The organism is Propionispira arboris, from assembly GCF_900109225.1.
GTDB classification, from domain to species: domain Bacteria; phylum Bacillota; class Negativicutes; order Selenomonadales; family Selenomonadaceae; genus Propionispira; species Propionispira arboris.
The window spans coordinates 57,672-115,342 of record NZ_FNZK01000014.1 but is presented as its reverse complement, the minus strand read 5'-3'; the positions used below and the strand labels follow the sequence as shown (position 1 = coordinate 115,342).

At 38.5% G+C, this 57,671-nt stretch carries 60 protein-coding genes, 1 pseudogene and 1 riboswitch (2 of these 62 cut by a window edge); of the genes and pseudogenes, 15 read left to right on the top strand and 46 right to left on the bottom strand.

Annotated features, from left to right (window positions below; all coding sequences use genetic code 11):
* Nucleotides 1-2,517 carry the 5' portion of a DEAD/DEAH box helicase family protein gene (locus BMY14_RS13795; RefSeq protein ID WP_091832935.1) on the bottom strand. Its footprint begins 165 nt before the window's first position, so 2,517 of the gene's 2,682 nt are visible here — the first part of the coding sequence; it begins with the start codon at nt 2,515-2,517; its stop codon lies beyond the left edge, outside the window.
* A 220-nt stretch (nt 2,518-2,737) separates the two neighbouring features.
* A complete protein-coding gene (locus BMY14_RS13790) occupies nt 2,738-3,289 on the bottom strand; it encodes a recombinase family protein (protein ID WP_091832932.1) in 552 nt (183 codons plus the stop codon).
* Between the two features lie 269 nt (nt 3,290-3,558).
* On the opposite strand from BMY14_RS13790, the gene BMY14_RS20625 reads away from it, so the two are divergent.
* On the top strand, nt 3,559-3,699 hold the full coding sequence (locus BMY14_RS20625) for a hypothetical protein (RefSeq protein WP_177177602.1): 141 nt from the start codon (nt 3,559-3,561) through the stop codon (nt 3,697-3,699).
* A 49-nt stretch (nt 3,700-3,748) separates the two neighbouring features.
* On the opposite strand, the gene radC is transcribed toward BMY14_RS20625, so the two are convergent.
* The 9 genes from radC to BMY14_RS13750 all read right to left on the bottom strand — a co-directional run bounded on the left by radC (nt 3,749) and on the right by BMY14_RS13750 (nt 10,212).
* Nucleotides 3,749-4,357, bottom strand: a complete 609-nt coding sequence (radC, locus tag BMY14_RS13785; RefSeq protein ID WP_091832927.1) for a RadC family protein — start codon at nt 4,355-4,357, stop codon at nt 3,749-3,751.
* A gap of 54 nt (nt 4,358-4,411) precedes the next feature.
* Entirely contained in the window at nt 4,412-4,831 is a 420-nt protein-coding gene (locus BMY14_RS13780) for a DUF960 domain-containing protein (RefSeq protein WP_091832924.1), read from the bottom strand.
* A gap of 4 nt (nt 4,832-4,835) precedes the next feature.
* On the bottom strand, nt 4,836-5,564 hold the full coding sequence (locus tag BMY14_RS13775; protein ID WP_177177601.1) for a hypothetical protein: 729 nt from the start codon (nt 5,562-5,564) through the stop codon (nt 4,836-4,838).
* A gap of 61 nt (nt 5,565-5,625) precedes the next feature.
* Nucleotides 5,626-6,567 carry a YqaJ viral recombinase family nuclease gene (locus tag BMY14_RS13770; protein ID WP_091832919.1) on the bottom strand — a complete coding sequence of 314 codons (942 nt, stop codon included), beginning with the start codon at nt 6,565-6,567 and terminating at the stop codon, nt 5,626-5,628.
* Between the two features lie 90 nt (nt 6,568-6,657).
* Nucleotides 6,658-7,596 carry a DUF932 domain-containing protein gene (locus BMY14_RS13765; protein ID WP_091832916.1) on the bottom strand — a complete coding sequence of 313 codons (939 nt, stop codon included), beginning with the start codon at nt 7,594-7,596 and terminating at the stop codon, nt 6,658-6,660.
* Nucleotides 7,597-8,213: 617 nt separating this feature from the next.
* Nucleotides 8,214-8,684, bottom strand: a complete 471-nt coding sequence (locus BMY14_RS13760; RefSeq protein ID WP_091832913.1) for a hypothetical protein — start codon at nt 8,682-8,684, stop codon at nt 8,214-8,216.
* A 50-nt stretch (nt 8,685-8,734) separates the two neighbouring features.
* Nucleotides 8,735-8,902, bottom strand: coding sequence for a hypothetical protein (locus tag BMY14_RS20620; protein WP_177177600.1), 168 nt, complete (start codon nt 8,900-8,902; stop codon nt 8,735-8,737).
* Between the two features lie 174 nt (nt 8,903-9,076).
* Nucleotides 9,077-9,751 carry a hypothetical protein gene (locus tag BMY14_RS13755; RefSeq protein ID WP_091832910.1) on the bottom strand — a complete coding sequence of 225 codons (675 nt, stop codon included), beginning with the start codon at nt 9,749-9,751 and terminating at the stop codon, nt 9,077-9,079.
* A 131-nt stretch (nt 9,752-9,882) separates the two neighbouring features.
* The gene (locus tag BMY14_RS13750) at nt 9,883-10,212 is read right to left on the bottom strand and encodes a hypothetical protein (protein WP_091832907.1); all 330 of its coding nucleotides are present in this window, start codon (nt 10,210-10,212) and stop codon (nt 9,883-9,885) included.
* Between the two features lie 735 nt (nt 10,213-10,947).
* Here BMY14_RS13750 and BMY14_RS13745 point away from each other — a divergent pair.
* The 5 genes and pseudogenes from BMY14_RS13745 (at nt 10,948) to rarD (ending at nt 14,341) form a co-directional block, all read left to right on the top strand.
* Nucleotides 10,948-11,784: a DJ-1/PfpI family protein gene (locus BMY14_RS13745; RefSeq protein WP_091832904.1), complete on the top strand. Its 837-nt coding sequence runs from the start codon at nt 10,948-10,950 to the stop codon at nt 11,782-11,784.
* A 263-nt stretch (nt 11,785-12,047) separates the two neighbouring features.
* A complete protein-coding gene (locus tag BMY14_RS13740; RefSeq protein WP_143063179.1) occupies nt 12,048-12,254 on the top strand; it encodes a hypothetical protein in 207 nt (68 codons plus the stop codon).
* Between the two features lie 14 nt (nt 12,255-12,268).
* Nucleotides 12,269-12,805, top strand: coding sequence for a flavin reductase family protein (locus BMY14_RS13735; protein ID WP_091832900.1), 537 nt, complete (start codon nt 12,269-12,271; stop codon nt 12,803-12,805).
* 174 nt (nt 12,806-12,979) lie between these two features.
* A pseudogene (locus tag BMY14_RS21200) lies at nt 12,980-13,159 on the top strand (integrase core domain-containing protein); the annotation flags it as partial.
* A gap of 258 nt (nt 13,160-13,417) precedes the next feature.
* Nucleotides 13,418-14,341, top strand: coding sequence for an EamA family transporter RarD (rarD, locus tag BMY14_RS13725; RefSeq protein ID WP_091832894.1), 924 nt, complete (start codon nt 13,418-13,420; stop codon nt 14,339-14,341).
* 87 nt (nt 14,342-14,428) lie between these two features.
* On the opposite strand, the gene pdxR is transcribed toward rarD, so the two are convergent.
* The 5 genes from pdxR to BMY14_RS13700 form a co-directional block, all read right to left on the bottom strand.
* Nucleotides 14,429-15,814, bottom strand: a complete 1,386-nt coding sequence (pdxR, locus tag BMY14_RS13720) for a MocR-like pyridoxine biosynthesis transcription factor PdxR (RefSeq protein ID WP_091832891.1) — start codon at nt 15,812-15,814, stop codon at nt 14,429-14,431.
* A gap of 366 nt (nt 15,815-16,180) precedes the next feature.
* Nucleotides 16,181-17,644 (bottom strand): TniQ family protein, encoded by a 1,464-nt coding sequence (locus BMY14_RS13715; RefSeq protein ID WP_091832888.1) that lies wholly within the window; start codon nt 17,642-17,644, stop codon nt 16,181-16,183.
* A complete protein-coding gene (locus tag BMY14_RS13710; protein ID WP_091832885.1) occupies nt 17,641-18,891 on the bottom strand; it encodes an AAA family ATPase in 1,251 nt (416 codons plus the stop codon). Before BMY14_RS13710 ends, BMY14_RS13715 begins: the two co-directional genes overlap by 4 nt.
* Nucleotides 18,888-20,711, bottom strand: coding sequence for a Mu transposase C-terminal domain-containing protein (locus BMY14_RS13705; protein WP_091832882.1), 1,824 nt, complete (start codon nt 20,709-20,711; stop codon nt 18,888-18,890). Before BMY14_RS13705 ends, BMY14_RS13710 begins: the two co-directional genes overlap by 4 nt.
* Nucleotides 20,712-20,724: 13 nt before the next feature.
* A complete protein-coding gene (locus BMY14_RS13700; protein ID WP_245741420.1) occupies nt 20,725-21,099 on the bottom strand; it encodes a hypothetical protein in 375 nt (124 codons plus the stop codon).
* 15 nt (nt 21,100-21,114) lie between these two features.
* On the opposite strand from BMY14_RS13700, the gene BMY14_RS20615 reads away from it, so the two are divergent.
* Nucleotides 21,115-21,363, top strand: a complete 249-nt coding sequence (locus BMY14_RS20615) for a hypothetical protein (protein WP_177177599.1) — start codon at nt 21,115-21,117, stop codon at nt 21,361-21,363.
* Nucleotides 21,364-21,635: 272 nt separating this feature from the next.
* Here BMY14_RS20615 and guaA read toward each other — a convergent pair whose 3' ends face one another.
* Nucleotides 21,636-23,156, bottom strand: a complete 1,521-nt coding sequence (gene guaA / locus BMY14_RS13695) for a glutamine-hydrolyzing GMP synthase (RefSeq protein ID WP_033368267.1) — start codon at nt 23,154-23,156, stop codon at nt 21,636-21,638.
* A 310-nt stretch (nt 23,157-23,466) separates the two neighbouring features.
* On the opposite strand from guaA, the gene BMY14_RS13690 reads away from it, so the two are divergent.
* Nucleotides 23,467-24,318, top strand: coding sequence for a methyl-accepting chemotaxis protein (locus BMY14_RS13690; protein ID WP_322786211.1), 852 nt, complete (start codon nt 23,467-23,469; stop codon nt 24,316-24,318).
* 77 nt (nt 24,319-24,395) lie between these two features.
* Here the strand turns inward: BMY14_RS13690 and BMY14_RS13685 are convergent, their stop codons facing one another.
* The 5 genes from BMY14_RS13685 to BMY14_RS13665 form a co-directional block, all read right to left on the bottom strand.
* Entirely contained in the window at nt 24,396-25,226 is an 831-nt protein-coding gene (locus BMY14_RS13685; RefSeq protein WP_019553434.1) for a phosphorylase family protein, read from the bottom strand.
* Nucleotides 25,227-25,228: 2 nt separating this feature from the next.
* The gene (mqnC, locus tag BMY14_RS13680; RefSeq protein WP_091832876.1) at nt 25,229-26,254 is read right to left on the bottom strand and encodes a cyclic dehypoxanthinyl futalosine synthase; all 1,026 of its coding nucleotides are present in this window, start codon (nt 26,252-26,254) and stop codon (nt 25,229-25,231) included.
* Nucleotides 26,251-27,090: a menaquinone biosynthetic enzyme MqnA/MqnD family protein gene (locus BMY14_RS13675; protein ID WP_019553436.1), complete on the bottom strand. Its 840-nt coding sequence runs from the start codon at nt 27,088-27,090 to the stop codon at nt 26,251-26,253. The genes mqnC and BMY14_RS13675 overlap by 4 nt, the downstream gene beginning before the upstream one ends.
* Before the next feature lie 18 nt (nt 27,091-27,108).
* On the bottom strand, nt 27,109-28,191 hold the full coding sequence (gene mqnE, locus BMY14_RS13670) for an aminofutalosine synthase MqnE (protein WP_091832873.1): 1,083 nt from the start codon (nt 28,189-28,191) through the stop codon (nt 27,109-27,111).
* Between the two features lie 86 nt (nt 28,192-28,277).
* Complete coding sequence (locus BMY14_RS13665; RefSeq protein WP_091832869.1) at nt 28,278-29,162, bottom strand: LysR family transcriptional regulator; 885 nt, start codon at nt 29,160-29,162, stop codon at nt 28,278-28,280.
* Nucleotides 29,163-29,273: 111 nt separating this feature from the next.
* Here BMY14_RS13665 and BMY14_RS13660 point away from each other — a divergent pair, with 111 nt between their 5' ends.
* The 3 genes from BMY14_RS13660 to BMY14_RS13650 all read left to right on the top strand — a co-directional run bounded on the left by BMY14_RS13660 (nt 29,274) and on the right by BMY14_RS13650 (nt 31,062).
* Nucleotides 29,274-30,254 (top strand): YeiH family protein, encoded by a 981-nt coding sequence (locus BMY14_RS13660; RefSeq protein WP_091832866.1) that lies wholly within the window; start codon nt 29,274-29,276, stop codon nt 30,252-30,254.
* A 115-nt stretch (nt 30,255-30,369) separates the two neighbouring features.
* A complete protein-coding gene (locus BMY14_RS13655; protein WP_091832863.1) occupies nt 30,370-30,711 on the top strand; it encodes a DUF4870 domain-containing protein in 342 nt (113 codons plus the stop codon).
* 60 nt (nt 30,712-30,771) lie between these two features.
* Nucleotides 30,772-31,062, top strand: coding sequence for a hypothetical protein (locus tag BMY14_RS13650; protein ID WP_091832861.1), 291 nt, complete (start codon nt 30,772-30,774; stop codon nt 31,060-31,062).
* Between the two features lie 68 nt (nt 31,063-31,130).
* Here BMY14_RS13650 and BMY14_RS13645 read toward each other — a convergent pair whose 3' ends face one another.
* The 10 genes from BMY14_RS13645 to tsaE all read right to left on the bottom strand — a co-directional run bounded on the left by BMY14_RS13645 (nt 31,131) and on the right by tsaE (nt 41,275).
* Nucleotides 31,131-32,852 carry a methyl-accepting chemotaxis protein gene (locus tag BMY14_RS13645; protein ID WP_091832858.1) on the bottom strand — a complete coding sequence of 574 codons (1,722 nt, stop codon included), beginning with the start codon at nt 32,850-32,852 and terminating at the stop codon, nt 31,131-31,133.
* Between the two features lie 1,382 nt (nt 32,853-34,234).
* On the bottom strand, nt 34,235-35,881 hold the full coding sequence (gene groL / locus BMY14_RS13635) for a chaperonin GroEL (protein WP_091832854.1): 1,647 nt from the start codon (nt 35,879-35,881) through the stop codon (nt 34,235-34,237).
* A gap of 52 nt (nt 35,882-35,933) precedes the next feature.
* Nucleotides 35,934-36,218 (bottom strand): co-chaperone GroES, encoded by a 285-nt coding sequence (groES, locus tag BMY14_RS13630; RefSeq protein WP_019553445.1) that lies wholly within the window; start codon nt 36,216-36,218, stop codon nt 35,934-35,936.
* A gap of 193 nt (nt 36,219-36,411) precedes the next feature.
* Nucleotides 36,412-36,996 (bottom strand): ANTAR domain-containing response regulator, encoded by a 585-nt coding sequence (locus BMY14_RS13625; protein WP_019553446.1) that lies wholly within the window; start codon nt 36,994-36,996, stop codon nt 36,412-36,414.
* Nucleotides 36,997-36,999: 3 nt separating this feature from the next.
* Nucleotides 37,000-37,197 carry a hypothetical protein gene (locus BMY14_RS21115; RefSeq protein WP_342741769.1) on the bottom strand — a complete coding sequence of 66 codons (198 nt, stop codon included), beginning with the start codon at nt 37,195-37,197 and terminating at the stop codon, nt 37,000-37,002.
* Nucleotides 37,198-37,236: 39 nt separating this feature from the next.
* Complete coding sequence (locus BMY14_RS13620) at nt 37,237-38,418, bottom strand: sensor histidine kinase (RefSeq protein WP_342741768.1); 1,182 nt, start codon at nt 38,416-38,418, stop codon at nt 37,237-37,239.
* A gap of 156 nt (nt 38,419-38,574) precedes the next feature.
* Nucleotides 38,575-39,603, bottom strand: coding sequence for a tRNA (adenosine(37)-N6)-threonylcarbamoyltransferase complex transferase subunit TsaD (tsaD, locus tag BMY14_RS13615; RefSeq protein ID WP_091832851.1), 1,029 nt, complete (start codon nt 39,601-39,603; stop codon nt 38,575-38,577).
* A 45-nt stretch (nt 39,604-39,648) separates the two neighbouring features.
* Nucleotides 39,649-40,104 carry a ribosomal protein S18-alanine N-acetyltransferase gene (gene rimI / locus BMY14_RS13610; protein ID WP_019553449.1) on the bottom strand — a complete coding sequence of 152 codons (456 nt, stop codon included), beginning with the start codon at nt 40,102-40,104 and terminating at the stop codon, nt 39,649-39,651.
* Nucleotides 40,104-40,814 (bottom strand): tRNA (adenosine(37)-N6)-threonylcarbamoyltransferase complex dimerization subunit type 1 TsaB, encoded by a 711-nt coding sequence (gene tsaB / locus BMY14_RS13605; RefSeq protein ID WP_091832848.1) that lies wholly within the window; start codon nt 40,812-40,814, stop codon nt 40,104-40,106. The genes rimI and tsaB overlap by 1 nt, the downstream gene beginning before the upstream one ends.
* Nucleotides 40,802-41,275: a tRNA (adenosine(37)-N6)-threonylcarbamoyltransferase complex ATPase subunit type 1 TsaE gene (tsaE, locus tag BMY14_RS13600; protein ID WP_091832845.1), complete on the bottom strand. Its 474-nt coding sequence runs from the start codon at nt 41,273-41,275 to the stop codon at nt 40,802-40,804. Before tsaE ends, tsaB begins: the two co-directional genes overlap by 13 nt.
* 361 nt (nt 41,276-41,636) lie before the next feature.
* On the opposite strand from tsaE, the gene BMY14_RS13595 reads away from it, so the two are divergent.
* Complete coding sequence (locus BMY14_RS13595) at nt 41,637-42,182, top strand: NADH peroxidase (protein WP_091832842.1); 546 nt, start codon at nt 41,637-41,639, stop codon at nt 42,180-42,182.
* Between the two features lie 106 nt (nt 42,183-42,288).
* Here BMY14_RS13595 and BMY14_RS13590 read toward each other — a convergent pair whose 3' ends face one another.
* From BMY14_RS13590 to motA, 12 genes are all read right to left on the bottom strand, one after another.
* Nucleotides 42,289-42,669 (bottom strand): universal stress protein, encoded by a 381-nt coding sequence (locus BMY14_RS13590; protein ID WP_019553453.1) that lies wholly within the window; start codon nt 42,667-42,669, stop codon nt 42,289-42,291.
* A 115-nt stretch (nt 42,670-42,784) separates the two neighbouring features.
* A complete protein-coding gene (thiC, locus tag BMY14_RS13585) occupies nt 42,785-44,092 on the bottom strand; it encodes a phosphomethylpyrimidine synthase ThiC (RefSeq protein ID WP_091832839.1) in 1,308 nt (435 codons plus the stop codon).
* A gap of 68 nt (nt 44,093-44,160) precedes the next feature.
* A riboswitch (TPP riboswitch) is annotated at nt 44,161-44,256 on the bottom strand.
* Nucleotides 44,257-44,328: 72 nt separating this feature from the next.
* Complete coding sequence (locus tag BMY14_RS13580) at nt 44,329-44,913, bottom strand: GerMN domain-containing protein (protein ID WP_091832837.1); 585 nt, start codon at nt 44,911-44,913, stop codon at nt 44,329-44,331.
* A 15-nt stretch (nt 44,914-44,928) separates the two neighbouring features.
* The gene (locus BMY14_RS13575; RefSeq protein WP_091832834.1) at nt 44,929-45,975 is read right to left on the bottom strand and encodes an N-acetylmuramoyl-L-alanine amidase family protein; all 1,047 of its coding nucleotides are present in this window, start codon (nt 45,973-45,975) and stop codon (nt 44,929-44,931) included.
* Nucleotides 45,976-46,043: 68 nt separating this feature from the next.
* Complete coding sequence (locus tag BMY14_RS13570) at nt 46,044-46,262, bottom strand: DUF3006 domain-containing protein (protein ID WP_091832831.1); 219 nt, start codon at nt 46,260-46,262, stop codon at nt 46,044-46,046.
* Between the two features lie 5 nt (nt 46,263-46,267).
* Nucleotides 46,268-47,158, bottom strand: a complete 891-nt coding sequence (locus BMY14_RS13565) for a ComEC/Rec2 family competence protein (RefSeq protein WP_091832829.1) — start codon at nt 47,156-47,158, stop codon at nt 46,268-46,270.
* 86 nt (nt 47,159-47,244) lie between these two features.
* Nucleotides 47,245-47,595, bottom strand: a complete 351-nt coding sequence (locus BMY14_RS13560) for a type II toxin-antitoxin system PemK/MazF family toxin (RefSeq protein WP_091832826.1) — start codon at nt 47,593-47,595, stop codon at nt 47,245-47,247.
* Nucleotides 47,596-47,597: 2 nt separating this feature from the next.
* A complete protein-coding gene (locus BMY14_RS13555) occupies nt 47,598-47,843 on the bottom strand; it encodes a CopG family ribbon-helix-helix protein (RefSeq protein ID WP_019553460.1) in 246 nt (81 codons plus the stop codon).
* Nucleotides 47,844-47,926: 83 nt separating this feature from the next.
* Entirely contained in the window at nt 47,927-49,477 is a 1,551-nt protein-coding gene (locus tag BMY14_RS13550) for an NAD(P)H-hydrate dehydratase (RefSeq protein WP_091832823.1), read from the bottom strand.
* Nucleotides 49,474-49,854, bottom strand: coding sequence for a holo-ACP synthase (acpS, locus tag BMY14_RS13545; protein WP_091832820.1), 381 nt, complete (start codon nt 49,852-49,854; stop codon nt 49,474-49,476). The genes BMY14_RS13550 and acpS overlap by 4 nt, the downstream gene beginning before the upstream one ends.
* Nucleotides 49,855-49,937: 83 nt before the next feature.
* Nucleotides 49,938-50,699: a flagellar motor protein MotB gene (locus BMY14_RS13540; protein WP_091832817.1), complete on the bottom strand. Its 762-nt coding sequence runs from the start codon at nt 50,697-50,699 to the stop codon at nt 49,938-49,940.
* A 3-nt stretch (nt 50,700-50,702) separates the two neighbouring features.
* On the bottom strand, nt 50,703-51,488 hold the full coding sequence (gene motA / locus BMY14_RS13535; protein ID WP_019553464.1) for a flagellar motor stator protein MotA: 786 nt from the start codon (nt 51,486-51,488) through the stop codon (nt 50,703-50,705).
* Nucleotides 51,489-51,987: 499 nt separating this feature from the next.
* On the opposite strand from motA, the gene BMY14_RS13530 reads away from it, so the two are divergent.
* The gene (locus BMY14_RS13530; RefSeq protein WP_019553465.1) at nt 51,988-52,884 is read left to right on the top strand and encodes a LysR family transcriptional regulator; all 897 of its coding nucleotides are present in this window, start codon (nt 51,988-51,990) and stop codon (nt 52,882-52,884) included.
* A gap of 53 nt (nt 52,885-52,937) precedes the next feature.
* Here BMY14_RS13530 and BMY14_RS13525 read toward each other — a convergent pair whose 3' ends face one another.
* Entirely contained in the window at nt 52,938-54,185 is a 1,248-nt protein-coding gene (locus BMY14_RS13525) for a glycosyl hydrolase family 18 protein (protein ID WP_091832814.1), read from the bottom strand.
* A gap of 175 nt (nt 54,186-54,360) precedes the next feature.
* On the bottom strand, nt 54,361-55,704 hold the full coding sequence (locus BMY14_RS13520) for an anaerobic C4-dicarboxylate transporter (protein ID WP_091832811.1): 1,344 nt from the start codon (nt 55,702-55,704) through the stop codon (nt 54,361-54,363).
* Between the two features lie 513 nt (nt 55,705-56,217).
* Here BMY14_RS13520 and BMY14_RS13515 point away from each other — a divergent pair.
* A complete protein-coding gene (locus BMY14_RS13515; protein WP_091832808.1) occupies nt 56,218-57,453 on the top strand; it encodes an LL-diaminopimelate aminotransferase in 1,236 nt (411 codons plus the stop codon).
* A 168-nt stretch (nt 57,454-57,621) separates the two neighbouring features.
* Nucleotides 57,622-57,671, top strand: partial view of an ATP-binding protein gene (locus BMY14_RS13510; protein ID WP_091832806.1) — the start only. The gene runs 1,183 nt beyond the window's last position; the window shows 50 of its 1,233 coding nt (coding positions 1-50); the start codon lies at nt 57,622-57,624; its stop codon lies beyond the right edge, outside the window.

The window sequence follows — 57,671 nt, the reverse complement described above, 5'->3', positions numbered from 1 at the left end:
TTTAAAAGTCGTAAACCAAAATCGATAGCCGTTATGCGTTACAAATTGTGCTGTCATTTCCTCCTTTTCATCAAAATCAATTCCCATTGTGAAAGCTACTAGTTTGTACAAAAATTCTGCATGATATGGTGTTCCTACAACAAGAATATCTTCCCCTTCCAAGGCATTACTGCCTTCGGTGTTTCCAAAATGTAAATACCCTATATTTTGTTTCATGAAAGTTATAACTTTATCTTCGTCAATAGCAAAGCGTTTCATTAATCGCTGCATAATACCGACATTATTTGCTACACAAGTTCGACTCATAGATTTACGGGGATATTGATACAACTCACCTTTATATTCAGCTCTCTTACAGTCGTAAAAGCTTACATTATCCTTGCCAAAAAAGTTACGACATATATCTTCATTGACAGTAGCTGAAACCATAATATATTTTACATTTTTAAACGTTACAGGCTTTAGGAATGCGACAGTATCTTCTTTTAGTTTTTCTTCCTTTGATGCCTTGCGTAAATAAAATCGCTCTGCTAAACAAAATGATGGTATATCAAAAAGTATTGACTTATCATTGTCCCCATCATCAACGTCATCTAATTCAAAGCTGTCAACTTCAATACATGATTGTATTTTAGCGTGCTTCAATAGCTCAGTTATCTTATTGAATAGCCGATTATCCGTGGTCTTCTCTAACAGCTCTTTTAAGTTTGAAACTGTTATCTCACCCTGATTGGATATGACACTTTTAAAAATAATATCCTCATCAATAATGATGGCATCGTATTCTCTAAGTCGTTTTTCATCCATATTTAGCAAGTAACGATGAGTGGTGATAATACTTCCGTCAAACGTCTTTAATTCTTCACGCGCTTTCAGATATTCCCTCAAACAGGGAATGTCTTTCTTTTTTAATATTTCATTGATATAAGGGTGTACCGAACAATGCAGTCCACTACTATACATCCGTTGGATGCGATTCCATATTTTACTGGGTATTTCATTTTTTATCTGTTCCAGAGACGGAGTTTTACTGACTGCTATATTCATCCTGACCGCTTTATTGTAGATTTCATCTTTTAGGAGATTCGTTGGTGCAGCAATTAAAAATCTATCCGTTGGATTTTCTGACATCAACTTCAGATAGCTAGTTGTTTTCCCCACTGCGGTCATTGCCTTTACAATTTGAAATTGTTTATTATTAGCACAATAAGCTTTGCTGATAGCATTATAAGTATCTTTTTGGACTTCTTCTAAAGGGTGAAATATCTCGCTATAGCCGGGTGTTTTCTCTATCATTCCTCGTTTAGGACAAACTGTAGACAGAATGCTGGTGCCATGATTACATTTGCTCTGATAAGGACAAAAATCATTGCAATTTTGAGAACGATAATCATGTTGCTTCATATATGGAATATGGCGTCCTTCCCAAATTTCCTTATTATCAGAATAAAAAGCGGGGTTTTTCGATAGAATAGAAACAAACCGTTGGGAACCTGTTTCTACCTGAAGGAGATTTGTTAAAATTCCATATAATTCTTTATGATGCAATCTTCTTTTACCAGATTCAAACTCTTTAAACAACTCACACTTCTGATTTATATCCTTTATATCAGCTGATCTATATGATTTATGATTTATTGAAGATCTGCTGTTATTATTTTTACCGACAGAAGAGTCATTGGTGCTAAAATTTATACGATAATATTTTTCTGGGAAATTCTCGCCAACAGCTTTTATACTTGATAAGTTTTTACTATATATAATAGAACTTGGCGAGTTTTTCCCTTTTTCATCTAATATAGTTGCACAAGGATATTCTGTCGGATTACCCATTACCATAACATCCAACAAACCATTCTTGTTTAATGCAATACCTGTAGTCTTGGAGAAGTTAGTTATTTTCCCCTTGTAGTGGTTTGCTTTATATTTATCTTTCAAATAATAGCATAAATTTCTAAAAACTGATTCTACGTTGATCTCAGGTGTTTTTTTATCATAGTAAAGTATTTGCTTACCACCATAATACATTTTTGATACATCCTTGTAACAACTTGTATCAGCTTCAGGAAACATAGTACCGATAGCCAGTTGTGTAGCTTCTGCAACTTTTCTGTCAGTAATAGAAACATCGTTCAAGAACACTACTCGGAACTTGTTGTGATTTTTACTAGATAATGTATCATAGGCAAATAGAATTGGTAGTTCGTAATCCTCGGCACGAGATTTGATTTCCTTGAATGAAATACAATTATTCGAGTCTTTATTATCAAAATCCAAAGCAATTAGTTGTTGCTGTTCAAAATTCTCCTTACTACGTTTACCATCTTTAAAAGTAGCAGGACAGAAAGTATGCCCTAAAGAACCAACACGATAGACGAAGTTCTCAATATTTGACAGCGTTAATTTCATCGTAGAATAGCCAATTCTTTTGCTTATAATTGCGGCTACCTCTCCTGTAGGTTTTGCCTCCTGATATTTTCTGTCCCAGCAGACTCTTGCGCTATTAAATTTATACATAATTTCAACTCCTCAGGAAATTTTTTTATTTCCTTGTAAGAGTTAATTACAAAAAATATTGTAAAAAAATAGAGGACGGTTTTGAGCCGCCCTCCATTTTACACGTTTGTTTTCTGAGGGATTTTATGCTTATTTTAGGAATGTAGACTCCCACTATGTTAACACTGGGATTACTGTAGATTTCACTTGTAAAATATAAATTTTTTTACAGATAATTTATCTATTTGATTTTCCTTACCTTCCGATAGAACGTAGAAGGTTTCATGTTTAATCTTCGCATAGCTTCAACCGCCGTCATGTTGCCGGATTTCCATATAGCCACAACCTTATCAAATTCCGGGTGACAAATAGGCTTACGCCCCTTATATTTTCCTAGATCTTTGGCAATAGCGATTCCTTCCTGCTGTCGTTGTAAAATATATTCACGTTCCAGTTCTGCTACGGCTCCGAATATCGTCAGCATAAATCTCCCAGTCGGTGTTGTTGTATCTATGGCTTCTTTCTTAGAAATAAATTCAACCTGTTTGGTAGTCAACTGGGCAATGAGGTCAAGCAGATCTCGTGTATTACGGGCAAAGCGGCTGATGGATTCGACAATAACAGTATCACCCTGACGGACATAGGTAAGCATACGTTTCAACTCTGGTCTATCGGTATTTTTACCGCTGGCCTTATCAATAAAGATTTCATCAACGCCAAGCTCTTTTAATAGAATTTCTTGGCGAATCGTATTTTGTTCTGCTGTGCTTACACGAATATATCCTATCTTCATACAAATTCCTCCATTAAAAATAAGCCATTAGACTACAGTCTAATGGCACATTGAAAAAGTGTCCCAATAGAGCTGTTTTGGGATTTTTGGCATGTGCCATTACTAAAGACAGCCCTATTGGTAAAACGATTAAAAATCACTGCTAATTCCACCCCTTTATAATCCGCAAAATAAATATTGCTCCTAATTTAATCTTCTCGTATCTTTTACTTCTACGATAATATATTATGAGGTATAAATGGAAATACTTGTTAGTGGGGGATGTTATTTTGAAATTCATCATATTTCGTGGAAAAAAGCTTCCTATGGGGTTAGCCAGAAAACTTTTAACAATTTCCAATTATGTTGTACCACTGAATAAATTTTACAGAGACCTTTATTTGGCACTGGCAACCCAGGATAAAAAATAGAAGGGACTAACCCATCTATTTTTTTGATAGTAGTATCTCGATCTGCCAATTACATCTTGCCCTCCTCCTTGAGGCTAATATAGCCACCACCAATAGCACCTACAATCACATGGTCAAGAACTTCAATGTCAATAAGTTTGCCGCACTCAACTAATTTCTTCGTAAGCAAAATATCTTCATCACTTGGCAACGGATCTGAACTTGGATGGTTGTGAACGAAAATGCAAGCAGCACATGATCTTCGAATCAACCCCTTAAACACTTCACGTGGATGAACGATGGTGGCATTTAATGAACCAATCGAAATATTTTCTTTGAAAATGAGGTGATTCTTGGTTGATAGGCCAATCACATCAAAATGCTCAACTTGCAAAAACTCCATATCAGCTCGTACTAAATTAAATACGTCTTGAGGACTTTTAATAAAAATGCGCTTATTTTTATCCGGCGTATATACCTTACGAACAAATTCCAGTATCGCGCTAAGCTGCTTCGCTTTTACTACGCCAATCCCTTTAATGCTGCTGATTTCTTTTTCATTAGCGTTCATTAATTCGCTAACATTTGGATAATTCTCAAGCAGAGCATCTACAACATAGCCATTAGAACTTTCACGCAAACACCCCGCTAATAATGATCTCATTTCTTCCGTGTTCATGCACTCCTCCCAAAATAAATTACCATCCCTGAATTACAACAAGGCTGGCTTCTTCTAATACTCTTCGGCTAACATCATGGTCGAATGTTCGCCATCATCAACAACAAAAATTTTTGCATTTTCTACAGGATTCCATATGAACGCAACTACTATTTCGTTATAATACACAGGCTCTTCTTGCCTGTGTATTATTTTTTGCTTCCCCTTCTGATTGGATAGACTAAAAATTTGCAAATAGTCTACTTCGATATCTGTGCTAGCTCTAAAGTTATCAATCATACTCCATAGCGCAAGTTGGAGTTCCTCTGGAATTGCACTTGAAATTCCGCACGTAATATATCTTTTGTTGGTAAACATGATGTTTTCTCCTGTCTTAAGAAGTATGCAACCGGAAGTAGTATCTCCCTGCTGCAATATTTTACTTTTCAAGTTAAAACGGACACATATTTTTTGATATAAATAGGCTAGGCTCATTCAATTACCCAGCTTCCTGATTTAATTCATTGGTATTAACTACCTCCATAAATTGCTGACCAAAAGTTCTAGCTTTCACAGTTTCTTCTGGACTGAGGATGTTGATCGCCTCAAAGTTATACAGCGAATAAGGCTGCCCTGTTTTATTGGTTGTTTTCTCTAACGTTATCTTCGTAACCACCCCACAGAGCGGCATCATTTTTCCGATTAACCTTGTCATGTAACGCTGGAATATCACCTTACTTGATACCGGAACCCGAATAATGATCGGCATAATGTTATCTGGTCGGAGAAGAAAAATCGTCACGGATTCCTTACAAGCCTTTGCATTGGACTCACCATCTTTTGAGCCAAAATCATTGAACGGGCAACGGTTGCAAGGTTTCCCCTCATGCGATATCAAACTATCCGGGCTGTAGCATACCGGAGGCGTCCCCTCAACCGGGTCAGGTGTATCCCAATAAGCACGAGGGGTCGCATAATCAAGCACAATTCCTGTCAATTCTTTATATATTTCGTCTCCAGCTAGCCCCGGCACCGTAAATGACGTTGCCCCTCCAGACGGGGATTTAATAATATCAAAGAGTTGGTATGACAATGGTTGATTCTTCAGATTTTCCCTGATAATATCCAGTGCATTATTTGTCAACGCAATATAGTCAGAATTGACCGGAACTACTGCTGTTTTATTAGGCATAGTTAAAATCTTCCTTTCTTCCTTAGGTTCTTGCATGGCCTGTAATTTCCCACCTAATCGATCTTTTAGTTTTGTTGTATTCATATAATTCGTCCTTTCACATAGCTGCTTTTACCGAGAATCGACGATACGATGTTTTATTTGCATATTTTTTATAAAGAGTTGGATGTTCAACTTTCAATGTCTTTCCATCCAAGCGTTCCTGAGATACGCTTTTCCAAGTGACAACCCAATCATCAGCCATACCAATTTCATTATCGCCTAACATTTGCTTTAAGATATTCTCCGCTTCTTGCTTCTGTTCAGCATATTGATTGACATTGTCGCAGGCGACTTCATATTGCCGGATGAGTTCAATCGCGGTATTTGGTAATTCAATCTTTAACTTAGATACGCTATTAGGGAAACGTTCACTAAGAAATTTAGCCGCTGCTTCTGAACCATCCATCGGCGGAGGAACAACCTCTTGAACCTGTTTCCAAAAAGCGGATTCTAGTTGAATCAACATCGAAATCAATGCCTCATCACGCTCAATGAATTTCCATCGAAAGGTATTTCCGCCAATTAAAACAGCAATATAAGTTCCCATGTATCCAGTAACAGCCATATAGTGTTGAACTTGCAACATGTATTCATCCGGTATAGCATCGTCCCATTCTCCGGCTTTGTAAGCGGAAGCTGTTTTTGCCTCAAATACACATTTCCCATGCGTCGGATGGGTACATTCGCCATCCAAATTTGCCAACATGAACGGATGTTCTTCACTTTGCAGAAGCTGATTTGCTGGGTTAACTTCAATCCCTGTCCTCTTGCTAAATTCAGCCCTAACTAAGGCTTCAAGCTGCGTTCCCCAATAAGCGGCTTCTCCAGCTTCCTGATAAGGGATCTGATTGGTTTTGTCCATCCAGAGTTCTATCGGTGATCTATAACGATTGATTCCGCAAACCACAGAAGCATCGGAACCGCCAATCCCTTTTTTGCGCCAGTCAAGCCACTCGTCATAGGGCATATTCTCCGTTGACGCTAAAATAACTGCCATTTAGTACACCTCTCTTTACATAATAAAATAAGGATATGCAGTAAATTATTCACCACATACCCTGTACTTAATCTGAGTCTATCGATGGGATTATGCAACTGCTTGGATAAGTTCATAGGCTTTATCAATCAACGGATTGCCTTCTACCGTTTTAGCAAATACATTTTCCCTGTAACTGGCAGTTTCCCGAAGCGGCTGGCTATGCGTAGCAAAATCTGATACTGCACAGATAAACCGATAAGCGTTCTTGCCAACACAGCCCTTGAGATCCGGTGCATCGAAATAGCGTAACTTCATATCCTCCCGAATCCTACTGATATTTTTCTTATGGATGTCAGTAGGATTATCATTCATTGGCAGTAGCATGTCAATGTACTCCATCACCTTAGCATCTGTCAGTTTAATTTTAGATAGTCGTGAGAATTCTGCCCCGAGTTTTCCCATATACTTTTCTGCTAATAAAAGCGTATTATGCGCATCATCCATCTTGTGAGCTAAATCACCTACATGAACCGTTGACCAAATACGTTTAGCCGAGGACAGGGCTATGTTGAGTGTATTCTGGCAAACTACCCGCACTGGAGTCATCGCTACCTTAATAGCACCGTTGCCGTCATGAGAACTGCTAAATACAAGATACGGTTCAATTTGTTCCCCTTCAATGATGTACTTATCCGGCAGTTTGGCAAGCAGCCAAATCTTACGACCGCCTTGCAAAGCACCTGCCGTTTCATAACGTACCCCTTCACCTAATAAGGAATCTGTAAAGGCAAAGGCTTCTGCGTTCTGGACAACCTTATAGCGGTCAGTGACCACACCGAGAACTTTTTCATCAATATCACGGATATTTGCTTTGTAACCGGGAATAGGTGTATAGTTACTGGTCATGATCGGACGTTGAATGACATTCCAATTGAGACCCGATTGTTCAATTGCTTCGTTTGAGTTTAAAGCAGATTCGACACGAACTCCCAGGCCGTGCCAAGGGGCTACCCTCGTGTAAAACATAGTTTCTACATTTGCTGACATTAAAAACATCTCCTTTTATATCGCTTTATCATTTAATTGATATGAAGAACTTGATTTTTCTTACACGAAAACATAAACAGAGGGCTTCCACACGGAAAGCCCTCTGTTTATACGATTATGAATTTTTTTCCCTATTCTCTTGCGATTTCTCCTGTTCAATAATAGCTTTTGCTACAGCAATTATAACAGAACCTGCTAACAACACCATATCTATTATCTTCTTCAACAATAAAACGCCCCCTCTAATATATTCTAAATTCATAATATATAGGCGAAGCTTAAGGTTATTCGATTATTTTATTATGATTTCAATCTTCCATCTTTATACATTTCAATATTTGCAATATCTTCATTTGAAAACGACGTTATTTGTATTAAAGATGTAAGGTAAAATAAATAAAAGGAGGGCGCTTCCCCCCCTTGCTAAAATTAACAAATTAGTCTATTCCTGAAAATTCATAGTCAGTTACTCTGGCGTTATTCACGCTCGCCTTGAAACTCCATGTATTTCCACCTTTTAAACTCATAAGGCTATCACTATTTACTTGCAATAAAATCATCTCCCATAATATAAATAAAGTGACGATGGAACACCACCGTCACTCTGTTCCCTATATTTAGATTCTGTCATAAAATGAATCTTTAAAATCGCCTTTTTCACCATAGAAACGCATATTATACGCCAAGTAAAAAGCTATTTCACCTGCTGGCATGGCAACGCCTGTTTCTGCATAGGTTCCACTCGGGTTAAGGTATCGCCAATCCAAATCGGAGTTTGGATCTTCCATGGGAACATACATATTTCGTTGATCATATCTATACATAAAATGATATGTTTTTACATTTGATATTTTCGTCTTGCCACGATCGGCATCAGGTACGCTTACAACGTTAACAGCAATGATATAAACCGGCGGTTTATATTCTTCCACAACCAAAGAACTACGGTCAACATAATACGCTCCCCCCATATGTCCATCGCACAAGATGTAATTTGCATCTCCATTAAGATGGCCCGGATAGGCAAAAGCCACGGAAGCCACCATCATCATGACAATCCCCATAATGGCAACTGCAATTTTCCTCATAAATAGTCTCCAGCAGTTAAAGGCCGTTCTGCCACTTGGCCTGATTGTTCCTAGTGTTCTACCCAAACAGCTACATGCCTGCCATTCGGGGAAGCTTTACAAATTCCATTCATAACCTCTGGTAACTCATTTGGCTTCTTGTCATTTCTCGTTGAACATATTTTCACCATATCTCTTTTTTCACACCACTTGCATTCAGGTACCCAGCGAATACTCATAACGAACACCCTTTCCATAATTTATGATAATCTTCAACTTTTTCAATTTACTATAAGAACGATAAATCTCGATAGAAGACATTTTAAATACTATATAAAAGAGTAACCTTAGCCAACGAATTGACCAAGGTTACTTTTTCTATTGGTATAGATATACGCTAACTAGCTGGTATTTTAGAATTTGTAGCTAATCCCAAAACCCAAGCCCTTGCTTGTCATATCAACATCGCCCATGCCATTGTTGAATGCCATTTTATTAACCTTGAGACTACCATAATCCACATTCAATTCAAGGTTAGGAGCAACTTCCTGTGATACACCGACTTTCCAATTTGTCATTCCTGATGCAACACCAACTTTTGCATATGCGGTTGTTTTATCACCAAGTTTGGTGCTGCCGATAACGCCGAATTGTAACTTGTTTTTGGTATCACTTTCAGAATTACCAATTGTGGAATCAAAGCTACCTTTTACTGAAGTGATGCCAGTGTATACAGACAGATTTTTATCCACCTTATAAAGCACATTGAATTCTTGCATTTTAAGGGTTGCTGCCGCACTGAATTCCCCACCACCATTGGTGAAATCAGTATCTTTGGATTTGCCATTGAAATTGTTGTACTGCAATGCAAAGTTGTTTCCTAAGCCGGTAGTGATCCCAAATTCCATATTACCTTTTTTATTAAAATCACCAGCAGTGGAATCACCTTCTGCTTTGACATCGGATTGTCTCCAAGTAAGATCTACCTGAGTTTTTCCTGCTGAATAATCATCCAGCGGTGCAGCAAACCCGACGCTAGTTGTTAGCATAGTAACTGCTGCCATTGCAAGTATAGTTGTTTTTTTCATTATTCTTTTGCCCCTTTTCACATATTATATTTGTTATTTTATCGCCTGCGCGAATAACAACGCCAATTTATTTGGTATCACCGTTAACCTTCTCACTAAACCGCTTCTGTCAATAATAAGAACCGTGTTTTTTAGTCAACCTCGTTTTCTTTCTTACGCTTATTTAATATGCCCTCTATTACTTTGGCTGAATATCCCCCAGCCCTTGCAATTTTAGCACGCTCACGCCTATCTGCTACAGGCTTCGCAAGGTCTGCAATAAATTCCGGGCTATATAAGCGCATAGGGCAATCTATCTTATCGCCGCGAAAATGCTTGAACAATTTTAGCATCGCATCTTTACCGATAAGCTCAAATAATTCTAGGTAGCTATCGTTAAGTGCATCAGATTCGTTACCTTCAACACCAAAGGCATCATACACAAGATCATCGTTGATATTATCAAAGTTAATATTAATCACCAGATTGCCTTCCTTTCATACAGATTATTAAAATTATAACAAAGACAAAATCCTCAATTCAAATCGCAAACAGGATTTTTTAATGATCCCAAAAACGCTCCTTTTTCGGAACTAAAATAAGGTTCCATTTATTTCTCTTAAAATGGAACCTTTAGGAAATCTTCTCACAAAAGATTATTAGCGATATCGTTTACACATGCAATCGTTCTAACAGGACCATTTTCTTCCCCCTTCATATAAAATGAATCCCCATGCCAGTTGAGGCACGGGGATTCTTATGGTGTCAGATAAATAATATATCATTTCGGATACAGCTCATTTGATAGACCAGGTTGAGGCAAACGATTAAATCTCTGAAATTCGCTTATTAAACTATTTTTATAAAGAAATAAACAAGCCCCCCCTTCGGTAAAGCATTTCAGTACTAGTAAAACTCTTAACCCCTTGCTCCCATTTACAGATGGCCGATCATAGAAGTTATTGGTTTAGGTATTGGGATATCAATATGATTTAATTTTGCTATTGCGGACAAATTTAAAGCAGGTAGTATGACATCTTATGAGTTGCCAGTTTATTTACGAATTTGCATAATATTGATGTAATGAGTCACTGATATTGACTTTCAAAGACTGGCCTCTTTCCTTTTTTCAAATCTGGCCCTTTTACGAAAGATAGTTTACATGCTTTAATATAACTATCACGTGCACGGATAATAAAAATTGGGGGTTATAAGTTATGGATAACAATAAATTGTTCTTGAAAGTAGGCATATTTTTGTTTGATGGTGTTGAGCCAACCGATTTCATTGGACCTTATGATGTATTTACTGCTGTAGATTCCGGACATCCTGAAAAGCAAACCACGCTATATCAGACACCACATGCCATGTATGACGTTTTTACTGTCAGCGAGACTAAAAAAGATATACATGTTAGCGCGGGGGGATTAGTGTTTAAGGCTGAATATGATTTTAGCGATTGCCCCGCGATTGATATATTAGTTGTTCCTGGCGGTCGAATAACAGAGGCGCTTTTATCTAATCCAAATGTAATTGATTGGCTACAAAATCAGAGCAAAAATGCAGAGATTACCTTCTCTGTGTGTAGCGGAGCTTTATTACTTGCAAAGGCAGGATTACTTAAAGAGTCATCGGCTACAACACATCATCTTGCTTTTGATGCTTTATTGGCTATTGATCCTACAATAACGCTGAAAAAAGATGAGCGATTTATTGATAGCGGTCGGATTATCACGGCAGCTGGCGTTACGGCTGGGTACGATGCAGCAATGCATATTGCCTATAAAACAGCTGGGCGGGATGCTTTTTTTAAAGCTGGTGAAATATTGGAATATGGTGAGGCTTGGAAAAGCGTACAAAGGCGGTTGTCTGGACTACCTGTGCATCGAACAATTACTGATAAATGTATCAAATGTGGTAAATGTATGAAGGTTTGTCCATTTGGTGCGGTTGTAGAAGGCGAAAACCAATTCATGATTCAGCCTGAACGTTGTGTCGGTATAGGTCCGTGTGCCAAACTATGTCCAGTAGCGGCGATTGAATCATTATTCTAGATAGAGATTAGCTATGCTCCTGAAACCCAAGCTTATATAAATAGTTTGTAATTCCAGGGAGAACAGTAAATCCTGTTCTCCCTGGAATTGTTTACTCAGTACAGGTCGTAACTTGATAGTGAAAATAGTGTAAACCACTTCGTAGTATAGCTTCCTTCTATCAATAGGTGAGGAGGAAAACATTGGCTGAATCAGCACACATTTAACACTTAATTAAAGCAATAATTAGTGTGCGGTATTATAGAATGACCTGTTATACTAAAATGATGAAACGAAAATTTAGCTTGAAAGATACTGAGAAAGAAGCTCTTTTCTATATCCGCCCTTCCATCCCCTGCGAAGACAAGTTCTTCGCACAACGTGTTCGCAAATGGGTTCTACATCCAGAATATGATCCAGAACTAACGGCAGATATCGAAGCCGGAAAATATCCCGATTTAGCGATACTGTTTAAAGACAGTTTAATTTAAGGAGGAACAATACCGTGAAAAAAGAAATCAATGTCTTCGATTACACAAAAGAAATCATGCAGGCTGTACAAGAAGGTGTCCTAGTCACAACAAAAGCCAATAACCGAGTGAATTCCATGACAATATCCTGGGGCATGTTCGGGATTGAATGGCGCAAGCCAGTCTTCATCACTTTTGTTCGTGAGGGACGGTTCACTAGACAACAGTTAGATGTAAATGGAGAATTCACAGTCAATATCCCCTATGGTGACTATGACAAGAAAATCCTTGGTTTCTGCGGAACCAAAAGTGGTTATAAAACCGATAAAATCAAGGAATTGGGCCTAACGCTAGAATCTCCCTTCGCAATCACGGTTCCAGGTATCAAAGAACTTCCACTAACACTAGAATGCAAGGTGGTATATAAGCAAAAGCAAGATTTAAAAGCTATGACACCCGAGAATCAAGCTAACTGCTATCCGCAAGATGTTGATGGTTCATTCCATGGTTCCAACAGAGACGTCTCTATCGCATACTATGGAGAAATTGTACGTGCATACATCATCGAATAAAGGCTCATAAAATAATTTTAATAAGGGAGCTGGTCTCATGTTTACCAAACGTAGAGTATTGATTGTCTTAACCGCATTGGTACTGGTCATTGCAGCTGCAGCCAACGCATTTGCATCTACCTATGTTGGAAACGCGCACACAAAAAAATTCCATTCTGCGAGCAGAACCATGTCCAGCAAAGCATGAGCCATGCAGGCTGTCCTTATGACAATGCACCAATGGAACGTTTCTACAATACGCTGAAAAATGAGTATTTCAATCTGCGAAAATTCAAAGATATCGAGTCACTTGATCATGGAATATACCAGTTCATATATGGTAAATACAACCGCATTCATATAATGGTGGTTTGACTCCTTACGCTGCCCGGATGGCGGCATAAAAGTTTATCACCAAGTGTTACAAATTTGCTTGACTACTACAGAACTACTTGTTTGTGTTTGAAAGATGTTCTTGCATTGGCTTTTATACTGATTTAAGAAAACCAGTGCAACATATGACTTACCTTATCATACTTTTTTAGTGTATCTTCTTCCTAAGAGTAGTGAAGCCGCACGCCATTTTTCATTACTATTTATGTCGCTGACAGTAGTGGCAGGATGGAGGTTTTTATGAAATTACAAGATAATTCGGGATTAGTTGCGGCTGTGGGCGCCTATGTTATATGGGGCGTTTTGCCTGTTTATTGGAAACTGCTAAGGGACGTTTCAGCACCAGATATTTTAGCGTACCGCATTCTTTGGTCTTTAGTTTTCATGATTTGTTTGATTTTTTTACTTCGTCGTCATCGGGAGTTTATCGAAGAAGTGAAAGCCATTGTATCTTCGCCTAAGAAAATATTTGTCGTGATTTGCGGGGCCCTATTAATTAGTTTGAATTGGCTTGTTTATATTTGGGCTGTCAATGAAGGCCACATGATTGAAACAAGCCTTGGCTATTATATCAACCCGCTTGTAAATGTTTTATTAGGTGTAGGGGTATTGAACGAGCGGTTGAATGGTTGGCAGAATCTTGCTGTTTTGTTAGCCGGAGCTGCTGTCGGTTACTTAACTTGGAATTTTGGTTCTGTTCCCTGGGCATCTTTAGCGCTGGCTGGCAGTTTTTCTTTATATGGATTATGTAAAAAAATGGTGATGGTGCGCCCAATTACGGGGATCACTCTAGAGACGATGCTGATAACTCCAATCGCTTGTGCCTATTTATTGTATTTAGAAACAACATGTGAGCATTCGTTTTCTTTTTCGTTTACGCCAACATCATTCTTTTTAATTGGTACAGGCATTATAACGCCAATCCCTTTATTATTGTTTGCCCAGGGCGCCAATAAATTGCCTTTTAGCATTTTAGGGGTGATCCAATATGTAACACCCACTTTAACATTGTTGCTTGGTATCTTTCTTTATCAGGAGACATTTACGTCGGTTCATTTTATTTCCTTTTCCTGCATTTGGCTCGCTCTGTTAATTTTCTCCTTAGCAAAGACTTCCTTTTTTGCTGTCTTAGGTAAATCATTGGCAAAGATTTTTGTTCGTTAAAGGACGTGCTATTAAGGGGTAAAGAAACGTAAGGTGAAAAGGATCTCAGAAGAGTTGATTTCTCGTTGGGAGATAAACTAAATCAACTCACTTAAGCCAAATTTGGCGCAATAAACGAATGGCCGGATCGATATCCTCATCTTTTATGCCCCCATAACCCAAGAGAACACGCCCCATTTTACTGGGCGAAGATTCTACCCAGATATTGTTGCTAGAAAGATATATGCCAGCCTTAAGTGCCTTGTCAATCAAAATTGCTGAAGATATCGGTTGGTTTAAATCTAGTAGAACATGAATACCGGCATTTTCTCCAGACACTGTAATAGTTTCGCCGAAGTGCTTTTGTAGTGCACGTAATAAAATATCTCTTTTTTTCTTAAACTGGCGAAGTATTTTTCGCAAATGACCTTCAAAAAGATTTTCCTGTAAGAAGAGCTCTAGCGGTTTTTGAATGATGAATGGTACTGAACAAGAAAAATTTTTGTTTTTTTGCTGTAAGGACAATGCTACGTTTTTCGGCAATACCATATAAGCAATTCTTAATGAGGGAGAAAGGATTTTGGAAAAGCTGCCAATGTAAATCACTTTATCTGGTGCTAGTCCTTGTAAAGCCGGTGCTGGTTTTACATCATAGCGAAGATGACAGTTATAGTCATCTTCAATAATCAGAGCATTCCGTTCATAGGCCCAATCAATAAGCTGTAATCTTCGGGCTATCGACATAGTTCGTCCCGTTGGAAACTGATGTGAGGGTGTCACATATACAGCATTAGCAGTGGTGTTCCGTAAGGCTTTAACATTGAGACCGTGATAATTTACCGGAACTAGTGGGACATGAAAACCGCGGTTGGTAAAAGCTGAGTGAGCATCGGAGAAACCGGGGTCCTCCATGGCTACGGTGTCTATTTCATTTTTGATAAGCTGACAAATAAGCCTAAGGCATTGAATAGTTCCTGAAGTAATCAATATTTGATCGGGTGTACATTGGACATCTCTATATTCATGCAAATATTTTGTCAGTTCTCGTCGTAATCCAGGTTCACCTCTCAAGTCGCCGTAGTTCATAAATTGTTCCTTGTATTGTTTCAAACAGAAATTAGTTAATCGTTGCCATTGTGCAAATGGAAATGCCTGCTGGCTCAGATTGCCATACCGAAAATCGTATAATATTCTGTCCAATTGCAATTCGGCAGTAGTATCTGGAGCAACTTCTGTAGAAACAGAATATTTAGTATTGGGAATTGTTTCTACGTAGTATCCGCTACGGCTTTTGCCAACAATATAACCTTCAGATAAAAGTTGCTGGTAAGCGGTATCCACTGTATTTCTGCTAACATGAAGTTCAGTCGCAAGGTGTCGGCATGAAGGCAGTTTAGCCTGCTCACTGAGTTCACCGCTTAGAATTTTATCACGTATCTGCTGGTATAGTTGCTGGTATAGTGGCTTTTTACTACTTGAAACTAATAAGTACATTTTAATCTCCTTTAGAAATTGCTAATTAAAATTGCTGTGCGGTTATCGCACAAAGTTTCAGGTTTAGCTTTCTCTGTACCATAAAGAGTGTCAGAGCCAATTTTTATGGTTTAGTTATATATCCGATAAGATTTTTTATTATTAAATGGAGAGATAGAATCTATGTTACAGCCACTGCCAATGAATACATGTCTTTATGGAATCTTTGGGCTGTCAAGATACTTGAAAAGCTATTCACCCTAACCGGCTTATTTTACCATCAAAATTATTTTTCCACAAACGAAGCATAAAAAGGAAAGATAAAATGCTTTAACAACTTATAATGTTTTCAATATATTCACCATTCTTATACACTCATTGACTATTTTACAGCAGGGGTAGTATCTGTTCAACAAGCTCAATATCTGCATGTTCAGGGATATACCGCAGACAAGCTTCAAAATCTCTACGGCGTATGTTCGTTAAATCCCTTACCTTGCGCCATGTCAAAGTGACACCACTATCTCTTACATGACGTGCAGCCCAAGCTACTTCTCTAGCCCAATATTGCTCCTGTGATTCCTCATGCCGCTGTATCTCAGCAAGGCATTTTGGTAGATACAAAGATATTTTCTTACTGGAAAGATGTAAGATTTTCTCAACAGTAAAAGTAGTAATCTTTTTAGGTCTGGTTGTTCCATCGCCCTGCAGCTGGCTGATAGCTTCTTTTACAAGTGGTAGTGTATTCTCATCAATCTGATTCCAGTTTTGAGGCTTCGCGCCGCTTTTGAGTGACGCTTTAGTTGGCTTATGATAAGTTCCATACTTCCGTTCACCGATGGTCTTAACAATTACATATGGAGCACTGAGAATTTTTGCAATTGCAGTATACTTCAGACCCTGTTCATGAAGTCTGTAAACCGCTTCATCAAAAAGCTGTTGTTGTGTTTTTTCTGGCAGTTCCATATGTACCATTTCATCAGTGGTAATACCAAGAAACATAGCCATGAGACAGATTTCATAGAAGTTCACTCTATTATTCGTCAGCACCTTCTGTGTCTGCCATAATTCCGTAAACCAGTTTTGGGACAAGTTCCTATAATACTCTGTAAAATCTGCATGAAAGAGTGCAATATTACGCTGCTCTCCACGTACAGACCGATATTGGGTATTGGCCATTCTAGAATGAAGAAAATCACCAACCGTAGCACATGAATCGATGTCAACATCAGCCTGAAAAACCTCTGCCATATAAACAGCTACGCGGATTTCAATTTCATTATCTGTAGATACGCAGTATTCCGATTGTGGTATCATTTCCTCGGCTGTCTTGAAAGATGGCGTAGCTTTCCCACTGATCATCAAACTGCTATCCATCAAGTAACACCGATGAACTGGGCAAACATGAATTCCTATTATCTGGTGTATCCGATGCCAATATGCTTCTCCATATTGTTCTCTATCATGAGCTGCACAAGCCGGACAGTAGCGTAAACAATGAACTTTGCCATTCTTGCTTTGAGGTATCGGCAAGAGATTATAGTAATTCCCCAACATAGATACCAATGATTGAAATGCTTTTTGTCTGCGTTCTTTCGGCAAAAATCGCCCATAGCAAGGGAACATAGTATGCTTTTCAATGACTGCTTCCATGGATATATCTCTTGTTATAGCCTGTACTGCGGCAGGAGTATAACTATTGATAAACTCCATATCTGGACGTACAGTCTTTGATACAAACAGTTCTTCAGCCGCAAAGCTGTAAGCCATATATCCTGATTTCGTATAGTACCGTGCTAGCTGACTATAAAGTAGCTCATCTGGATATGCAGCAGGGAAATAAGCTATCATACCGCTACCTCCACTACAGGCATATTGGACTTTAAAAGCTGCACAATATCTATACTTTCATTCTTAGCTTGGACAACAAAATCAGCAATACGAATACGATCATCTGAAATTTTATTCTGAGTAACCATAGCAGTAGAGATCGGCGTTTTTTTCTTGATTTTAGAGGTCTGTTTGCCATGTGAAATAGACGGCTGAATATAGCCATGAAGCAGAGATAGCCGCTGTTCATAAGCTTCGTTCAAAGACTCCAGATTCAAAATTTCTTTGCCATTCAAAATTGCGATTTCCTGTGCATCATGAATCAAAGCTACCACAACCGATGTAATTCCGGCGCTATGCTCATAAAGCCATGCAAGGATTCCATCCGTAATTTCTGTTTTTTGCTTCACATACTGATATTTGAACATGACCTTGCAGAAATCTTGAAAATATTTGTCATTGCTCATAGTCGTATACTGCAATCCCACGGAACGTCGTGCAAGTTGCATCGCCGATTCAAAGAACCTACTACTTTCAGGAGTGCCAACCATACAGATACTAATTCCACTGTTATTGATAAGCTGCGTCAAAGCCCCAATCAAGCTTTTGCCGTTTTTACTGTTGGCTACATTCTGAATCTCGTCCACTACCAACATACCAATATGATTAAGAGCAACCTGACTTACAGAACCAATGAGCATATCGGTTGTAGCTCTTGCTCTTAGAGCATTCTGATAATATTTGCTGTCTAAAACTTCATCAACTTTACGCAGAACTTCCAATAGCAACCCCTTTACTGAGGAATCGAACGGGCATTGCACAATCACACTCGGAACGACATGCGTATAGGGATTATCAACTTCAATTACTCGATTCTCTGTAATCAGGTTAATGGATCTGCTGATAGCAGAACTCTTACCGATACCAGATGTTCCAATAATCGTAAAGCTGTCAGAGCCGCCCATGATGCCGCTATATTCCTGCTGTATGATAGCTCTATAGTTTTGATTCTGCTGCTGTATTGCCAACTTCGTTCCCTTCTTCTGCATAGATCGCAAAAGAGCCAAATACAATTTGCTATAGATTTCCAGCGACATTTGTGATGGAATATACACCCTGTATAAATCCGATAACGCCATAAGCCTGACGGGAGCATCCGCATTACAGCTTGCCGGATTATATTTAGGCAATACTTCCAATGCTGTTATCAAATCAGTTCCCGACTTCATACGAGGCAGAACATTGATGATGTCTGAAAAATTTGTCATGGTTTGGCTCCTTTCATATAGTCTCTATGGTGTTTACTCTGCTCCCGTTTCCGGGTGTCACGAATGTTTTTAATGCTTACATCAATACTGCCTCCAACGTTGTCAGTGATAGTCTCAATGTGCCGCGCAAGACCAACCTGTGCCTGTAGATTATCCGGCTTGGCTCCTCTTGCAATGGCTCTCTGGGCTGTTTGTAAACTCTGTACAGCAGTCAAATCTTTACCCTCAAATCTGGATTCAATAATGGTAAATTTAGTATATATTCCATTTTCCAATAGCCATACAGAAGTAACGTCCTCTGGGTTATAGGCAACCATGACTTCACCACCATTGAGATATTGCTCTGTATACCCGTCACAATGATAACGCATTTTGTTCACTTTCAAACCAAACCTGCTAAATTTACCTATGACTCTTGGCAATAGCGTAAGTATAAGCTCTTTAGCACCTACTTCAATCAAATTAGCTCCCATTTGAGATCTACCCCAGTTCCAAATACAGCTTGCATGGGGCTTTACATTCTCGACAATCATGGATTCGGTATAAGGAAATTTTTCAATTATTCGTTGGGCATTATAATAGATAATACAATGAAGGATAATTTTCTCAAAATCCACCATGGTCAAACAAGCATCTTTCCTGTAATCATGTACTCCCCTTTCCTGATAATCAAGCTCAATCACCCCCTTGCCTTTCAGGTGCTTTTTATAGGTTGACTGAACCACATCAAAGAATTTTTCCACCATGCCTTTCAATTCAGGTCTATATGAGGGGAGATTAATTACTTTAACGCCCAGCTCTGCAATTTGCTCAAAATTTTCAGATTTGTATTCACTCCCCATATCCGTGACCAACGTAGCAGGAAGTTTATTACAAGACCAATCCTCTGCATTTATAGAAATACCACACTGTTTGCACCAAGCGACTTTATCCGCAATAATGTTCAACATCAATCCCCTAAGGCTATACACGCCACCCGCCCATGATAAGACATACCCGCAACATAAACCGCTGTAAGCGTCAATACAGGTCGTTAAAATGGGTCTGCCCACAAGATTGCCAGCATCATTGATAAGGTAAATATCGCATACAGTAGCGTCCAGCATACCAACGCCAATGGCAGGAGCAAACGATTGACCATCGCCAATAAGAGGTCTATTATTCCTCTGGTAATTCTTTAATCCATCTCGAGAAATATAAAAGTTCTGTATCTTCTTTGTTTTACGGTAAAAGTAACGGAATTGATAAAAAGATGGATATATATCTCCCAAAATGCTCATACAATCACAATATTTCTCTTTCAACATCATGGTATAAGCAGTCATAAGAGATTGCTTTTTCGTGGTATAAAAGAATTTATTCAAAGCCCATCGCATGTTTTTTTCATCTTGTGTGAGCTTTCCATCATCATCTAAGCGCTGCCTTGGAACAAGGGCTGTTATATTTATATAGACCAAATACAAGCACAAATAATTTCTGATGGTCTGTTTGGATATGTTGTGTTCTATAGCTGTAGAACCAATAAGTTTAGAACGCATTCTTTCATCCGCTATAAAAGGAAGCATTGGGGCAATCAACGTATAGCGGTCATACATTGCTTTTCTCTGATCAGCATTCAGATTTTCAATATCAGTGACGGTAAAATTTGTAGCATGGTTCATTACTTCATCAGTACAGCCAGAAAAGGAATCCAAAACCGAAGATTCTCCCCATATGGGCATTGTTCTTTTGATACAGTCGATCATGAGGATTTTATTAGGCTGTATCTCTAAAACCCTGATAATGTTGTTACCCTCCTTCAACAAATCATGTTTCTTCATCAATGACTAGCCCCTAATCTGTTACCCCATGCTTTAACCAGTATTCTCTTGAAGCATCCAGTAACTTGACTGTAAGCGGCTTCATCAGAAACTTACGAAATACGCATTCACGCACCATCAAATCATTGTCAGACTTAACGCAGACAAAATCCGATGTATAGTGGCCAATGTCCCGCCCATCAAGCGAGACATTGCACCTGATTTCTTTTACTTCATCACTTGCTTGCAGAATATCCGCATAAGCGTACTGGATCGCATCGTATGTCCTGCATACCTCATTGCACTTGGCAATGACACGTTTTTCACAACGACCTTTAAAATTTTTCTTCCTCACCTTTGCAAAACCTCCATATGAGGAACGCTCTGCTGCTTGACTCCATTTTCCCAAAAGCACTTCCCAAAAATGAAAATGGGCGGTTTTGGGGGAATTGGAGATTCGGTTTTTGGGAAACAGAACATCATGAATATACTCTTTCGCCCCATGTTACGGGCGTTTCAAGCCAATATTCATGAAAATCATAGTACTATGCTTTTTCCCAAAAAGCATAAAAGAAAATATCACCATGTCGCGGGGCACTGCCGTTTATTCTGTAAAGGGCATTTTTATATATTCTCTCTGGCTTTGCCAGAAATACCTGCCACTCCATGGTGACCGCTCTCTTTAGCAAGCATAAATTCCTGTATTTACGCGGGTTTAGGATAAAAAAACGACCCTGCATAAGCTTCGAAAAGCTTTAATGCAAGGTCGTTTTTGTCTATGTCGGCAGGCTAAACCATTTGGCCCTTTTCAGAATAAATGGCAGTGCCCCATGACAACAGCCAGCATATTTTCCAAGTGTTCCTTATCTTCATCTAAAAAGTCTAAAACAAAAAACCACAACCCTTTTTAAATAAAGGAGTTGTGGTTTTCTCTTATTTTTTTTGTCATTCCCACTCGATAGTCGCTGGTGGCTTTGAAGTTACGTCGTAGACAATACGATTTACGCCTTCTACTTCGTTTACGATACGGCGGGAAACTTTATCGAGTACTTCATAAGGGATATGTGCCCAATCAGAAGTCATCGCATCGGAACTGGTTACAGCACGAAGAGCTATTGTATGACAATACGTACGTCCATCTCCCATTACACCTACGGAGCGTATATTAGGCAGGCAGGCAAAATACTGCCAGATTTTTTCTTCGAGACCGGCTTTCGCGATTTCATCACGGAAGATTGCATCCGCTTCACGCGTAACCAGTAATTTTTCTTCGGTCACTTCACCTAAGACACGAATGGCAAGCCCCGGACCTGGGAAAGGCTGACGCCATACAAGTTTATGTGGAATGCCGAGCTCTTCACCAACGGCGCGAACTTCATCTTTAAACAGTTCCCGCAATGGTTCAATCAAACCAAATTTCATATCTTTCGGCAAGCCGCCTACATTGTGATGACTTTTGATCGTTGCCGAAGTTTTTGTGCCGCTTTCGACAACATCTGGATAGATTGTTCCCTGAACCAGATAATCAATCTGTCCGAGTTTATTCGCCTCTTCTTCAAACACACGAATAAATTCTTCGCCGATAATTTTACGTTTTGTTTCCGGATCAGAAACACCTTTTAATTTTCCTAAAAAACGATCTTTCGCATCGACACGAATCAAATTCATATCGAATTGTTTTCTGAAAATCGTTTCTACTTGATCGCCTTCATCTTTTCTAAGCAGACCGTGATCAACAAAAACACAAGTTAATTGTTGTCCCACAGCACGGTGTACCAAAACCGCAGCAACGGAGGAATCCACACCACCGGATAATGCACAAAGAACTTTTTTTCCGCCTACCAGTTCTTTAATAGCTGCAATTTTTTCTTCAGCAAATGAAGCCATATTCCAGTCACCACTAACCTTACAAATATCAACTAAAAAATTAGAGATCATTTGTCTGCCAAATGGTGTATGTTCTACTTCTGGATGGAATTGTACTCCATATAATTTTTTTGCTTCATTAATCATAGCCGCAACAGGTGTGGTTTTGGTAGATGAAACGACCTTAAAACCAGCTGGAGCTTCAGACACATAATCCATATGGCTCATCCAGCTTTCATTGTCTGAATCAATCCCTTTAAATAAGTTAGCTGATGAATCAAGTGTTAGTGCTGTTTTACCATATTCACCAGATGCAGCATGTTCAACTTTACCACCTAATGTATAGGCCATAAATTGATGTCCATAACAAATCCCCAAAATAGGAATACCCAGTTCAAATATTTTTGGATCTGCTTTAGGAGTATCCTCTGCATATACACTATTCGGACCACCTGAAAAAATAATTCCCTTTGGGTTCTCCGATTTAATTCTTTCAATACTGCAATCGTATGGCACAATTTCACAATACACGCCACATTCTCTTACCCGTCTGGCAATTAATTGGCTATATTGTCCGCCAAAATCCAGCACTAATAACATCTCTTTGTTGCTCAATTCAAGAAGTCCTCCTCATGTATTAATATCGTTCAATTATAGCACAACTATATAATACTTTTCTACTTCGTTCTAAAATTCTTAACACAATAAGCAGGATAGGTACTGCACTTTCACTAAAAACAGCCTGATATTTCGTTCTTATCCCTTGTCTTTATATCGTTTTTCCTAAGACAAAATACTCAACTATCGTTTTTCCAGCCAAAACACAGGATTTATAAAAAAAATTAAGAGGAACTTTATCAGAATTATCGAATTTATATCTTAATGTCTAAAAATAATACAAGGAGGCTTTATGATGATTTCAACTGATAATATAAAGACAAACGAGGATATTCTCAGCGCGTTTAAACTCGTTTTACCTTATCTCAATCATATTTCTCGTGAAGATATGGCCGTTGGGCTCAGCGATTTGACAGCATATTTAGATTACTATCGAGCCAAAGATTTTGAACTGGATTTACAAGCTGGCAAACCAATTGGTGATATTCCAACTATCGTTGAATGTATTCGTACGAAAAAAGATACGTTCGCCAATGTACCTAAAGAAGTATATGGTCGTCCAATCAAAACGATATTTACACCGATTTACGGATTAAATAACGAAGTCATTGGAACATTGAGTTCGGGGATCGATACCGAAAGCAATGAAAATCTCATCACTACAGTAAGCGAGCTGGCCAGTTCAACCAAAACGGCTTATGAAACCGTAGAACAAATTGCTATTAGTGCTGGTGAATTGGCTAAGGGCGGTCAGGATGCGATTGTTTTAGCAACAAACTTAAAAGATAAAAATAGTGAAACAATCCAAGTTATCAACTTCATTAATAATATTGCCCAACAGACGAATTTACTTGGTTTGAATGCTGCGATCGAAGCAGCCAGAGCCGGTGAACAAGGACGCGGTTTTGCTGTTGTTGCTGAAGAAGTACGAAAACTCGCTGAACAATCCAAACAAGCAACTGAAAAAATCCAGCGAATCTTAGCCGAAATCAATGGTGCCGTTATTGAATTATCAAAAGCTATTGAATCCACTGGAGCCATCAGTGAAGAACAAGCTGCCTCGACACAACAAATCACGGCGAATCTTGCGGAAGTTACCAATGCCGCAAATCATCTGGAAGTATATGTTGAACGGTTCAAATAAGATGACATTGCCATCTTAATTATTTTTTATTAAAAAGAAACGGTTTACAGATAAAATTTGTTCTGTAAACCGTTTCTTTATTTATTATAAACTTCTTTGAGTAACGTTTCTTTTCGCAAATCTTTACACTCGCATGTATCTCCATCAAAGGGCAAATTTCGAATCGTATCAAGAATGATCTTACTAATCATCGGTGCATCATCATAAAAAATAGCTTCGAGATCATCATGTGACCAAGATTTAACAATGCCTTCACCATAATTAACCGTATAGTAAAGACCTGCATAGCACGCACCAATTTCACGAGCAAGATATACTTCCGGGCAGATACTTTGTCCGACAATATCAGCATGACCTTTGAGCATGGCAATTTCAGCCGGACTTTCAAAATGACGGCCATCTGTATTCGCATAAATACCGCGTGTAAAAATGCGGCCATCAAAATGTTTGCGTGTCTGCTCAATAAGCTCAGCACGCATTTGTGTACATAAGGCATCACGCATAACCAGTAAATAGCGGCCTTCAAGACCAACATCCTTACGTACAGACATATCAAGATAATCATCAGGAATCATAAAATCACGAATATCCATCAAATGGTTAATCGTACCAACACCGCCTTCGGCGATAATACGTTTTACGCCAGCTTCACGAAATACCCAAAACACTTGACGAGAAGCATCAGCGCGACCGACACCACTACGCCAGCCATGCATTTTACACGTAATAACTTTTTTATCGGCTACTTGAAAAATACGAAATAACGGACTTTCGCCATACGGTGTTTCAAAAACCAGATTATCTTCTATTATTTTCACATCCGCTGCCTTTGCGCCTAACGGAAAATCACTTGATAATGTACCCGAACCACCAACTACAGCGTATTGGGCTTGAGGAATTGTCTTCATTTTTAAAATCTCCTAATTATATTATATTCTGTATCACGCTGTGCCGCTTCATAACCCGCTGCACGGATCATATTAACCATCTTATCGATCGACATTTGATAGGCCGTGCCAGCCGCACGTACAACGTTTTCTTCCAGCATGATACTGCCAAGATCATTGGCACCAAAAGCCAGGGTAACCTGTCCAATATTTTGCCCCTGTGTGACCCATGAGCCTTGAATATGAGAAATATTATCCATATAAAGGCGCGTCATTGACAATGTTTTCAAATAGTCCCAAGACGATGTTTTCTCACCGCCAAGCTGCGTATTCCCCGGCTGGAAGGTCCACGTAATAAAAGCACGAAATCCACCTGTTTTTTCTTGCAGCGCCCTCACCTTTTCCATATGTTCAATGCGATCTGCCATGGTTTCTCCCATGCCAATGACCATTGTAGCCGTACTTTCCATACCGATTTGATGCGCACATTCCATAACATGAAGCCAGTCATCTGTCATAATTTTTTTTGGACTAACACGCTGACGGATTCGGTCAACCAGGATTTCCGCTCCGCCGCCCGGCAAAGAATCAAGGCCGGCTGCCTGAAGTTCCTTCAATGTATCAAGTACGGAACGGCCTGCCTGTTGCGCCATATATAAAACTTCCGTAGCTGTAAAGGAATGTATGCGAATATCAAATTTTTCTTTGATGGTCGAGAGCATATCTACATAATAAGCTAAATCCAGCTCTGGATGCAGACCACCTTGAATCATGACCTGCGTGCCACCGGCATCTATCGTTTCTTGAATTTTATCTAAAATAGTCTGTTTCGATAGAACATAGGCATCTTTATCATCTTGGCGTTTAAAAAATGCACAAAATTTACATTCATTTACACAAATATTACTGTAATTGATATTTCGATCGATGATAAAGGTTACCGTTTTCCCTGGATGTTTTTTCTGTCTTTCTATATCTGCCATTTTCCCCAGCGCCAATAGATCACCATGGCACAAAAGTTCCAGACCTTCTTTTTCTGTCAAACTCATCGATAAACCTCCGCTATTTCAATTTCCGGTACATGATCAATCAAATTCAATTCATGCGCCATCGTGTAAAAAGTCAAAAGAGCTTCTAAATGTTCCTGCCCTAAATCCCATTTGATCACATCGAGATATTCATCCAGCTGCGTAAAGGAAAATGGTTTGCTATCTAGAATCGACTCAATCGCCTGTCTTTTTTTTGCATACCCATTTTTAAAACCCTGTGTCACTTTTTCATACGTGTACTGCACAAGATCCGGTCTTTTTTCAGCAAATTTTCGATTTACAACCCAAACAGCATATACCATACGAAGTCCTGTTAATTTTTTCCATTGTGCCCCAATATCATAATAATACAAACCTGCCTGTTTATGATATTTCGCATAAAGTGCATCATCACCGATCAAAAGTTTTGCTGTAATATCACCCGATAGCACAGTATCCATATCAATATTACGGATATAGTAATTGGGTCTGGCGCCATACGCCTTACTGAGCACAATTTTCAAAAGACAATGTGACGTCGCCGATTTTGCCGTTAAGAGAATTTTATCATTGCTCAATTTTTCAATTGGTTTTTTCGATACTAAAATTATGCTTTGAACATCACCATCAGCTGTAATGCTCACGTCTGGCATAAGCAAAAGTTTTTCATTATTGCGTGCATAAATAATGGACGATACCGGACTTACGTCAAGCCGGTTCTGAACAATATCTTCATTAAGCACGGACGGCACGGCGGATGAAACAGCTAAGCCCTGGTCAAAGCCATCATATTTTAAACTGTATGTCAACGGCAGACAGTTTAAAAAATTAATGTGCCCTAATTTAGGAGTTTCCACAAAAACCCCTCCTTACGTCTATATTTGTTTCACGAGATGATAGAATGTATCTCGTTCTATTGGCACATAGCCTGTTTCTTCAACCATTTTTATAATTTCTAATTTTGTAATTCCTGCTTTTGTTGTAGCCCCGGCAGCATGGATTATTTTTTCTTCTTCCACTGTGCCATCCAGGTCATCAACACCAAAAGCCAGAGCAAGCTGTGCAATTGGCTGAGTCAGCATCATCCAAAAGGCTTTAATATGATCTATGTTATCTAAAATCAAACGTGACAACGCAATCATTTTGAGATCTTCCCATGAAGAAACACGTTTTAAATGAGAAAGCTCTGTATTTGCCGGATGAAAGGGAAACGATACATACGCTTGAAAGCCATTTGTCTCATCTTGTATATCGCGTAATGTAAATAAATGAGAAATTCGCTGTTCTATTGTTTCAATGTGGCCGTACATCATTGTCGCATTCGTTAAAATACCAAGATGATGGGCTGTTTTAATTGTTTCAATCCACTGCGCTGTCGTGGCTTTATTCGGACATATGATTTTACGTACCGCATCATCTAAAATTTCTGCACCACCGCCTGGCAGAGAATCCAGTCCTGCTTCTTTTAATATAATCAGTACTTGTTCTATGGACAAATCTGCAATCTGGGCAAAATGAACAATTTCCACTGGAGTAAAGGCTTTTAAATGAACATTTGGCAAAACATCTTTCACCGTCTTAACAATATCCACATAATAAGAAAATGGTTCGTCTGGATGCAGTGCACTTACCATATGAACTTCCGTGAGTCCAGGTGTTTTTTTTGCTGTTGCAATAAGCATTGTGCGTATTTCTTCTTTTGATAAAATAAACCCCTGCGGATCTCCTGCTTTACAGGAAAATGCACAAAGCGGACAATTTGCTGTACAAATGTTTGTCAAATTGATATGCCGATTCACATTGTAATAAACTTTCTTGCCGGTTTTCCGTTCTTTTGCGACACGCGCCCACTCGGCCAAAGATAATAAATCATTCAAACGATACAATTCCATTGCATCATCAAAGGATAATCGTATGCCTTGGGCCGCTTTTTGCGACGCTGTTAAGTTTGCTTTCATTAAAATAAGTCCACCTCAGTTCTTTCCTCTCGCTATACCATAAAGTAATAATAATTCGTGATTTTTCACACAAACTCCTGCAATATTTATAGGATACCCTCTATGTTGCGACAAAGTTCAATCGTGGCCTGCAATTCTTTCGATATATATTTATCTTTATGATACACAATATGAAAGTCACGCTTAAACGATAAATCTTCTACAGTAAAACTGCATAGCTCACCTCTAGCCAATTCATTTTTTACGGCACGCCTTGAAATAACGCTGACGCCAAGACCCGCAATGACTGCTTTTTTTATAGTTTCTGCATTATTGTAAACACCACTGATTTCAAAATCCACCGCATGCTGCTGCATCAGTTTCGTAAATAAATCACGCGTACCACTGCCATCTTCACGCACAAAAAATTTCATTTTTTTAAGCATCATCAAGGAAATTTCTTTTTTTTCTAAAAAAGCACTTTGTGGTGATGCGATAAAAATTAATTCATCCGCTAAAAAAGGCTGCGCGATCAAAGATTCAGACTGAATAACACCTTCCACCAGTGCCAAATCCAATTCATCTTGCAACAGCATTTTCTCCAACTCTGCCGTATTATGAATTTCAGAAACAATATCCTGATTGGGATTCATCTCATACATATATTGTATCAAATCAATCAAGACACACTCCCCGATTGTTACACTGGCACCAATTCGCAGATGATATACCTGACCAAATTCACGCATCGCCAATTCCGTCTGTTGATGCAGGCTCATCGTCCGTTGCGCATAACTCAGCAAGCGTTGTCCAGCCTCCGTGATGAACAATCTACGCCCCAATCTTTCAAATAGCAGCACCTCATAATGCTCTTCTAATTCTTGAATTGCCTGGCTGACCGAAGGCTGCGTCATATGAAGCTGTGCCGCAGCACGTGTCATATTATTTTCATCACAAACACACAGGAAAATGTTTAAATGCCGTAAAGTCATTCGCTTTACTCCTTTCATCTATTTTTACCTATCGTTTTTATAAAATTATACTATTTTACATATCAATGTGCAAGTGCTAAGCTTACAACAAGAAAAGGAGTGAATTTTTTAATGAATCAACAACACATCAAAGGTATTTTATTTTGTTTTTTATTTGCAATCCCTGCTTATTTTTTGGGTAATCAATTTCCGATTATTGGCGGTCCTGTATTCGGCATTTTACTCGGCATTGCCGCAGCAACATTTAAACGTCCATCATCTTTTGAAACAGGCATCAAATTCACCGGCAAAAAAATATTACAGTACTCCATTATTCTACTCGGCTTCGAAATGAATTTATTTCATGTCATGGCAGTCGGCTCACAATCACTTTATGTAATGATCTTTACACTAATTACGGCCTTTGGTGTCGCCTATGGCATTGGTAAAGTGCTAAAGCTTGATAAAGATACAACGATCCTTATTGGAGCAGGTACAGCGATTTGTGGCGGTTCTGCCATTGCTGCAGTTGCACCGGTCATCGGTGCCAAAGATCAGGATGTCGCTTTTTCTATCTCCACAATCTTTCTATTCAATGTTATAGCTGTTTTTATTTTTCCTGCTATTGGTCACTTTTTAAATTTAAGCAATACTGGTTTTGGTATGTGGGCCGGTACTGCGATTAATGATACTTCTTCCGTTGTGGCAGCTGGTTACTCTTATAGCACGGCCGCTGGAAATTATGCCACGATCGTAAAATTGACGCGCGCTTTGATGATTGTACCAGTATGCCTGCTGTTTGCTTTTCTTACAGCACAAGACCAAAAGAAAACCGGTACATTTAACCTTGCAAAAATATTTCCTTGGTTTATCCTCTGGTTTGTTGTTGCTTCCATTGTTAATACAAGTGGCATATTGCCTAATGCAATCACATCTGCATTAGGCAATATGGGTAAATTTTCCATTATTCTAGCAATGAGTGCAATCGGTTTAAATACAAATCTAAAATCATTAATTCAAAACGGTCTCAAACCAATTACTTTAGGGCTGTGCTGTTGGATTGCCGTCGCTGTCGTATCCTTGATCGTCCAGAGGATCATCGGCCTCATCTAAAATAAAAATCTCATAAAAATAGACTAGAGTATCCTTTTTCAACGAGGATACTCTATTTTCTTCTATCAATTTAATGTTATACTATAATGAAAACGGATTTTAAGGAGGTTTTTTTATGATTTCCGGTGAACAAAAATTTTTAGCAGTTCTATCGCATCTGGCTTATTTGCTCGGAATCGGACTGATTATTGTACCATTAATCATTGTACTGCTCAAAAAAAGCGATTCTTTTGTCCATGAACATGCGAAACAAGCCTTGATTGCACAAACCATGTTTGTTTTATGTTCAACAATCGTTATGTTTTTAGTACATCTGCTCATTGGTATCTTGTTAATTCCTTTTTTATGTATAGTCGGTGCTGTATTTTTCATTACCTCTCTGGTTGCTGCCTATAAAGCAATGAAGGGAGACTCTTATGATTACCCACTCATCCAAAGTATCGCACGAAATTTCTAAATATGATAAAATGAATTTTAGTCTAAAATACAATGAATTTATATTGCAGGAGTTGAGCCCATGTTAACATGCCAAAAATGCGGCAAAGTCATTACGGAAAAAGAAGCCCTTGTGCATAAAGAGGCGAAAAATGAACAAAGCATCATCTGCCCAGACTGTTTTAAAGCCGCCACCGGTGTAGACTATAAAACGTTTGCCTTTCGTAAAGAAAGTGCCAAACAAACATTTTTTGCTGTGATTTTTTGTTTAGCGGCGACGATTTATGCATTTATTGAAAAAGGTCCAATTTATGGTGTCTTCGGCATTGCCGCAACAATTTTAATTTATCTGTTTGCCAGCAAAGTAAAATAGCAACGACCATATGTATCACAAAAAGGGAATGCCAGGCTAAAAGCCCATGCATTCCCTTTTTGTTAAAATCAAACTTTAAACTTTTGAATAGCCTCTTGTAGTTCTGCGGCCATCGTTGACAAATGTGTACTTGCTGACGCAATTTCTTCCATAGATGCCGATTGTTCTTCCGTTGCCGCAGAAATCGTTTCTGTTTCTTCAGCCGTTTTTTTCGTTTGTGCACTAATTCCACCAGCCGCTGTTACAACATCTTCGGTACCGCTGGTAAGCTGTTCAGTTGCTGCTGATATTTCATTGACTTCATCTGATATTCCTTTAATCATTTCTAAAATTTCATTAAAATTTTGCCCCGCTAAATCAACCAGTTCCGAGCCGATTTTCACTTCACGTTTGCTTTCATTCATAAAAGTAACGGCAGATTGCGTCTTAAACTGAACTTCCGCAATCAAGCTCGTTATATCCTTTGTTGCATGAGCAGACTGTTCTGCCAATTTCCGCACTTCATCGGCAACCACAGCAAAGCCGCGTCCAGCCTGCCCGGCCCGGGCTGCTTCAATGGCCGCATTTAATGCCAGCAGGTTTGTTTGTTCGGCAATATTTGAAATCAAAGATACAATCTGTCCGATTTGTTTAGATTTACCTTCCAGCTCCCCAATGACATCCGCGGTATTATTGGTTTTTTGCTCAATAACCCCCATCTGTCCAACGGTTTTTTGTACAGCTTTCCCGCCAGCCACAGCTGCAACAGAAGTTTTTTCTGTAGATTTAGCCACTTCAATTGTATTTTCAGTCACTTGATGAATTCCCTTTGCCATCTCTTCCACAATACGATTGGTGGTAATGGCAATTTCCAATTGTTTTTCGGCCCCTTTTGCTACTTCTGTGATTGATTCTGCAACCTGAGCCGATGCCTGAGCTGACTGCTCAGCGCTTGCAGTTAATTCTTGTGAGGCCGCCGCCAATTGTTCGGATGTGTTAAGCAGTTGTTTGATTAAGGTTCGAATATTTCGATTCATTAAGTCAACTGCTTTCGACAAGACACCAAATTCACTTTTATCTTGCATATTACTGTCTGCAACATTTTGCGAAAAATCACCTGAGGCAATTCCCCCTAAAAAGCTTACCGATTCGCCCAAACGTTTTACAATTTGCTTCACAATCAAAATGCCGAGACCGGCTCCAATGATAACAGCAAAAATGGTAATAAGTACAAACATCATACTTGCTTTGGCAAAATTGTCTTTTGATGCCTGATTCATCTGATCGGCATTTTTCTTTGATACATCCGTAATCGTTTGCAAGGTCTTAGATGTTATATCAGCCAAAGGCTCTACCGTTGTCTTATATAACGTATAGGCTTCAGTATGTTTATTTTGTAAAGCTAAATCAACAACCATATTATTGCCATCACGATATTTCGCTATATTATTTTGTAATTCCTTAACATTACCTTTTTGTTCTTGTGATAATGGTAAGGTATCATATTTTGCTAAAGTTTCGCCGAGTAATTTTCTCGAATCCGCTATTTGACCTGATAATTTTTTATTTTCATTTGCATCTGTCGTAATCATGAGATCTAATATATCGGTTCGAATTCTTCGTATATAAATCCGACTTTCATATGATAATTGCATTTCAGTTAAATTGTTTTCGTACATCTTATCCGTGTATTCACTACTTTGTTTCAAATTGATATAACCTATAGACCCCACCAAAACAACAGCACAACTAAAAACAATGATTAACACACTAAGTTTCTGCTTGACCTTTAAATTATTAAACCAATCCATTTTACATCTCTCCTTCTATAATTTTTATAAAGCAATGCCTTATAAGTAAAACACAAAATGAGTTTCTAACATTCTGGAAAGATCCGAATATATGGGTTATGTAAAAAAAGTATGTTCTTTTCAACTGTTTCATAGTTTAACACATATCTTTAAAATTCTATATATTCAAAAAAATCCCTGCTACACCGGACTTAATAAGCAAAGTTATTCATATTTTCTTCATTTTATGTCCCTTTTTCACTTTTTCTGCTTCACAAAACAGAAAATTCAGAATATAATAGAAGTATAAAAGGAGATGATATCATGCTAAAAAATTGCCCCGCTGCTTATTTATTTTTAATGTCTTTTGGTGCTTTAATGATTTTTCTTTTCATTTCACCAATCATAGGAGTGTGGAGTATTTATTTTGAAACAGCATTGCATATTCTCACTTTTACCACGAAAGTTATTTGTCTATTCTTTTTATTTATTGCAGTTGTTGATCTATTAAATTCTATTCATTTGAGAAAACATATTCACTAGCTATGATGCTCCCACACAAAATCCGCTGCCAAATCTCAAACCAGCAGCGGATTTTTTTTATATAAAACAAAGACTCCAAAAATGATCAAGATCATCTTCGAAGTCTTTGTTCCAGTTAGGGTAGGATGCCTCCCTGGTTTTTTTTGACAAACCTGCGTTTTAGCTAACCAAAGTGTACAGCAGTAGATGGCTAAATCTCAGGTTCATCTGTTCTTGCAGATATAAAATCTGCAAGAATATAATACCTATAAAATCTGACTGCTAATCAAGTCGTGGCACCTGATTAAATATAAATTTTAAAGGTAATCTTATACAATTAAAGTGTGCAGCAATAATTGTATAAAAATTTTTCAACAATCAATACATGAATATATATTGATTGTGTTTTGCCTCTTAAAATTCTGGTGCTGCTATGACTTCAATCGCGATGAGAAGGCAGCCTCAATCCATAACTCTCATTTTTGTATGAGTTCATCAATTTTTTACAGCTGCCTAAAAAAATTACGAAGATCTTGTGTGTGCAGAGTCCGTTCCGTACAAAATATTTCATTCCATATAATTTACATAATAATCCAATGTAGCAGGACTTGTCAACTAATCTATAAAAAAATTATCGATTTAATAAAAAATAAACCAAGACCAAAATGATCGTGACATCAAAAAAGGTCTTGGTTTATTTTACTTTTTATGCCTCCTGAGTTCTATATGATCATATTTCAACTTGAAACCGTGTGCAGCGATTCCCAGCTAAAATATAAATTCACTACAAAGAAAACGGTCAGGCACCATTCCTTTTATAAAATCAACATGTGCAGTGCTGATTTTATAAAATTATATTTTCTACACATAATCTTTACAGATTACATCATGCCCGGCATTCCCATGCCGCCGCCCATACCGCCGCCCATGCCAGCGGCAGCTGCTGCTGAATCACCTTTTTCAGGTTTATCAGCAACAAGAGTTTCTGTTGTAAGAACCATTGCTGCGATACTTGCAGCATTTTGGAGTGCTGAACGAGTTACTTTTGCCGGATCAACGATACCAGCCGCAACCATATCAATATATTCACCAGTCAAAGCATTAAAGCCTTGACCTTTACCAGCACGTTTTACGTTTTCAACAACAACAGAACCTTCAAGACCTGCATTGTTTGCGATTTGACGAACTGGTTCTTCAATCGCGCGTTTTACAAGATTGATACCCGTTTTAACATCACCATCTGCTTCAAGTGTATCAAGTATAGGCAGAATATCGATAAATGTCGTACCACCACCAGCAACAATGCCTTCTTCAACAGCAGCACGAGTTGCATTCAATGCATCTTCGATACGAAGTTTTTTATCTTTCAATTCAACTTCCGTTGCTGCGCCGATTTCAATGACAGCTACACCGCCAGCAAGTTTTGCCAAACGTTCTTGCAATTTTTCTTTATCAAAATCAGAAGTTGTTTCTTTAATATGATTTTTAATCTGTTCAACACGACCGTGAATCGCAGCTTTTTCACCCAAACCATCTACAATTGTAGTTTCTTCTTTTGAAGAACGAACCTGACGAGCACGACCAAGATCTTCAATTTCAACACTTTCAAGCTTACGACCGAGTTCTTCTGTGATTACATTACCACCAGTTAAGATAGCAATATCTTCGAGCATCGCTTTGCGACGATCACCAAAGCCAGGAGCTTTGATTGCAACAGCTTTAAATGTGCCGCGAAGTTTGTTTACAACAAGAGTTGCCAAAGCTTCACCATCAAGATCTTCAGCGATGATAACAAGTTCTTTACCCTGTTTAACCACTTTTTCAAGAATAGGTAAAATATCTGATATAGCGGATATTTTACGATCGGTAATCAAGATATAAGGATCATCAAGAACCGCTTCCATTTTATCCGTATCTGTAACCATGTATGGAGAAATATAGCCACGATCAAACTGCATACCTTCTACTACAGAAAGGTTGGTGTCCATCGTCTTGGATTCTTCAACCGTGATAACACCGTCTTTACCAACTTTTTCCATAGCTTCAGCAATCAAATCACCAATTTCTTCATCACTGGAAGAAATTGCTGCAACTTGTGCAATTGCGGCTTTGCCTTCAACTTTAATGGAATTGTTTTTAATTTCGCTAACAAGTGCTTTTACCGCTTTTTCAATACCTTTTTTAATGATCATTGGATTTGCGCCAGCTGCTACATTACGCATGCCTTCATGAATCATAGCCTGTGCAAGTAATGTTGCCGTAGTTGTACCATCACCAGCAATATCATTTGTTTTGGTCGCAACTTCTTTAACGAGCTGTGCGCCCATATTTTCAAACGGATCTTCCAATTCAATATCACGAGCGATCGTAACACCATCATTCGTAATTACAGGTGCCCCGAATTTTTTATCCAGAACAACATTTCTGCCTTTTGGTCCTAATGTTACTTTTACAGCGTTTGCTAATGCATCAACGCCTCTTCCTAAAGCACGACGCGCTTCTTCGTCAAACAAAATTTGTTTAGCCATTGTATAAGAACCCTCCTAATTTTTAATATGTTAAAGATAGACTATTTAGCAATTATTCAACAACTGCTAAAATATCTCTTTCACTGACAATCAGATAATCTTTACCGTCTTCTTTAATTTCAGTTCCGGCATATTTGGAGAAAATGATGCTGTCGCCCGCTTTTACATCAATAGCTGCTCTCTGACCATTTTCGAGAATTTTACCTGTGCCAACTGCTACAACTTTACCTTTTTGCGGTTTTTCTTTCGCTGTATCTGGTAATACGATACCACTTGCAGTTTTTACATCGCCTTCTGAAACTTCAATGACAACTCTGTCGCCTAATGGCTTAATCATTTTTATTTTCCTCCTTTATTTATGTAAATAATTTTATTTTGTTAGCACTCGTTCGAAGCGAGTGCTAATTACAATTCTTATGATATATAATTTTGGCCAAAAAATCAAGGGCTTTTTTTAAAAATGATGCAAATATTCGCAAAAAGCCCCTATAAAATGTAAAACAATAACATTTTATAGGGGCTTTTTTACTTTATGATTTTTTTTTCAAAGCAGACCGAATAATTGATTCAGCAACTTCTTTAATTGTCTTGCGTTTTGCCATACTATATTGTTGTATTCTGCGGTATGCTTCAGCCTCACTCAAGCCATAGGCATTCATTAAAATTCCTTTCGCCCGATCGAGAATTTTACGCATTTCCAATGAATTTTTTACATCGTCCAACTCTTGCTCAAGCTGTTTGATTTCTCTAAATCTGGATAAAGCAATTTCCATAGCCGGAAAAAGATTGCTTTCTTTGACTGGTTTCACAAGGTAGGCTAACACACCGGAATCTTTGGCTCGATCGACAATTTCTTTTTGACTAAATGCCGTAAGTAAAAGAACTGGTGCTAATTTCTGATCAGCAATAACTTTTGCAGCGGCAATCCCATCCAATTCTGGCATCTTGATGTCCATAATAACAAGGTCAGGACGGTATTTTTTCGTCAATTCAATCGCTTTATAACCATCAACCGCTTCACCAACAACTTCATGTCCGGCCTCTTCCAAAATTTCTTTTAAGTCCATACGAATAATCGATTCATTATCGGCAATTACAAGTTTTAAAGATTCCATCAGTTATTTACCTCCTCCAAGACTACTAGGGACTGTGATTTTTGCATGTGTTCCATGATCATTATATAATTCGAATGTGCCAGACATATCGTCTTCAATCAAGGTACGCACAATTTGCAGCCCCAGGGATTTTGAATTGCGTGGTTCAAAATCATCCGGCAGCCCGGCACCATTATCATAAAGATCAATCACATATTCCATTTTGCTTTTTGTAATATCCAGCCCGATAATACCGGTTGTTTAATTTTCAAAAGCATGTTCAATCGAGTTTAAAACCAATTCATTTATAATCAGCGCCAAGTTACTGGCCTGTTCGGATGGCAAAATAATTGTACCACCCGAAAATCTTGTTTCCAATTCAAAGTCAGGGTCTAACATATTTTGTGCCACCAGACTTAAAATGTTTTTTGTTACTTCCACCACATCAATAATTTCTGCATCTTGCTGCGACAAAAACTCATGCACGACCGAGATGCTTAAAATACGGTTTACGCTTTCCCGAAGAGCTGCTTTTACCTCTTCTGATTTACTGCGTCGCGACTGCAGCCTGAGCAGGCTCGCAATCGTTTGCAGATTATTTTTCACACGATGGTGTATCTCCTGTATAACTGCTGATTTTATAAGAATTTCTTTATCTTTCATCCGAAGTTCGGTGATATCAGAAATAATCACCACACGCCGTAATAATTTCCCCGCTTCCATAATGGGGATATTCCGCTGGACCAAAACCAAGTCCCCAGCTTCTAATTCTTTTTCATAAGGCCGCTGGCTCACAATCGTCTCTTTGGTAATATGCATTGTCAACTGACGGTCAAACATATGATACCCAATCAGATTGCCTACACCTAATACTTTATAAATACGAACTACAGCTGTATTAACAAAAATGATTCGATTGTTTTGATCTGTAATGATGATACCATCACTCGCAGAAAGAGGTCTATACAGATCCGCATCAATCGGTTTACGGGCATTGACCAAAATAACACAAGCCGTTTCTAAAAGCTGTGCATAACCATCTATTTTTAGTTCTTCCGAATTGGTCTCAAAACTCATGACAGCAATGACTTTTGCACCGTCATGAATCGCAAAGGTATACATATCAATCATCAGACCCCAAACCCATTCCCGTTTACCCTGAATTGGTTTTCCCGTCGTCATTGTTCGCCAAATGATGGGTTCTTCCTGAACACGGATACTTTCACCAGCTTGTCCAATATCAATCGGGCTAAACGTAGTATGGGGCTTGACCTGAGCGGCTATAATCAGCCGATCTTCCTCTTTTGATTGCACATAAACCGTTAAGTGCGCATGAGCCAAATCGGCAATCAATGGAAAACTCATACTGATTCGTTTTAAAATTTCTATCTGCATTGCCGATAATTTCGTAAATTTTCGGCAATTGTCTGCTAATGAGCTCATGCTTAAGCCGCCTCCATTTCCTTCTAACCATATTTGATTTCCCTTGAAATGTCCATAATTCCTTTAAATACAGCTCCTGGATCATGAATAATATTGTATACAAAAAAAGAACGCACTTTTTCTTTAGAAAGTGCATTCTCCATTGAATGTTTTTTCTTATTCCTTATCGGTTAATTTTAAATTTGGAATTGCATTTAAATACAAATTAGCAAAATCTCCCATCAGGCTTTGATAATAAGCCCGACAGCCAATCATGGCTGCGTTATCTGTACATAATATCATATTTGGATAGTAAAATTCAACCCCAGCAGCCTCCGTTGAAGCTTTTAACTGTTTTTCCAGTGCACTATTTGCGGCAACACCGCCTGCTAACACCAGCTTTGTCAGCCCTGCTTTTTCGACAGCCTGCAATGCTTTATCGATTAAAACAGCAATAACGGCTTTCTGAAAAGACGCCGCAACATCTGCTTTATTAACAATTTCACCTTTTTGCTCAGCATTATGTAAATAATTGAGCACAGCCGATTTAAGTCCACTGAAACTAAATTCAAAATTGCCTTTTCCACTGAGTGCCTGAGGAAATGCAATCGCATCTGCGTTGCCTAGTTTGGCTAATTTATCAATTTGCGGACCACCTGGATAGGGCAGCCCCATAACACGAGCAACTTTATCAAAAGCTTCCCCGGCAGCATCATCGCGTGTTTGCCCGATTAAATAAAACGTATTGTAGTCTTTAACATGTACCAGTGATGTATGCCCGCCAGAAACAACTAAAGCCACAAAAGGCGGTTTTAGTTCAGGATGAGCTAAAAAATTGGCAAAAATATGACCTTCCAAATGATTGACCCCAATAAGCGGGATATCCAGTGAAAAGGCTAATGCCTTAGCCGCTGACACGCCGACCAGCAGCGCTCCTACCAAACCTGGTCCGTATGTTACACCAATTTGATTTATATCGGTTAAGCTGACCTGTGCCTGTCTAAGTGCTTCATCAATCACAGGCATAATATTAGCAATATGTTTACGCGATGCAATTTCCGGGACAACACCACCAAATTTTTGGTGCACCGGAATTTGTGTTGAAATGACATTGGATAAAATAATTCGTCCACCCGAGAGCACAGCTGCTGACGTTTCATCACAACTTGATTCGATGGCCAGCGTCAAACAAGCTTTATCTTCCATCAAAAAAAAACCTCCACTCCATCTATATGTAAATTAAATCGTACCTTAAGCAAATGTATCAATATTTCTAAGCCACATAATAATTGCATCTTCACCATTATCTTCATAATACTGTTTACGGATACCTTCACTGACAAAACCAAGTTTATTATAAAGCGCCAACGCAGAAACATTCGATGGCCTGACCTCCAGAGTCATCGCCACAGCACCATTATTTTTAGCAATACGAAGTATTTCACGCATCATTTTTTCACCGATTCCTTGTTTGCGATACTCCGGCAAAACTGCCACATTCGTAATATGGGCTTCATCCAGAATAAACCACACACCAACATAACCGATAATTTCTCCCGCCATCAGCGGCAATAAATAATATGCAACCGGATTAGCGGCTTCCTCGCAAAAAGACTGCTTTGACCAGGGATTGTTGAATGAATTTTCTTCAACTTGCACAACTTGATCAATATCATCCTGTGTCATTTGTTTAAATGTAAGATTCATTACTCTTCACTTTTCCCATTTCGGCGTTCCCAAAGCACCTCTGCTTCAGAGCGTCTAATATAAACAGGTTCTAGCTGCATCACATGATCCGTTTTGCCTTTGGCAAACTCGGACAGTCCCAGCATGGCTACATTCGCGGCACGCGGCATAACCAATTGCGGCATAGCCGGAACAACATTTCCACCTGCTTCGGCAATAGCCAGTGCCTGTTTTTGCGCCGTATCCCCCACGAAAACAACTGGTAAATCAAGTACCTGCCCGTCTTGTAAAACCATATCAAACGATTTGACTACCGGTGCCTGCACTTCTTGTAATATTCCATTTTCCCAACGGTATAGTGCCATATATACATTTCCTTTTTGTGCATCCAATAGTGGTGCTATATATATATTCGGCATCGGATAATGGTAAGCCAATGCCGCCAAAGTCGAAACACCGACTATAGGAAGCTTGAGTGCATAGGCCATACCTTTTGCCGCAGCTAAACCAATCCGCAGCCCGGTAAACGAACCCGGTCCAATGCTGACAGCAATTCCCGTCAGATCTGTTTTTTTTATTTTTGTCATTGCTAAAATTTGTTCAATATGAGGCATCAAGACTTCAGAATGGGTTAATTTCGTCTGTAGGATCAGCTCCGCAATTAATTTTTCTGGTGAAGCAATCGCCACACTTGATACCAATGTCGATGTATCTAACGCTAAAATCGGCAAAGCTCTTTCAACTCCTCATAAAACTTTTGATTCTTTTTACCTTGCTGTGAAATCGTAATTATTCTCTCATTTTCAAGCCTACCACGATCTATTTTCAAGCCAATATAATCATTTGGCAAATCATCGGGAAAACGATCCGGCCACTCAATAATAATAACAGCATCTTCGGTTTCGCTGTACTCATAAAATCCAATGTCTTCCAGCTCGCGTTCGAACTCCAAACGATACAAATCAAAATGATATATCGTATAATCACCATCATATACATTCATAATGGCAAACGTTGGGCTCGTGACCTCATCGATAACATGCAAAGCATTTGCCAATCCCTGTACCAGTAAAGTCTTGCCTGCACCTAAATCACCCTCTAAACAAAAGGCCATCCCCTGTCTGATTTTATCAGCTAGTTTTTGCCCAAATGCATACGTTTCTTCTGGTGATGACGTTTTTAATTGAAACATTCTGCATACACTCCTACTCTATCATCTGTTATAATTATACCCGCTAACCTTTACTTTCACAATGCGTACCAGTACTAAGCATTCGCAGCAATATAGGATGAATAAATAAAATAGCACAATTTTATTAATAATAATTATTTATTAATAATCAAAATTGAAAAGTTATGCTAAATAATGAATTACGGCGAAAAATGTAGAAAAACATATAAAAATAAACAAATTTGCTTATTTATGGGCATTTCAAAATAAAGTAACATCCGCTATACTAAAAACATAATCAATACCGAACAGGAAATACATTGAGCAGCTCGGTACTGAAAATACAATAAAAATTATACATATATATTTGGAGGAATTTTAAATGAAAAAATTTGTTTGCACAGTTTGTGGTTATGTACATGAAGGAGACCACGCTCCAGCTGAATGTCCTATTTGTAAAGCACCTGCTTCAAAATTCGTTGAACAAAGCGGTGATCTTTCGTTTGCCGATGAACATCATGTAGGAATTATTGAAGGCGTTGATGCTCGCATCGTTGAAGGCCTTCGTCAAAACTTCACTGGAGAATGCAGTGAAGTTGGTATGTACCTCGCTATGAGCCGCGTTGCGGATCGCGAAGGCTATCCTGAAATTGCCGAAGCTTTCAAACGTTATGCATTCGAAGAAGCTGAACATGCTTCAAAATTCGCTGAAATTCTCGGTGAAGTCCTTACATCAAGCACGCAGAAAAATCTTGAAATGCGCGTAGCTGCTGAACAAGGTGCCTGTGCTGGTAAAAAAGAATTGGCAACACTTGCCAAACAACTTAATTTGGATGCAATCCATGATACCGTTCATGAAATGGCAAAAGATGAAGCACGCCATGGTTCTGGATTCAATGGTTTATTAAAACGTTATTTCACAAAGTAATTGGATTGACAAAGAGGCCTTCGGGCCTCTTTTATTTTTATAATAAAAAAGACTGTTTTCCTTTTGCTCTGCAGCATGTTGGGAAACAGTCTTTTCGTCATTTTTTCTATTTGATAACCATAACTGGAATTGTAGAATCTTCCACCACTTTTTGACTTACACTGCCAATCAAAGCCCCGCGGAAAAGACCGAGTCCACGACTTCCCATAATAATCATATCACTATTACAGTCTGCTGCTTTTTTCAAAATTGCCTTTGGTATGTTCCCTGATTCTACATGACGTTCTGCTTTTAAATCCTGCGGTATTTTTTCCCAGATGCGATCAAAAACAAGATCACTGGGAATATCCTTATTAATACTGCTAGCTACATAAACGAAATCTAAATCGGCCTTGCATTTATCCGCAAAAAAGATTGCCTGATCTACTGCTTTACAACCATTTACCGAACCATCGACCGGAACTAAGATTTTATTTATCTTCCCCATAATAAACCCTCCTAGCGAGTTTTTATTTTTTGAAGTTTTACTATGGTACTGATTTCGCGATTTATTCCTAAAACCCTTTTTTTAACACCTAAAATCAAAAAAAGATTCTACATATTTACTCATTGCAATACGTAACGGGTTTATTTAGATATTCACCTACAATTTTTACCGAACAATACTCTCCACACATGGAACAGCCTTCTGCACCTTCTTCATTTCTGGCGCCACGTTTACCTTTAGCTTTTTCAGGATCGATAGCAAGATTCATCTGAGCATCCCAGTCCAGCACCTTGCGTGCTTTGGCCATTTTCAAATCCCATTCTTTGGCACCTGGAATACCCTTTACAATATCGGCCGCATGCGCTGCAATCCGCGAAGTAATAACACCTTCGTGAACATCTTCTATCGTTGGCAAAGCCAAATGTTCAGCAGAAGTTACATAGCACAGGAAATCAGCTCCGCTCGCTGCCGCCAAGGTGCCGCCAATTGCTGCTGTAATATGATCATAGCCCGGTGCAATATCTGTAACCAAAGGTCCCAGCACATAAAATGGTGCATTTTTGCAAAGTTGTTTTTGCAGTTTCATATTCGCTTCAATTTGATCATAAGGTACATGTCCCGGTCCTTCTACAAGAACTTGAACACCTCGTTTCCACGCACGATCAACCAATTCACCTAAAATAATGAGTTCTTGTATTTGAGCACGATCCGTTGCATCCGCCAGGCAGCCTGGTCTAAGACCATCTCCTAAACTAATCGTAGAATCATATTTTTCACAAATATCTAAAATATCATCATAATGTTCATATAGTGGGTTTTCTTTTTCATTATGCAGCATCCAGCCTGTAATAAAAGATCCACCGCGACTCACCACGTCCATCACACGGGTTTGACGACGCATTCGCATAATCGTTTCTCTGGTCACGCCGCAATGCAATGTCATAAAATCAGCTCCGTCTTTCGCCTGTTGTTCTATTGCATGCAGCAAATCATCTGAAGTCATATCTACAACCGCTCCATGAGTTTTTATGGCATTGACAGTAGCTTGATAAATTGGCACCGTACCCACCATAATAGTTGATTGTTCTATTATTTTCTGACGTGAAATATCAATATGATCGCCTGTACTTAAATCCATGACAGCATCCGCACCAGCATTAATGGCAGCTGCCAATTTTAAAAGTTCTGGTTCTAAATCAGGATAAGCACTTGAAGTACCAATATTTGCATTTACTTTTGTGGAAAGACCTTGTCCAACGCCCCGTGGAATCAATGATGAATGATTTATATTTGCACAGATTGCAATCGTTCCCGCGGCGACACGATCACGAATCAGATCAGCCTCCACCTGTTCTTGTTTGGCCACCAGTTTCATAAAATCAGTAATTTTTCCTTGACGAGCCATTTGCATTTGTGTTGCCATAATTCATAAACCTCCTATAAATTAAAATAAAGCCATCCAGCATAAAACGGCTGAATGGCTTTTCTCGCGAAAACCAATAGCCACTTCCCTACGCAGGTATTACCCCAACAGGTTCCAAGGGTCGACCTTGCGGTCTCTCAGCTTTCGCTCCCCTAGTGGAATGATTTATAAAATTTTTATTTATTTAATAAACAGACTCATTGTAACAAAAAGAATAAATATTTACAACTAAATTTTTAATTTTTCAAAAGATCTTTCATTCGTTTAATGGGCTCACTTGTATCCATGTGTCCAGCAATTGTCTCAACTTTTTTGCCTTCAACTAAGATTTGCACGGCTTTAATTTCCGGATACTCCGTCAATGTATCAACAATAGAGCCAACGAGCATCAATTCCCCCGTAGAACCGCCATTGAACTTTTTAATAAACTCCTGGCTGAAATCCACATAGGCAATCCCCTTATCTACTTTCACGGAACGTAGCTTGGTTCCCACTGGAATAATGGATACAACTTTTTTGTCTTTACTACCTTCCAATAAGGCGTTGATTGTTTCGGTATACTGATCAGCACCGCTGTTTTTTATTTTTTTGGATTCCGCAATCAATTTTGTTCCTTCATCATTCGGAAAATACACTTTAATCGTTTCTGTCACTTTCGTTTGATCTGGCTTCGTTTCAGATTTTTTCTGCTGCTCGGTCGACGACTGCGTATCCGATGACGATTTTTTATCAACTGTTGTCCCTGTTGAATCACATCCTGCCATACTAAGCAATAAAATGAACATCATGATTACAATCCCATACTTTGAATTTTTCAACATCGACGTTCCACCTCTCTAATTTCTCATTTGTCCAAAAAAAGCACTTAGACCTTTACAAATTCCTTTCGCCATTTTATCTTGAAATGAATTTGAATTCAATAAGTCTTGCTCCGTTGGATTTGAAACAAATGCCATTTCTACCAAAGCGGCTGGCATAGCTGAATACTTGATTACATAGAAATTTGCTTCAGATATACCACGATCATACAGTCCTCCCGACTCTACCATGCCATCTTGCAGTGCTTGCGCCAAGAGTCCATCACTTGGTGATTTTGCATAATAATAGGTCGCCGTACCATGGGCCTGCGGATTCGTAAAAGAATTGGCATGGATACTCAAAAATACATTCGCGGTCGGATTTCTCCGCCCCACATCGACGCGAGCTTGGAGTTCTTGACGATCTGAAGCATTTACACCATATACATCAACATCATCCGTACGCGTCATAATAACTTTTGCTCCCGATGATTCTAGCATTGACTGTACTTTTTTGGCTACAGCAAACGTCACATCTTTTTCCATTATTCCATCTGGTCCAATCGCCCCAGAATCACTACCGCCATGTCCCGGATCGAGAATAATCGTTTTCCCTTGTACACCATTTACGTTAAAGTCCAAACCTTTATTCATTATTTCAATCACAATGCGAAAAGGTTTTTTTGTTTTCTTATCTGCTGCCATTGTATAGACTTTATATTGCATCATTGCCACAGCTTGCGGTAAAAGAATCACAGCCTTACTGTTATTATTAACTTGCGAAAAATTAATGTCTTTCGCAAACGTTCCATCTAAAGAAATATTGTGTTTTATGTTCCCAATTCCAATATCATTGAGATCAATTATCAAGTTCTTTGGTGCTGCCGGATCAATATGGACTTTAAAATCATTACTCGCTTTATTTAAACCAATTTCAATCCGCAATGCGGTATTTTGCTTATTGGTTTGAAGTATCGAATAACTAAACTGATTCATTTTATAGGCTGCCCGATTATTTGCCGCATAGGTAGTCGGAACCAATAGGATGCATAAAATACAGAATACGAAAAGTATTTTTTTATTCAATAAAGTACAACTCCTGTCAATAAAATTATCGCTAATTTCATTGCTTATTTCAAGTTATTTTTCCTGTATTATTGGTTATTCATTCGTTTCAAGTCACTCAATAAACGTTCGGATTCATTTTTTGCCGCTGCAGTTGCAGCTTCATCGTACGCAAGATCTATCTGTAAATAATCCCCTTCCTTTACACCATCCGGCAAATATTGCTTAGGAAATATTACTTTTATTTCTTCATCACCTAACAGAAGCACCGCTTTATTTTCTTCAAAACGATCAATTACTGCTTGCATTTTATTTATTTCTCCTTTTGAATGTTATAGGTTTTCCCATCTGAGGTAACCGTAATCGATCCATCCTGATCCGTACGGTATAATTTGATATTTAAAGCATTATATTTATTCAGCGTAACCTGATGCGGATGACCATAATCATTGCCTGCACCAAGTGAAACCAAGCCAGCCTCTGGTGCAACAGCTTGCAGATAGTTTCGATTGGAAGAAGTTTTACTGCCATGATGAGGTACTTTCAATATCGTACTTTTTAGCTCTTTGCCATATGTTTTCAATAGGCCCTTTTCTGTCTCAGCTTCGCTATCGCCAGTAAACAACATCGAAAAGTCACCATAAATAAGTTTACCGACAATAGAATCTGCATTTAAATCACCATCTGCCTTAATCATCTGTGCTGTCGGACTAAAAATCCTGAAACTGACACCACCGCCAAAATCCAATTGATCCCCCGCCAAAACTTGTTTATAGGCAATGTTCTTATCTTTTATCCATTTCAAATAAGTCTGATAGGTTTTCGTATTCGTTGTTTGTCCATTATCATAAACTGCTTTGACATTAAATTGTTTGAATAAAATATAAGCTCCGCCAATATGATCACTATGAGGATGGGTAATAATCAATTTATCAATCGTTGTTATCCCTTCTTTTTTCAGGAGACTCAGCAAGCGTTCTCGCTCATCGACATCACCTGTGTCAATCATAATCACCTGTTCGGAAGTTCTGATTAATACCGAATCACCCTGTCCAATATCAAGCATTTTAATCGTCACATTCTGCGACTCTTGATTTTGCAGCTGCCCCTGCTGTAGCGTCTTTGTGCTGCATCCAGTAAAAAGAAAAAGACTTAATATGATGAATACACTACAAACCTGTATTTTATTTTTCAAAAAAAACATGATCGAAACCATCACCTCGAAAATCCCCAACTTTTTGCAAAAATAAAATAGGCAGAAAAAAACCTGCCTATTAAACATCAAACGAATTAAAATTGTACCAAGCCTACACTGATTCCAATGGCTTCATCCACTTTGACCATGAATTTATCTTGTAGTATCGTGATCTTTTCTTTTAACCGCTTTTTATCTACAGTTCGCAGCTGTTCTAAAAGAACCACGGAATCTCGTTCAAGATTACACTCCCTGGCATTCAATTCAACATGCGTCGGCAGCTTGCCTTTGCTAATCTGCGCGGTAATTGCCGCCACAATGACTGTAGGGCTGTATTTATTACCAACATCATTCTGTACAATTAAAACAGGTCTAAGTCCACCCTGTTCCGAACCTATTACAGGACTTAAATTAGCGTAATAAATCTCCCCTCGTTTTACAATCATGGCTACTCCTGTCCTGCCATATCGGCATATAAACCCTCTTCCGCCAACGTCAAATTAATTGATGCCATTTCTTGATAACCTTTTTTCATGCTTTCGACAAAAGCCCTATGCCTGCGATCTTCGATATAAATGCCCATTGCATCACGAACAAACTGGCTGCGGCTCAGTTTTTCAATTGAAGCAATCGTATCGATTTGTTCAAGCATATTATCGGGAATACTGATCATAATGCGCCTTAATTCTGCCATCTTTCCACCCCCGCAGTTATAGCATTAAAATCTATTATTAGTATAAAATTTTTATACTCAAATGTCAATTTTTTCTTAACGTTTTACTCTGCTTCAATTCCAAAACGAGCCGACGGAATTGCGTTTACAATATCACTGGCAATAATCCCGGACATGCCTGCACGAGCTGCTAAATCACCTGCAAAGCCATGCAAATATACACCAGCAATTGCTGCCGTATAACTCAATAGCCCCTGTGCAGACAGAGCACTAATGGTTCCCGCTAAAACATCGCCGCTCCCCGCTGTTGCCATACCAGCATTACCTGTCGTCGTAATATAAATATTACCATCTGGATATACAACAATTGTCTTCGCACTTTTCACCACAAAAATTGCATTATATTCAGCCGCTGCCCGGCGAGAAATTTCTAATAGATCTTCTTTTATTTCTTCTATCGACAAATTCAACAAAGTAGCTAATTCACCTAAATGCGGCGTTAATATCGGCATAATCTGTGCTTCTTTCAATGACAAAGCTTTGCCATGATACGCATTAATTGCATCGGCGTCAAGAATCAATTGACGATCGGTTTGACGAACAAACTCTTGAATCAATTCAACTGTGGCAGGATTGCGCCCCAGCCCTGAACCGATTTCGACAACGTCATACTGCTGTGCTAATTCCAGTAATTTGGGCAAAGCGGATAGTCCTAATATGCCCGTATCAATTTCAGGCAGCGAGACCGTCATAACTTCCGTCAATTTCACTTCAAAAATATCATGCAGACTTTTGGCCACAGCCAAAGTAACTACACCCGCACCACTTCTCAGAGCCGCTTTCGTCACCAACGCGGCAGCTCCGGTAAGACCTGGTGAGCCAGCTATAACTAAGACTCTGCCACAAATCCCCTTATGTACATCTGGCGATCTTTTCACAAGAAGCCGTCGAACCATTTCTAAATCAATTAGAGTTTGGTTAATTTTCGAATCTTCGAGCAATACAGATGGAATTCCAATATCATCAACAAAAAGTTCTCCGGTCATTTGTGCACCAGGATAAAATAGCAGTCCGACCTTGGCAAGTCCAAGTGATAACGTCATACTTGCTTTAACAGCAACCGATGCAACATTACCCGTATCCGCCTCCACACCACTTGGCAAATCAATTGATAGCACCTTTTTCCCTGAATTATTAATCATTTGAATTATTTGCTCCAACGGCTCCGTCAAGTTTCCTTTAAAGCCCGTCCCTAGCAGTGCATCAACCAAACAATCCGAAAATGCCAATGCAACTTGCACCTTATCCCAGTCGCGTTCCGTTACGAGCTGCAAAATATCAATATTCATATTTTCAACAATTTCCAAATTAATTTTAGCTTCATCCGTTATATGATCTATATTTCCTAATAAAAAAATCTTCACCCGGGCTCCACGATTGCTAAGGTGCCTGGCAGCCACAAACCCATCACCGCCATTATTTCCTGAGCCAGAAAAGATGCAAATTTTTTTATTTTTTAAATTCCCCACGAGTTTCTCAACCAATTTTGCTGCCTCAGTCCCAGCATTTTCCATCAACGCTACTGCTGGTATACCATATTGTTCCATTGCGGCAGAGTCGACTTCTCTCATTTTTGCTACAGTTATTACTTTCATAGTGAATCCCTCCAAAAAATTACCTGTGCCGTTGCATATGCATGGGCATGGCTTAGTGATATAAAAATTTTATTTACCTCTAACCGTTTTGCTTCCTCACCAAAAAATCCATTTAAAAAAACATGGGGGCAGCCTTTTTCATCGGGCAATATTTCTATATCCAGTAAAGTTCCTTTCACGAGTCCCGTACCAAAAGCTTTTAAAACAGCTTCCTTCCCGGCAAAACGAGCAGCATACGATGCAGCTGCTTGTGCCCCTCTGCTTTGACAGTATTTAATTTCATTTGTAGTAAAAACTCTTTCAAGAAAACGTTTATTTTTAATTGCTTTTTTTATTCTTTCGATCTCTATTATGTCAATTCCTGTACCTAAAATCATATTTTTCCTCCCAACCACAAAAAAAGCCAACTCCTTAACCAAAATTAAAAAGTTAGCTGCCTTTTGTATCAATTTTATAAAAGTTACTGCATTGTCTGCATTTTACTACTATGATTAGCACGCGATATCAAAACTTCTACGCGTCGATTTTTCGCACGGCCTTCTTCCGTATCATTGCTGGCAGCCGGTCGATATTCACTATAGCCCACAGCACTAAAACGAGCCGGATTCAAATTATCACCTTGCTCTAAAATAAATTTCGTAAAATTGCTGGCTCTTTGTGAGCTTAAATCCCAGTTCGACGGAAATTGCGCATTTGAAATTGGAATGTTATCGGTATGCCCGGAAATAACAACATTCTGTTTGATTGACCCTAAAAGACCGGCAATTACCGGACCAATTTTCTGTGAATCAGCCACAAGATCCGCACTGCCCGATGGGAATAAAGCGCGTTCTTTAATGCTGATCATAAGTCCATCTTCCGTGAGCACTGTGTTTAACTCTGCATCCAAACCATTTTCCTTGATATATTTATCAAGAGCCTCTTTTACTGCTGTAAGCTGCTGGTTTTCGTCGACATAGGCTTGATTGATTTCTTTATCATCAGGAATTTCTGTATTTTGTGTCATGTTCGGCCCAGCCTTGTCAAACATAGATGGTCCACCCGTGTTAAACGCTGCACTAAAGGCCTGTGCCATCTCGGTTACTTTCTTCTGATCCGTCTGCGATACTGCAAACAATACAATAAACAGTGCCAGCAACAAAGTTAAAAGATCCGAATAAGGCAACAGCCATGCTTCACTAGCATGTTCTTCGTGTGCCTTATGTTTCTTTTTTCTAGCCATATTTTAGTTCCCCGCCTTACTGTCCTTAATTTGGTCACGTTCTGACTGCGGAATAAACACCATCAGCTTCGCTTCGATAGCAGTTGGTGAATCACCGGCTTGCAAGGACAAAACACCTTCAATAATCATACGTTTTTCAGCTATTTCAAGTTTTGACAGCATTTTTAGCTTATTGGCAATCGGCAGCCACAGTACATATCCCGTAAAAATACCCAGCAGCGTTGCAATAAATGCTGCCGCAATAGAATGTCCGAGTTTATCAATATCATTCAAACTTCCTAATGCTGCAATCAGACCTACCACGGCACCCAAAACCCCAAGGGTTGGTGCATATGTACCCGCTTGTGTAAAAATCGACATACCATCATTATGGCGCTGTTCCATAACTTCAAGTTCTGCATCAAGAACATCACCGACAAATTCCGGATCCATACCATCAATGACCATATTTAAGCCAGATTTAAAAAACTGATCCTCAATATCAGATACTCTGCTTTCTAAAGCCAAAATTCCTTCACGACGTGCAATCTGCGATAACTCAACAAAAAGCTTCAACAACTCTGCTTTTGGCCGAGTCGATGGCGGCTGAAATGTTTTCTTAATCAGTTTTGGAAATGTACGCATTTGATCCGAAGTAAAACCCGTCAAAAGGCAAGAAAAAGTTCCTCCGATAATAATCAAAAACGCTGCCGGGTTATTAAGTGAAGAAATCGGAGCACCTTTCAGAACCATTCCCACAAAGACTGAAATAAACCCTAATAATAGACCGAATAATGTTGACTTTTCCAAAAGAAAGTCCTCCTTTTTCACGTACCACTAAATTTCATCATTGAATACTCATAAATGTTTACCTGAACCCCGAAGGGAGTAAAATCAGTTTATCTAAACTAATACATAATATTCCACAAGAAAACAGAAAAATCCTATCTAATATTGTGATTATTATCTTCATTTATTTTCTCTTTGACAATCTGTTAATATATCCCTGTTATTTATATCGGAATATTTACCAAAAAGTTAAATTTATTTTAAAAAATCAACGATATTTATTTTTTATCAATAGTATGTTACTATATTAATATCATTTATGCAAATAAAATATTTAAGAAAAAATGCCTTGACGAAAAGAATGATTTTGTGTGTTTTAACAAGATATGATTTATAAAATAATAAATTTTAGATATAATGTCTTATTATTCTTCCCAAATATGATATAATAATATTTAGATAACTTCAATTTATCATTACAATTTAAATCATCTAAATTCTATGAATATGGAGAGAAAAAATGGAATTACGACAATTAGAATATTTTCAAATGGCCAGCCGTTTAAAAAACATTACCCGTGCGGCTGAAAGACTCCGTGTATCACAACCAAATATTACCGTAGCAATAAAAAAACTTGAAGCTGAATTGGGTATTCAACTTTTCGATCGCAGCCAAAAGCAACTATCCTTAACACCTGAAGGTGCTGTATTCTTAAATCGTATTGAACTTGCTTTACGCAATATTCAAGATGCTGTGCTTGAGGTCAACGATTATAAGCAATTACAGAAAGGTACTATTAAAATTGGTATTCCTTCCATGATAGGGTCTTATCTTTTCCCTAAAATATTTTCGAGTTTCCAGCGTCGCTATTCACATCTTGATATTTATTTATATGAAGAAGGCTCCATGGCGATTCGCGAACAATTAGAACGTGATGAACTCGATTTTGGAATTGTTATCATTAGTGGTGCTTCGCAAAATTTACAACTTCTTCCAATGTCTACGAATCAAATTTTGGCATGTGTACCTGAACATCATGAACTCGCCAGCAAAGAGTCAATCAATATCTCAGATATGAATGATATTGACCTCATTATGCTAAAAGAAGGATCCTATTTACGTCATTTAGTTTTACAAAAACTAAAAAGTGCTAATATCACGCCAAATATCGTTTTAGAATCAAATCAAATTGAAACGATTAAAGGTCTGGTTGCCAGCGATGTCGGACTTGCCTATCTATTGGATTTTATTGCCGAAGATACACCTGGCATTAAAGCCCTTCCGCTGGAAGAGCCAATTTTTGTTGATGTTGGCCTTGCTTGGAAAAAAGATCGTTATATTTCTAAAGCTGCTCAATCCTTCATTGATTTTTGTAAAGGAACTTTGAGTCTGCAAAAAGGAAATATCCAAAAATAGAATAAAAATGACAGCTGTTCAATACAAAAATATATTGAACAGCTGTCATTTTTTTATTGTGTGTATACTTTTTTCTTTACACCTTGATTGATCTGAGCACTCGATTGTTTTTTATCATTTCGATTCATATGCAGCGAATCAACCGTGGGATCGGTTAGCACGTTTTTTCCCTGCATTATAGGTTTCACATTCAATGACTTATCAATAACATCCCAAATTTCCGGCTTTTCAAACCCTTTTCGCCAGGCTGCCACACCAGGCAGCTGATATTTATCGGCAAGCCCCACTTTGAGCGCAATCGAACGGGCATCTTCCTGCCAAACACGATATAATCTACCATCTTCTTCATATTCAAAATAATATTGTCCCTGATCAGCCATCCATTGCGGTTGCAGTTGTTTCTCACGAATTAGTTTTTCAGCTGCATCCATCGTAAGAGTTTTTGCCGTAACTTTACCATTGTTTTCTTCCCATTGACGCATATAAAAAGGTATCCCTAAAATCAGTTTATGCGCCGGAACACTTTTTAATGTATTTATTATACCAGTTTCAACCCAGCCAATCGAAGCCACGGATCCGCTAACGGGGGAAGTTCGCCAATGTTCATCGTACGCCATAAGCATCACATAATCAACTGTCTCACCTAATGCCTGCCGATTATAACAAGTTGACCAGCGCGAGGTTTCCGAAGGTACTGTAATATCCATTGACACAATTGTACCAGTTTGTTCCAGTGCAATTTTAATTTCTCGAACAAAAATTGTCAACGCATCTTTATCCTCGTCATAAATATTTTCGAAATCAAGATTGATACCATCTAAATTATATTTTTCGATAAAAAACTGCAACTGGTTTACTACATATTGACGTGCTTTCGGATCATGTAAAACGGCACTCGTTAAATCCGGATCAAAACTATTAGTAATTAACGCCCAAACTTTATATCCTTTTGCATGGGCATTGGCAACATAATTTTCATCTGCACAATTTTTAATAAATCCATTTGTACCAACAATCGCAAACCACGATGGTGCTATAACATTCATGCCGGGCACTTTATCTAGTGAGGCCAAGTTATTGACTGCTTCAAAGGTAGGCTGCCAAACAAGATTAATTTTAGCAGTGCCAACAGCTGTACTGGTATCACTCCCCATTGTTGGTTTCTGCTGCAGCACTAGCTTTTTAGACTGATTATCATCTAACGAAATTGTCTTAGCCTCTGATTTAGCCAAAACCATTCCTGGCAGCAAAACCATGATTGATACAATAGCAGCCATCATCCATCCTATATATTTTTGCACCACAAAATCCTCCTACGCATCGCTTTGATTTTTCACATATTTTTTATTATACCATGCCCGCTCTATTTAGATAAAGGGTTCAAAATATGAAAAAACCTGTTACGGCAAGCAAACACTTGTAGTAACAGGTTTTTTCTATGGAACGCTCAAAGGTCCTTGCGTCAAAATTGTTTAATTACAGAATTGTATGGGCAAGCACATACCCAACGCAGCATCCCGAAATAACCCCAATGAATCCTGGGATAATAAAGCTGTGATTAATAACATATTTACCTATTTTAGTTGTACCTGAACGGTCGAAACCAATACAAGCAAGATCGGATGGATATGTCGGTAAAAAGAAATACCCATAACAAGCTGAAATGAATGAAAGGATAATCACTGGATCAACCCCAACATTTAGAGCCATTGGAACAACAATTGCAATAGCCGCAGCCTGCGAATTAACCAGCTTCGACGTAAAAAATGCGACAAGTGCATAAGCCCATGGATATGCAGTTACCGTTTGCCCCAAAAATTCTTTTAACAATGTGATATGATTATCAAAAAAAGTATCTGCCATCCAGGCCACGCCATAAACAGAAATAAGTGCAACCATGCCGGCACGAAATACCGAACCATTACCAACGTCTTTTGCTTTTACATCACAAGTCAAAAGGATCAGTGCTGCAACCGTAAGCATCAACATCTGAATCATAACAGTCATAGATAAAGCTTTAGGCGGTTTCCCTGCCGCAGCTGAAAAATGCGGTACAAGATCCGGAAAACTACCAAAAATAGCAATGACTACGATACCTGCAAGAAAAATAAACATCGCCCGATAGTATGTCGTTGGTAATTCTTTATCAATTAAGCTTTCTGTATCACCATACACATATTCTTTTTGTTTCGGGTCAGAAATAAGTTTTTGAAAATCTTCATCTTTATCAAGATCTTTACCACGACGAAGACTCCAAAGTGCAGCAAAAACCACACCAGAAAAAGTTGCCGGAATTGCAATCGAAAGGATCTGAACAATACTATAGTTATGTCCATGCATCGCCATAAAAGCAACAATAGAAACAATTGCCACAGATGCCGGTGATGCGCAAATTCCCATCTGTGAAGCAATGGACGCTACTGCCATCGGACGTTCTGGACGAATATTTTGTTTAATTGCTATATCATAGATAATCGGAAACATCGTATAAACAACATGCCCTGTACCACAGAGAACTGTTAAAAACCACGTGGTAATCGGGGCTAGAATTGTAACATACTTTGGATTACTACGCAATAATTTTTCGGCATATTTTAACATCACTGTTAACCCGCCTGATGTTTGCAAAAATCCAGCACACGTTACAACTGCCATGATGGTCAGCATAACATCGATTGGTGGATTTCCTGGTTTGTATCCAAAAACAAAGGTAAAAATAAGAAGACCAACGCCACTGATTGCAGCAAGACCGATCCCACCATGCCTAACTCCAATAATCAAACACGAAAGTAGAACTAAAAATCCTAAAATAAGTTCCATTAAGACTACACCCTTTCAAATTTTGTACAATAATAAGTACTTGTGAAAAACTATACATAATGCCTTTTATCTATACTTCAATACAATTACCTGATAGGCTTTAATTGTCTGAACAATATAAATATTATGTACAATCAATTCTTCAACATTTATTATAGTATACTTGCGAAGTATAATCAATAGTTATTATAAAATTTTATTATTGAAAGCGAAATTTATCGTTTTTGTGCATAATCGCGCTAAACTGATGAAATTACGGCGTTTTTCACAAAAAAAATTAAAAAACAGCATATTCATAACCCAATAAACTATAACTATTATTTATATATATGTGTATCATCTATAGTAGTTCGTTATTTATATAAATTCCCAATTTCGCATCTAAACATAATCTCAAACAATAAAATTCAAACCACCTATATCCGTTGTTAAAAATTTATTGTATAATTATTCTAGTTTAAGTTTTAATTCAAAATATAAATTTTCATCGATCAAACAGGAGGACCACACTATATGGCTTTTATTAATGAAAACTATTTAAAACTGCCCGGCAGTTATCTATTTGCAGAAATTGCTCGTCGTGTAACAAGCTTTAAAGACGAAAATCCAACCGCGGACATTATCCGCCTTGGTATTGGCGATGTTACACAACCGCTCCCAGCTGCCTGCATTCAAGCAATGCATACTGCAGTTGACGAATTAGCAAAGCAGGAAACATTTCGCGGTTATGGCCCAGAACAAGGATATGATTTTTTAATTGAAAAAATCATTGAAACAAATTATACAAAACGCGGTATCACGATTGGCAAGGATGAAATTTTTGTCAGCGATGGTTCGAAAAGTGATTGTGGTAACATTCAAGAAATTTTTGGCACAAATAACATCGTTGCCATTACAGACCCTGTATATCCGGTTTACCTCGATACAAACATCATGGCTGGTCGCACCGGAATTTTAACCGAAAATGGCACCTTTGAAAAAGTAACGTATATGCCATGTACGGCTGAAAACAACTTCACCCCAGAACTGCCAAAAAACAGAGTAGATATGATTTATTTATGTTGTCCAAACAATCCAACTGGCACAACTCTTTCACGTGAAGCATTAACCGAGTGGGTCAATTACGCCCGCAAAAATGAATCCATTATATTATTTGATGCAGCATATGCAGCTTATATTACGGAAGAAGATGTGCCTCGTTCTATTTATGAAATTGAAGGTGCCAAAGAAGTTGCAATTGAATTTCGTTCCTTCTCTAAAACAGCGGGATTCACCGGAACACGCTGTGGCTACACGGTCATTCCAAAAACAGTAACCGGCCGTTCTCAAGATGGCAGCAAACATGATTTTAATAAATTATGGAACCGTCGCCATACAACAAAATTTAATGGTACAGCCTATATCATTCAACGTGGTGCTGAAGCTGTTTATTCAGTAGAAGGACAAGCCCAAATCAAAGAGACCATCAATTATTATATGGCAAATGCAAAAATCATCCGTGAGGGCCTGCAAGCAGCCGGCATTCAAGCTTTTGGTGGTGTTAATGCCCCTTACATCTGGCTCAAAACTCCAAACAATATGCCTTCATGGGATTTCTTTGATAAACTTCTGCATGAAGTCAATATTGTTGGTACACCAGGTGCAGGTTTTGGTCCATCAGGCGAAGGATATTTCCGCCTCACCTCTTTTGGTAATAAAGAAAATACGAAGCGTGCCATTGAACGCATCAAAACAAAATTAAAATTCTAAGACTTCTATAAAAAATGCCGGCTCACCAGAGTCGGCATTTTTTATAGCCAAAATCAGTTGTTTTCGATTACAGTCTAAAGATCCGTATTACAAATTTTGTATTTACTTTCCGTCTTGATTCAGCTAATATTAAAGATAGAATATTTTTCAGGAGGACATTTACTTCTTATGCATACACCAAATTTACAAGAATTACTAATTTGCCGCGATATATTAAA

Excerpts from the sequence above, each read along its gene's own strand:
- BMY14_RS13790 (WP_091832932.1), bottom strand. The coding sequence starts at position 3,289 with ATGAAGATAGGATATATTCGTGTAAGCACAGCAGAACAAAATACGATT.
- radC (WP_091832927.1), bottom strand. The coding sequence starts at position 4,357 with ATGAACACGGAAGAAATGAGATCATTATTAGCGGGGTGTTTGCGTGAA.
- BMY14_RS13780 (WP_091832924.1), bottom strand. The coding sequence starts at position 4,831 with ATGAGCCTAGCCTATTTATATCAAAAAATATGTGTCCGTTTTAACTTG.
- BMY14_RS13775 (WP_177177601.1), bottom strand. The coding sequence starts at position 5,564 with ATGCAAGAACCTAAGGAAGAAAGGAAGATTTTAACTATGCCTAATAAA.
- BMY14_RS13770 (WP_091832919.1), bottom strand. The coding sequence starts at position 6,567 with ATGGCAGTTATTTTAGCGTCAACGGAGAATATGCCCTATGACGAGTGG.
- BMY14_RS13765 (WP_091832916.1), bottom strand. The coding sequence starts at position 7,596 with ATGTCAGCAAATGTAGAAACTATGTTTTACACGAGGGTAGCCCCTTGG.
- BMY14_RS13760 (WP_091832913.1), bottom strand. The coding sequence starts at position 8,684 with ATGAGGAAAATTGCAGTTGCCATTATGGGGATTGTCATGATGATGGTG.
- BMY14_RS20620 (WP_177177600.1), bottom strand. The coding sequence starts at position 8,902 with ATGAGTATTCGCTGGGTACCTGAATGCAAGTGGTGTGAAAAAAGAGAT.
- BMY14_RS13755 (WP_091832910.1), bottom strand. The coding sequence starts at position 9,751 with ATGAAAAAAACAACTATACTTGCAATGGCAGCAGTTACTATGCTAACA.
- BMY14_RS13745 (WP_091832904.1), top strand. The coding sequence starts at position 10,948 with ATGGATAACAATAAATTGTTCTTGAAAGTAGGCATATTTTTGTTTGAT.
- BMY14_RS13740 (WP_143063179.1), top strand. The coding sequence starts at position 12,048 with ATGATGAAACGAAAATTTAGCTTGAAAGATACTGAGAAAGAAGCTCTT.
- rarD (WP_091832894.1), top strand. The coding sequence starts at position 13,418 with ATGAAATTACAAGATAATTCGGGATTAGTTGCGGCTGTGGGCGCCTAT.
- pdxR (WP_091832891.1), bottom strand. The coding sequence starts at position 15,814 with ATGTACTTATTAGTTTCAAGTAGTAAAAAGCCACTATACCAGCAACTA.
- BMY14_RS13715 (WP_091832888.1), bottom strand. The coding sequence starts at position 17,644 with ATGATAGCTTATTTCCCTGCTGCATATCCAGATGAGCTACTTTATAGT.
- BMY14_RS13710 (WP_091832885.1), bottom strand. The coding sequence starts at position 18,891 with ATGACAAATTTTTCAGACATCATCAATGTTCTGCCTCGTATGAAGTCG.
- BMY14_RS13705 (WP_091832882.1), bottom strand. The coding sequence starts at position 20,711 with ATGAAGAAACATGATTTGTTGAAGGAGGGTAACAACATTATCAGGGTT.
- BMY14_RS20615 (WP_177177599.1), top strand. The coding sequence starts at position 21,115 with ATGAAAATGGGCGGTTTTGGGGGAATTGGAGATTCGGTTTTTGGGAAA.
- guaA (WP_033368267.1), bottom strand. The coding sequence starts at position 23,156 with ATGTTATTAGTGCTGGATTTTGGCGGACAATATAGCCAATTAATTGCC.
- BMY14_RS13690 (WP_322786211.1), top strand. The coding sequence starts at position 23,467 with ATGATGATTTCAACTGATAATATAAAGACAAACGAGGATATTCTCAGC.
- BMY14_RS13685 (WP_019553434.1), bottom strand. The coding sequence starts at position 25,226 with ATGAAGACAATTCCTCAAGCCCAATACGCTGTAGTTGGTGGTTCGGGT.
- mqnC (WP_091832876.1), bottom strand. The coding sequence starts at position 26,254 with ATGAGTTTGACAGAAAAAGAAGGTCTGGAACTTTTGTGCCATGGTGAT.
- mqnE (WP_091832873.1), bottom strand. The coding sequence starts at position 28,191 with ATGAAAGCAAACTTAACAGCGTCGCAAAAAGCGGCCCAAGGCATACGA.
- BMY14_RS13665 (WP_091832869.1), bottom strand. The coding sequence starts at position 29,162 with ATGACTTTACGGCATTTAAACATTTTCCTGTGTGTTTGTGATGAAAAT.
- BMY14_RS13660 (WP_091832866.1), top strand. The coding sequence starts at position 29,274 with ATGAATCAACAACACATCAAAGGTATTTTATTTTGTTTTTTATTTGCA.
- BMY14_RS13655 (WP_091832863.1), top strand. The coding sequence starts at position 30,370 with ATGATTTCCGGTGAACAAAAATTTTTAGCAGTTCTATCGCATCTGGCT.
- BMY14_RS13650 (WP_091832861.1), top strand. The coding sequence starts at position 30,772 with ATGTTAACATGCCAAAAATGCGGCAAAGTCATTACGGAAAAAGAAGCC.
- BMY14_RS13645 (WP_091832858.1), bottom strand. The coding sequence starts at position 32,852 with ATGGATTGGTTTAATAATTTAAAGGTCAAGCAGAAACTTAGTGTGTTA.
- groL (WP_091832854.1), bottom strand. The coding sequence starts at position 35,881 with ATGGCTAAACAAATTTTGTTTGACGAAGAAGCGCGTCGTGCTTTAGGA.
- groES (WP_019553445.1), bottom strand. The coding sequence starts at position 36,218 with ATGATTAAGCCATTAGGCGACAGAGTTGTCATTGAAGTTTCAGAAGGC.
- BMY14_RS13625 (WP_019553446.1), bottom strand. The coding sequence starts at position 36,996 with ATGGAATCTTTAAAACTTGTAATTGCCGATAATGAATCGATTATTCGT.
- BMY14_RS21115 (WP_342741769.1), bottom strand. The coding sequence starts at position 37,197 with ATGGAATATGTGATTGATCTTTATGATAATGGTGCCGGGCTGCCGGAT.
- BMY14_RS13620 (WP_342741768.1), bottom strand. The coding sequence starts at position 38,418 with ATGAGCTCATTAGCAGACAATTGCCGAAAATTTACGAAATTATCGGCA.
- tsaD (WP_091832851.1), bottom strand. The coding sequence starts at position 39,603 with ATGGAAGATAAAGCTTGTTTGACGCTGGCCATCGAATCAAGTTGTGAT.
- rimI (WP_019553449.1), bottom strand. The coding sequence starts at position 40,104 with ATGAATCTTACATTTAAACAAATGACACAGGATGATATTGATCAAGTT.
- tsaE (WP_091832845.1), bottom strand. The coding sequence starts at position 41,275 with ATGTTTCAATTAAAAACGTCATCACCAGAAGAAACGTATGCATTTGGG.
- BMY14_RS13595 (WP_091832842.1), top strand. The coding sequence starts at position 41,637 with ATGAAAAAATTTGTTTGCACAGTTTGTGGTTATGTACATGAAGGAGAC.
- BMY14_RS13590 (WP_019553453.1), bottom strand. The coding sequence starts at position 42,669 with ATGGGGAAGATAAATAAAATCTTAGTTCCGGTCGATGGTTCGGTAAAT.
- thiC (WP_091832839.1), bottom strand. The coding sequence starts at position 44,092 with ATGGCAACACAAATGCAAATGGCTCGTCAAGGAAAAATTACTGATTTT.
- BMY14_RS13580 (WP_091832837.1), bottom strand. The coding sequence starts at position 44,913 with ATGTTGAAAAATTCAAAGTATGGGATTGTAATCATGATGTTCATTTTA.
- BMY14_RS13570 (WP_091832831.1), bottom strand. The coding sequence starts at position 46,262 with ATGCAAGCAGTAATTGATCGTTTTGAAGAAAATAAAGCGGTGCTTCTG.
- BMY14_RS13565 (WP_091832829.1), bottom strand. The coding sequence starts at position 47,158 with ATGTTTTTTTTGAAAAATAAAATACAGGTTTGTAGTGTATTCATCATA.
- BMY14_RS13560 (WP_091832826.1), bottom strand. The coding sequence starts at position 47,595 with ATGATTGTAAAACGAGGGGAGATTTATTACGCTAATTTAAGTCCTGTA.
- BMY14_RS13555 (WP_019553460.1), bottom strand. The coding sequence starts at position 47,843 with ATGGCAGAATTAAGGCGCATTATGATCAGTATTCCCGATAATATGCTT.
- BMY14_RS13550 (WP_091832823.1), bottom strand. The coding sequence starts at position 49,477 with ATGAAAGTAATAACTGTAGCAAAAATGAGAGAAGTCGACTCTGCCGCA.
- acpS (WP_091832820.1), bottom strand. The coding sequence starts at position 49,854 with ATGATTTTAGGTACAGGAATTGACATAATAGAGATCGAAAGAATAAAA.
- BMY14_RS13540 (WP_091832817.1), bottom strand. The coding sequence starts at position 50,699 with ATGGCTAGAAAAAAGAAACATAAGGCACACGAAGAACATGCTAGTGAA.
- BMY14_RS13530 (WP_019553465.1), top strand. The coding sequence starts at position 51,988 with ATGGAATTACGACAATTAGAATATTTTCAAATGGCCAGCCGTTTAAAA.
- BMY14_RS13520 (WP_091832811.1), bottom strand. The coding sequence starts at position 55,704 with ATGGAACTTATTTTAGGATTTTTAGTTCTACTTTCGTGTTTGATTATT.
- BMY14_RS13515 (WP_091832808.1), top strand. The coding sequence starts at position 56,218 with ATGGCTTTTATTAATGAAAACTATTTAAAACTGCCCGGCAGTTATCTA.